Genomic DNA, 56,811 nt, shown 5'->3' on the forward strand with positions numbered 1-56,811 from the left:
TGGACGTTATGGAGATTGAATCTCTATAGCAAGCACCAGAACTTGAATGGAGCTCGGAGGCTGGCGCTGACTGTTCTAGGCCTATGGATGGCAGGCTTGTTACTTGCAACGCTTGGAGGTAGGCCGCGTGATGCCGGAAGTGGTGTCTATTTTAACTGGCAGCCGTTCGCCACGCAGGTCGTGGTAAGCGAGATTCTCGCGAACTTCTTTCTGTTCGCGCCTCTCGGTCTGTTGATCTCTTGGGTATTCCCGCGTGCCTTTCGCCAGGTTCTGGTATTGAGCGGAATAGTGGCATTGTTGATTTCAACTACCCTGGAAATCATTCAGGCGTATACGTCACTCGGCACGGCGGGCGACATCACCGATGTTCTGTTGAACGTAAGCGGATGCTGCCTTGCGGCGGTACTGGGGGCGATCTTCTATCGGTGGGCTCAGATTGATTCATTAGATGTGACTGCGGTAGATGCTCACAAATAGCACTGCTTGCATGTAGTGGCGGACAGGTTGCGTGAGGCGCCCGTGTGGCGTGGTGGATACCACACCACACGGGCATACCGCATCGCCTCAGCGAAATCACGCAAAACCACCCCGGAAGTCGGGGTCTCGCCCTCGGCTCTCAGGGCTTCATGTGTACGCCTGATCGGTCTAGACCTCCTTCAGTTCGGCGCTAAGTCGGAGGGCGAGCCGCTTGATTGAGTGCGCGGCGTCCGTAATGCCGGCGTCCCAACCGTTCTCGAAGGCGCGCGCGTTCCAGAGCAGCCAATAGAGAAGGCTCACTCGTCTTCCAGCCACTCAACACAGGCAGAATCTCGGTGATAGCCGTGAAGGCAGGCGCGGCCGGTGGTCGGGTTGATGCCGTCGCAGGGGTCCACCGAATGCAGAACGGGCCAGCCACGGGCATCCGGTTCAATGCCGTTGACCTCAGGCTCTTAGCACCTTCCCCATCGATCGTGTTCATACGGTAACGCTAGGTATGCGTCTACGGGGCGCCAGGAACGCCGCCCTGACCCTGATTGCGGAGCCTCAAGACTCCACCGAAGCCTCACAGTCAATCCGGCTCCTGAACGACTGCCGGACCGCGTTCGGGACCGCGCGTGCGCTGCCGTCAGCAGTGATCGTGAATCGGCTCCGTGCTGACGACGAGTCGCTCTGGGCGGAGACGCCTGCGCCGGGAGGCATCACCGTTCGGAGGCTTGCCGCGATGCTGAGGGAGTACGACATCACTCCGAAGAACCATCGGTGGGAAGACGGCTCCCAGTCCAAGGGTTACCTGCGAGATGACTTCGTTTGCACTAGCGCTCGGTCTGCGTCAGGGCGAGGCGCTCGGTCTCAAATGGTCAGACCTGGATCTTGACGAGGGCGTTCTACAAGTCCGACGCAGCCGCAACAAGCCTCACTTTGCTCACGGCTGCACCGATAAGCCATACGGACGAAAGGCTGCGGGTCGCTGTTCAGCACGTGTGTCCACGCGCCCAGGCGCTGCCCCAACGAAATCCCGAGCAGGAAGGAGAACAATCGGCCTGCCTGATGAATTGGTGTCGATCCTGCGCGCCCACCAGGTGCAGCAACTGGCAGAGCAGGTTGCAGCCCGGCAGCTCTGGACTGATGAGCAATGGTTGTTCGCAACTCGCACCGGAAAGCCACTGAATGCGCGCACGGATCACCAAGAGTGGAAGGACTTGCTCAAGGCGGCAGGAATCCGCACAGGACGGCTGCACGATGCCAGGCATACGGCAGCGACAGTGATGCTATTGCTAGGGATCCCCGAGCGGGCCGTGATGGATGCGATGGGCTGGGCAACGACCGCGATGGCCAAGCGATACCAGCACATCACCGCGCCGGTACGCCGTGACCTCGCATCTCGCGTCGGTGGCCTGCTGTGGGCCACGTCAAGCGGGCAAGAGGGGAGCGAAGGGGGTGAGGACGGCAGCGCCGGGCAGCTCGATTCGGCCTGATCAAAGGCCACGTTGAGACCCTCGTTGAGACCCTCCGGGGGCGGTAGCTCTGTCGCCCCCGTTTCACGCTCAGATAGGCCCCACAAAAACGGGACTGCGGCCGCTCGGTGGGCGGTCGCAGTCCCTATCAGGAGGTGCTCCGCCGGCCCCGGGGGGGGGAGTAGGGACGGCGGAGTTCGGGGGGTCAGCCGGTCGGGTTTCCGTTGTCGGAACCGAGCTTCGACTTGACCGTCTGGGCCTTGCCGTTGCGGGTGAAGTTGATGGTCACCTCATCGTCCGGGCGGTGCGAGCGGACCGCGGCGACCAACGCGTCCCCTGACGCGATCGCCTTGCCGTCGATCGCGGTGACCACGTCACCGCTCTTCAGGCCGGCCTTGTCCGCCGCACCGCCGGACGTCACCTCGCCGATCGTCGCTCCCTGCTGGAACGCGGCCGAACTCTGCGCGTCGCCGACGGTCACTCCGAGCCTCGCATGCGTGGCCTTGCCCTTGGCCACCAGCTCGTCGATGATCGGCTTGGCCTGGTCGATCGGGATTGCGAAGCCCAGGCCGATGTTGCCGCCTTCGGATTGTCCCGATCCTCCGGCGGTCTTGATCGCGCTGTTGATTCCGACCACTTGGCCGGCGAGGTCAATCAGTGCGCCACCAGAGTTTCCCGGGTTGATGGCGGCGTCGGTCTGGATGGCCGGGAAGACCGTCGTGCTGTTCTGCTCTTCGCCGCCCGAGGTGACCGGGCGGTTGAGCGCGGAGACGATGCCGCTGGTCACGGTCGCCTCCAGTCCGAAGGGTGAGCCGATCGCGACGACGCCCTGGCCGACCCCGAGGTTGCCGCTCTTGCCGAGCACGGCCGGGGTCAGGTCCTTGGCGTCCGCACGGATCACCGCGAGGTCGGTCAGTGGATCGGTACCGACGATGGTCGCGTTCAGCGTCCGGCCGTCGTTCAGCATCACCTGGATCTTGCCGTTGCCGGCGCCGGCCACCACGTGGTTGTTGGTGACGATCAGGCCGTCCTTGCTGATCACGATGCCGGATCCGGTCGCCGCGCCCTGGGAGGTCGAGACGCCGATCTTCACCACACTCGGCAGCACCTTGGAGGCTGCGTTCTGTACTGAGCCGTCCGGCGCCGAGACGGGAGCCGCCTGGCCACCGTTGAGCGGAGCGGTCACCGACGTACCCGAAGTACTGGAGTCGTTGGTCGCCGAGTAGACAGCGGCGCTGCCGATACCTCCGGCTGCACCGACCAGCAACGCGGTGGCTGCCACCAGAGCCAGACCGCGCCGCTTTGGCGGCTTCGGGGGCTCAGACTGGGCCGGTTGCGGGCCGAACGGCCAGTTCGGGCCCGGCGACGCCCCCTGATGCGTCCCGGACATCCCGAACTGCCCGCCCTGTTGGTAAGCACCGCCACCGCCCGTGGGGTGCTGCCCTGGCCGCTGCTGCCCACCCTGCGGCGCGTACTGCTGCTGGGGGTGCTGGCCGTAGCCACCCATCGGCAGCTGCTGCGTCCGCTCTGGTGAGCCCGAACCGAACGACGGGGTCTGCGGAGGGTGCTGCGCGGACTGGTTTCCGTACGTCGAACCCTGCGCCGGAGTGTCGTCACCGGGCTGGTTCTGCGGCTGGGGCGGCTGGTTCTCGGTCATGGGTCAACCATGGCGGCCGGACCTGAGAGACCGCTGAAGATCCCGTCAGAGCTGCCGAAGAACTCCATGAAGATCTGCTGAAGACGCCCGGACCGGAGGCTCGGAGACAACTGAACGAAAATCTCACCCGACGGGGCTAGATTTTCCGTCCCGAGGTGGCTAGTGTTCCTGGTGTTGCACAGAAAGAAGATCCACCGAGAGAAGGGAAGGATTTCCATCATCAGGATCGCCCTACGGAGGTGGTTCTCGGTTACGCAGTACGGGATCGAAGGCTGGAACGTCAGCCAGTAGATGGTGAAAAGTCCAAACCCAGGGCCCCGGCGCTATGCGCCGGGGCCCTCGACACGGAGGTGGCATGCCCCCAGAACAGCACCAGCAGATGGAGCAGATGTTGATCGACCCGGACGACCGCACAGCGCACTTCGACGACGAGGACTACCCCGCCTTCACGATGGGCCGGGCCGCCGAGATGCTCGGCACCACACCCGGTTTCCTGCGCAGCCTGGACGAAGCGAAGCTGATCACGCCGCAGCGTTCCGACGGCGGCCATCGCCGCTACTCGCGGTACCAGCTCCGGCTGGCCGCGCGAGCCCGTGAGCTGGTGGACAACGGCACTGCCCTCGAGGCGGCCTGCCGGATCATCATTCTCGAGGACCAGCTGGCCGAGGCCCTGCGGATCAACTCCGAACTCCGTGGAGACGAAGCGCAGAGCTGACCGATCAGCGTGACTGGGTGGCCGCGTGGGGAAGCCACAGCGTGAACTGCGCGCCGCCCGCGGGAGCGTTCCGGGCGTAGATCATGCCGCCGTGCTGCTCGGCCGCGTGCTTCACGATCGCCAACCCCAGGCCGGAGCCCGGCCGGCTGCGCGCCTCGCTGGAGCGGTAGAAGCGCTCGAACACATGCGGCAGATCCGCCTCGGCGATCCCCGGACCGCTGTCGGTGACAGTCAGTACGCCGTCCAGCAGCCGAACGCTGACCCTCCCGACCGGCTGGCCCTCGTGTCGAGGGCCGGCCGAACCATCCGGGACGCTGTACTTCGCCGCGTTGTCGAGCAGGTTCGTCACGGCTCGGCCGAGCAGCCGCTCGTCACCCCAGACGGGGAACGGCGACAATTGCACGTCCCACTCGACCCCTGACGCGCGCCGGCGAACCTTGATCAGCGCGTCCTCGACCACGTTCGCCATTTCGATCAACTCGGCGTCGCGCACCTGTGGGGTGTCGCGGGCCAGCTCGGTCAGGTCGCCGATCAGCGTGGTCAGCTCGTCCATCTGAGCGCGTACGTCGTCCAGCAGTTGCTGGCGGTCGTCGGGCCGCAAGCCGCCGCGTTTGTCCGCTTGCGCGAGCAGATCGAGGTTGGTGCGGATGCTGGTCAACGGCGTACGCAACTCGTGTCCGGCGTCGCCGACCAGTCGTCGCTGCCGGTCCTGCGAGCGGGCAAGGGCTGCCAGCATCGCGTTGAATGCGACCGCCAGCCGGGTGATCTCGTCCGAACCGGTGACCGGGATCGGTCTCAGGTCCTCGGTCCGCGCGATGGTCTCTGCCGCGCCGGTCAGCCGGGCCAGCGGCCGGAGTCCGGACTGCGCGATCGCGTTGCCCGCGAGGGCCGCGCCGATCACGCCGAGCAGGCCGATCGCCCACAAGACGATGCCGAGGTTGTGCAGCGTCCGGTCGATCGGCTTGAGCGACTGCGCCACCACCAGTGCCGCGGGGATGGTCGGGACCTCGTTGCCGCAGGCTTCGCCGTCCTCGCGCGGGCAGAAGCGGGTCTCGACCGCGACCACCCGGAAGTGCGAACTGTTGGGGACGCCGACCGTCTCGATGCTGAAGCCGTCCGGCGCGTCGCCCTGGGCGACGGCCAGTTCGGTGTCGTTCATCGGGGGCAGCGTGCTCTGCTTGGCGCCGAGCTTCTGGCCGGTGTCGAGGTAGACGCCGAGCTGGATGTCGCTGAGCCCGAGAGCGTCGGAGGAGACGTTGCGCAGGTTGAAGTAGTTCGTCAGGACCTTGTTGTTGGCCGCTTGGACGGCGCGGTCCTTCAGGCTGTCGTCGAGGTTGCGGTACATCTGCTGGCGGACCGTCATGTAGGCGCCGATGCTGACGAACGCGACGGCCAGGCCGACGGCGACCGCGGCGAGCAGGGTCACGCGGGCGTGCAGGCTGAGTTGGTGGAGCTTGTCCTGCCACCAGTCCTGGGTGCGGCCGGCTGTTTCGGTGACCCGGTTGCCGTTGCCGGGTTGTCCCGAGTCGGGCGTGGTGGGGCCGGGGGCTGCTGGGCGAGGAGACGCCTGCGGCGCGGATGGGGAGCCGGGGCCGGTGGTTGGCGCGCCTTGGCCGGCGTACGGCGAGCTGGTGCCGGGGGACGGTGTACCGGGGTGGGGCGCACGGGAGCTGCCGTGCGGGCGCGCGCCCGGGCGGTTGTGGCTCGGGCCGAGTTCGAGGGTTTCCTCGTCCGACTGACCGGAGTACCGAGGGAAGTCGTCAGGAGGTTGGGTGCTCACGGCGGGGTGTCCCGCAGGACGTAGCCGATGCCGCGGACCGTGTGGATCAGCCGGGGCAGGCCGTCGACCTCGGTCTTGCGGCGTAGGTAGCCGATGTAGACCTCGAGCGAGTTGGCCGTGGTCGGGAAGTCGTAGCCCCAGACGGCGTCCAGGATCACCGCGCGCTCGAGCACCCGGCGCGGGTTGCGGATCAGCAACTCCAGCAGCGAGAACTCGGTCCGGGTCAGCGGGATCGGGGTCTGGCCGCGGTGCACCTCGTGGGCGTCCACGTCGACCACCAGGTCGGCGTACTGGAGCACCTCGCCGCGCGGGCCGCCCTCGCCCGGCGACGTACTGCGGCGGAGCAGCGCCCGCAGGCGGGCCAGCAGCTCCTCCAGCGCGAACGGCTTGGTCAGGTAGTCGTCGCCGCCCGCGTCCAGCCCGTCCACCCGGTCGGCGACGGCATCGCGGGCGGTCAGCACCAGGATCGGCACGTTGTTGCCTGCGGCCCGGAGCGCCTTCGTGGTCTCCAGCCCGTCCAGGCGGGGCATCATCACGTCCATCACGACCACGTCGGGCTCGACGTTGCCGATCACCGCGAGCGCCTCGGCGCCGTCGGAGGCCGTCACCACCTCGAAGTCGTTGAACTCCAGCGAACGGCGCAGCGAATCCCGGACCGCCCGGTCGTCGTCCACCACCAGTACCCGCATCTCGCGCTCCCGCTCGCCCGCACAGTTCGTTGAGGTGAAGCCCGATCGAGCTCCGCCTCCCGAGGTTATGCGCTCTGTTTGAGAATCCGCTGAGAACCCGCTGATCAGTCCCGAAGGAGTAGGGCGCCCGGCGCCGGATGACCCCAACCAGCGTTCCGAGTGGTCTGCATCACTACCCTGAGAGCGACTTCAGTGACCTCTGGAAGGACCTGACCATGGCTGCCGACAAGTCTGTCCGCAGAGTTGCCCTTCTCACCGCGGGCGGGCTCGCGCCCTGCCTGTCGTCCGCCGTCGGCGGGCTGATCGAGCGCTACAGCGAAGTCGCGCCCGACGTGGAGATCATCGCCTACCTGAACGGGTACCACGGGCTGCTCAGCGGCCGGTACCTCGATGTCACGCCCGAGGTCCGGGCCAAGGCCGGTCTGCTGCACAAGTTCGGCGGCAGCCCGATCGGCAACAGCCGGGTCAAGCTGACCAACACCGCCGACCTGGTCAAGCGCGGCCTGATCGCCGACGGCCAGAACGCGCTGCAGGTGGCGGCCGAGCGGCTGGTCGCCGACGGCGTCGACGTGCTGCACACGATCGGCGGCGACGACACCAACACCACCGCGGCCGACCTGGCGGCGTACCTGCAGGAGCACGACTACGACCTGACCGTGGTCGGCCTGCCGAAGACGATCGACAACGACGTGATCCCGATCAAGCAGAGCCTGGGCGCCTGGACCGCGGCCGAGCAGGGCGCGCTGTTCGCCCGCAACGTGATCGCCGAGCACAGCTCGAACCCGCGGATGCTGGTCGTGCACGAGGTGATGGGCCGCAACTGTGGCTGGCTGACGGCCGCGACCGCGGCGGAGTACCGCAAGTGGGTCACCGCGCAGGAGTGGAACCCGGGTATCGGCCTGGCCGCCGGCGGCTGGGACGTGCACGCGGTTTACGTGCCTGAGGCAACCATTGACCTGGACGCCGAGGCCGAGCGGCTGAAGGCGGTGATGGACGAGAACGACTGCGTCACCATCTTCCTGTCCGAGGGTGCCGGCGTGCCGTCGATCGTGGCCGAGCTGGAGGCTCGCGGCGAGGACGTGCCGCGGGACCCCTTCGGGCACGTGAAGCTCGACGCGATCAACCCGGGCGCCTGGTTCGCCAAGCAGTTCGCGGAGCGGATCGGCGCGGAGAAGACGATGGTGCAGAAGAGCGGCTACTTCAGCCGCTCGGCCGCCGCGAACGACGCCGATCTCGCGCTGATCAAGCAGTGCACGGACTACGCGGTCGACGCGGCCCTGCGCGGCGAGAGCGGCGTGGTCGGGCACGACGAGGAGCGCGGCGACGAACTGCGCGCGATCGAGTTCCCGCGGATTGCCGGCGGCAAGGAGTTCGACCCGAGCGTGGAGTGGTTCGCGGGTCTGCTGGCGGACATCGGGCAGACCAGGTAACAACCGGTTGTAGCTATCTCGAAAGGCGGTCGACCCAGCGGTCGGCCGCCTTTTCGATCTGGTCCAGTACGTCGTCGAAACCCTCGTCCTCGCCGTAGTACGGGTCCGGCACGTCGGCGTCGTCGAACAGCTCGACCGGTACTGCGAGATCGCTGCCGCCGCGCCGCTGCAACGCGGTCAGGTGACCGCTGTCCATCGCGAGCACCAGATCGCGGTCGGCGAACCAGCTGCTGCGAAACTCCTGCGCCTGGTGCGCGCTTCCGTCGTACCCGCGCCGGGCCAGCGCCGCGGCGGCGCGCGAGTCCATCGGATCGCCGATGTGCCAGCCGCTGGTGCCGGAGCTCGTCACGACGACGTCGTCGATCCCCGCGTCGGCGAGCTTGGCGCGCAGCACTACCTCGCCGACCGGGGAGCGGCAGATGTTGCCGGTGCAGACGACCTCGACATGCCGCACTGGATTGCTCACCGCAGGGTCACCGGATCTCGGCCTTGTCCGGCAGTACTGCGTTGAGCAGCATGCCGACCAGGGTGATCACGAGCGAGCCCAGCAGCGCGGCGCCGAAGCTGTTCACGTGGAACTGCACGTCCAGCTTGTCGGTGATCCACGAGGTGAGCAGCAGCATCAGCGCGTTGATCACGAAGATCAGCAGGCCCAGCGTGAGGATGATGAACGGCAGCGAGACCAGCTTCGCGATCGGCTTCACCACCGCGTTCACGATGCCGAAGATGGCCGCCACGATCAGCAGCGTCAGCACCCGGCGTCCGGTGGTCGCACCCTGCAGCGTGATTCCACTGACAACCCAGCTCGCCACCGCCAGGGCCACCGCGTTGGCCAGCAACTTGATGATCAGGTTCTTCATACCCCCGATCCTGCCACCCCACTGTTCACCCCAGGCCCACCACGCCGGGGACGGATCCGGTCAGCTCCGGGGTGCGTCGGACTCGCAGTGAACTCAGGAGGGTGGGGTGGTGATGGCTTCGAGCAGGGATTCCTCCGCGCCGGCCAGGTGGCGGCGGAGCTCCTCGACGCATTCGTCCAGGTCGCCCTTCTCCAGCAGGCGGACCAGTTTGCGGTGCGAGGCGACCTGTTGTTTGGCGTCCTGGCGGAGCGCGTCGACCCGGGCCAGGGCGAGTCTGGCCTCGCCGGTGATCGAGTCGGCGGTGGCGGTCAGGCGTTCGCTGCCGGTGAGGGCGACCAGGCTGCGGTGGATCGCCAGGTGGGTCTCGGTCATCGCCTCCGGGTCGGCGCCTTCCTTGGCGGTGGCCGCGAAGGTGCGCATCGCGGCGCGAACCCGCTCGCGGGCCGCCTCGTCGGCGTCGTACCAGGCTCTGATCCCGGCCGACTCGAGCACGAACCGGGCCCGGCAGATGTCGGCGACCGCGGCCGGGTGCAGGATCGCGACGCTGACGCCCTTGTTCGGCTCGCGGACCGCGAGGCCCTCGGTGACCAGCATCGTCATCGCTTCCCGGACCGTACTGCGGGCCACCCCGAGCGCCTCGGCCAGTGGTTGCTCGCGCAACGGTGTCCCCGGTTCGAGGTCCCCGGCGAAGAGGGCGGCGCGGAGCGCGTCGACGACCCGGTCCACCGTGGTCGAGCGGTCAACCCGCAGCCGTTCGTACATGCAGCGATTCTCGTCCAGTCAGGGGCCGTTGTCGCCTCCGGCACGGTCAATCCGGGCAGTCGGCGGTCAACCTGTGGATAACTATCGACATAATGACCTGGTTTTCGGGCAGTCTGTGACTCAGTGGCCGCCCCTCCTCCCGCTCGAGCGGGCGGAGACACAGCAAGGAGATCAGCGTGGGTGACAGCAAGGCGATGCCGGTGATCGGCGGCGTCATGCTCATATTCCTCCTTCCGCTCCTGCTGGTGATCGCGATGCTGGTCGGCGTGATGAGCGGGATGGACAGCGCCGCCGCCTGTACGCCGACCCCCGCGACCGAGTCGTCGATGGCCTGGCCGACCGACAAGACCTCGACCGACCAGGGCTGGGACGACGACGGCGACGAGACCCACAAGGGTGTCGACTTCGTGGTCGACAAGGGCAGCAAGGTGTACGCGGTCGAGTCCGGCAAGGTGAAGTCGGTCAGCGGCGACTGGATCAAGATCGCGCACGGCGACAACGGCGAGCTCGAGACCTGGTACAAGTTCCTCGACACCAAGTCCGTCGGGGCGAACGACACGGTCACCCGCGGCCAGGTGATCGGGACGGTCGGCGAGGGCGACGAGTCGGCGCCGGGCAAGAGCGGCGCCCACCTGCACTTCGAGGTCTGGGCCAAGGGCGACGGCGGCGGCGGGCTCAAGCAGTCCGACCCGGCCAAGCTCTTCTCGACCGGCAGCTCCACCTCTAGCCCCTCGGGTGGCGGCGGGTGCGGCTGCGGTGGCACGGACGGCCCGCTGGTCGGCGGCAACAACCAGGAGAAGGCGTTCAACTTCCTGGTCACGGCCGGCTACACCAAGCAGCAGGCCGCCGGCATCGTCGGCAACATGATCCACGAGTCGAGCGTCGAGCCGCAGCGACTCAACGGCACCGCCTCCGGGGTGAAGACCTCGGCCGCGACGGCCGCCGGGCTGGGCAACAAGGCCTGGGGCATCGTCCAGTGGTATCCGGCCAGCAAGATGATCAACCCGTCGAAGGCCGCGGGCGCCAGCTACGAGCAGATCGAGACCCTCGAGCACCAGCTCAAGTTCCTGGCCGCGCAGTTGGACGGCACCGGCGCGGTCGCGCTGAAGGCCGTCGGCGACAAGATGAAGGCGACCAAGTCGGTCGACGAGGCCGCCTACACCTTCGCCCACGACTTCGAGATCTTCACCACCAACGACAACGACCCGGAGTACGCGCGTCGCCAGGCGACCGCGCGGCAGGTGTTCGAGACCTTCGGCGGCGGCGAGGACCCGGGCGGCAACCCCGGCTCAGGTCCGGCGACCGGCTGTGCGGCCGGCAGCGGCAACATCGCGGCGGTCGCGATCTCGCTGGCCTGGCCCGAGGGCGGGCACGGCAAGAACAAGGGCGACGCGACCCCGGCGTACCAGGCGGCGCTGCCGAAGTACAACAGCGAGAACGGGTACGAGGTGTGGAGCGACTGCGGGCGGTTCGTGGCCACGGTGATGCGGATGAGCGGCGCCGACCCCGACTACCCGATGGTCTCCACCGGTGTCCAGGACAACTATCTGCGGACGTCCGGGAAGTACGACGTGTTCGACGTGATCACCATCGACCAACTGCAACCGGGTGACATCTTCATCGGCACCGGCCACACGTACATGTTTGTCGGCTCGTACGGCAAGTACAACTCCGTCGCCGGCTCGCTGGGAGACCATGTTCCGGAGGCGGGTTACGCCTACAACGTCGGCAAGGCCGCGCAGTTCGCCGTCGCCCGGCTGAAGAAATAGGAGCGGATGATGGAGGAGGACGGCCGGCGCACGCTGGTGATCGGAGTCGTGGCGCTGCTGGTGGTGATCGTGCTGGTCGGGGGCTTCCTGGTCTGGCGGCACGACCCGAAGGCGGAGCTGACCGTGAAGTCGATTCCGAACGACCTGACCCTGCTGCTGGACGGTCAGGCGATCGCGGCCAACGGCAAGACCGACGTCCGGCCCGGCGAGCACACATTGGTGGCCAAGCGCGAAGGCTTCCAGACCTACTCCGAGACGATCACCGTGCGGGGCAAGGATCCGGTCTCGGTGAAGATGTACCTGTACGCCAACGGTCCGGTCGGCCGCGAGTGGGTGCAGAACAACCCTGGCCAGGAGCGCGAGGCCGAGCAGGAGGCAGGCAAGCGGTACGACGAGATCCAGCGGCGGCTGGCGGCGAAGTACCCGGTGCTGGCGGAGCTGCCGTACATCGGTCCCGGCTTCAAGGCGACGTACCAGGCGTCGAAGTCGGACCCGAAGAACCCCGAGGCGATCTCGCTGAAGATCACCCTGTTCGGGCCCGAGGGCAAGAAGGAAGCCCTCGAGTGGATCGCCGGTCACCGCTGGGATCCGGCCTCGCTGGACATCATCTACGTCACCAGCTGACGCGTCGCGGCGGCAGTATCCGAGGTCATGTTGACGCGGGTAAGGCCACCCTGCACACTGACTGATTGTCGGACAATCAGGGGATCGGGCAATGCTCCGGTCTGAGCGCAACGAGGTGTGCACATGGGTCAGCCGCTGGGGTGGGGTCGCCGTTATCTGATGGTCCGGCCGGACCATTTCCGGATCGACTACGTGATCAATCCGTACATGTCGACCCAGGACCAGCCCGACCCCGAGCTGTCCCTGAAGCAGTGGGACGCGCTCCGGCAGGCGATCGTCGACGCCGGCGGCGAGGTCGAGGTGCTGGACCAGCGCGAAGACTCGCCGGACATGGTCTACGCGATGAACCTCGGGCTCGCCACCGCCCAGGGCAAGGCGATGCTCTCGCACATGCGGTTCGAGCCGCGCCGCAAGGAGTCGCTGACCGCGGCCGAGTGGTTCATGGAGCACGACTTCGAGCTGAAGCGGACCGGCAGCGACGGCGTCGGCCCGCACTTCGAGTCCGGTGACGCCTTCGTCTTCGGCGACAGCCTGGTGGTCGGCTACGGCCCGCGGACCCAGGTAGACGCGCTCAAGCACCTGGCGACCGAGTGGGGCATCCGGGTCCGCGGCCTGCGGATCCAGCACGAGGGCATGTACCACCTCGACCTGCCGTTCTGCCCGGTCGACAGCACCCACGCGATGGTCTACCCGCCGGCTTTGGACGCGGCCAGCCAGGCCGAGCTGTTCGAGATCGTGCCGGACCCGATCGTGCTGACCGACGAGGAGGCGTTCGCGTTCAGCGGCAACTCGCTGGTGGTGAACGAGACGATCATCATGCCGGCCTGCTCGCCGCGGCTGCGCGAGATCCTGACCGGCCTCGGGCTGCGGATCGTCGTCGTCGACCTGTCCGAGTTCCACAAGGGTGGCGGGTCGGCGCGCTGCATGACCAACCCGCTCGACTTCGACCTCACGCCCGCCGGGTTCGCCGGTGGCGAGGTGATCCTGCCCAGCTAGTCCGCAGAAGGTCCGTACGGCGAGTCGTCGGCCGGGCACCTGCCCAGAGTTCAGCTGGTTTGCTGGACGAATGGGCGGGTTGCCCGGCCAGTTTGATGCCTGGGTGGTGACACCTTCCCAGGGGCACTGAGCAATTTGTCCAGTGCGATTCCTTGGGGTTCTAAGCCGGCGAGGTTGAGGCTAGCCTGCGGGCATGACGACCCCTCACGATGAGGTCCGGTTCCGTTCCGTGCTGGACGATGTCGCGGCTTACAAGCCGGGCAAGCCGCCGGAGCGCGCCGATGGCCGCCCGACGTTCAAGCTGTCCAGCAACGAGAACCCGTACCCGCCGCTGCCGGGGGTGCTCGCCGCCGCCACCGAGGCCGCCGCGAACATGAACCGGTACCCCGACATGGGCGCGCTGCCGCTGCTCGAGGCGCTGTCGGAGCGGTTCGACGTACCGGTCGGCGACCTGGCCATCGGGACGGGCTCGGTCGCCGTGCTCTACCACCTGATGCAGGCCGCCTGCAGCGAAGGCGACGAGGTCGTCTACGCCTGGCGGTCGTTCGAGGCCTACCCGATCGCGGTGCAGCTGACCGGCGCGACCTCCGTCCGGGTCCCGCTGACCGAGGACGCGCGGCACGACCTCAAGGCGATGGAAGCCGCCATCACCGATCGGACCAAGGTCATCCTGGTCTGTACGCCGAACAACCCGACCGGCCCGGTCGTCCGTCGCGACGAGCTCGAGGCGTTCCTTGACGCGGTACCGCGCAACGTGCTGGTGGTGCTGGACGAGGCGTACCGCGAGTTCGTTCGTGAGCCGGAGACGCCGGACTGCATCGAGATGTACCGGGACCGGCCGAACGTGGTCGTGCTGCGGACCTTCTCGAAGGCCTACGGGTTGGCCGGCTTCCGGGTCGGTTATGCGATCGGGCACCCGCCGGTGATCGCTGCGATCCGCAAGTGCGCATTGCCGTTCGGTGTCAGCGAGGTGGCCCAGGCCGCCGCGGTCGCGTCGCTGCGTGCCGAGAAGGAGCTGCTGGACCGGGTCGAGGACCTCGTGGTCGAGCGGACCCGGGTGGTCGGCGAGCTGCGCGCGGCCGGCTGGGACGTCCCCGAGACGCATGCGAACTTTGTCTGGATGCCGCTGGGTGACGAGACTGTCGCGTTCGCCGAGGCGGTCCAGGCCGAGGGCGTTTCGGTCCGGCCGTTCCCGGGCGAGGGTGCTCGGGTGACGATCGGTGAGCGCGAAGCCAACGACCTCTTCCTGACGATCGCGTGCGCCTGGCGCCAGTGAGGAACCTGATCTGGATCTCGGGCGCGTCATCCGGGATCGGGGCGGCGCTCGCCGTCAGTACGCCGTACGCGGACGCGCGGGTGATCGACCTGTCCCGGAGGGGTGGAGTGGTCGAGCACTTCGCGGCGGATCTCGCGGATCCGGCGGACTGGCAGCGGGTCGAGGAGCACTTCGTCGCGGAGCTTGCCGGGTTCGATGGTGAGCGGGTGATCTTTGTGCACAACGCGGGCACGGTTGTGCCGATCGGGCCGGCCGCGACGGTGGATGCGTCGGCCTATGCGCGGGCGGTGCTGCTGAACTCGGCGGCGCCGCAGGTGTTGGGGCGGGCGTTCTTGCGGGCTACTGCGGCGCTCGATTGTGAGAAGCATCTGGTGATGCTGTCGTCGGGGGCTGCTTCGAAGGCTTATCCGGGGTGGTCGGCTTACAACGCGGGGAAGGCGGCCGTTGAGCACTGGGTGCGGTCGGTCGGGCTGGAGCAAGCCGCTGTGGACGATGGCGCAGGCGCAGGCGCTGCGGCTGCGGCTGGGGCTGGGGCCGGCGATGGGGCAGAGCAAGGCGGTGCCGGGGCGGTGCGGGGCTGCCGGGTGGTTGCGGTGGCGCCGGGGGTGGTGGACACGGCGATGCAGGACGAGATCCGGGCTGTGGACGAGCAGGACTTTCCGGCCGTCGAGCGGTTCCGGGAGCTCAAGCGCTCCGGTGGGTTGATCACACCGGAGGAGGCGGCGGCCGGGTTGTGGGCGGTGATCGCCGCGCGGTACCCGACGGGCAGTGTGCTCGATCTGAGAGATCTGCCGGGCTGAAGAAGCACGCACTCGCTCGGCCCCCGCTGGGACGGGGGCCGAGCGAGTGTCGTACTGAACAGAGCTTGGAGCCAAGAAAGCGGCACCGGGAAGGAGTGAGGCTTGCTTCCCGATGCCGCTTCAAGGTGTTGCTACCGGTTGATCACCCCACCGAGGCGATCCGTCCGGTGTCCTACGTCACTGACCAGGGAGGGGAGGTCAGTTGGCGGAGGAGTCCTGCTCGCAGGTCTTCAGCGCGTCGGACGAGTTGCCCTTGGCGCCGACGCCCAGCAGCGCGGTGATGTCGCTGACCGGGACCTGCGCACCCACGGCGTTGACCGGGATGGTGTTGTGGCAGGCCTGGAACGGGCCGACGTTCGTGTTGGAGACCGACACGAGGCCGTCGTCGCCAACGCGGTACCACTTCGAGCTGTTCGCCTTCGAGCTCTGCTCGCAGGTCTTGACGGCGGTGGCGTGGTTGTCCTTCGCGCCGAAGCCGATGACGCCGGTGATGTCCTCAACCGGAACCTGCGCGCCGACCGCGTTGACCGGGACGAAGTTGTGGCAGGCCTGGAACGGGCCGAGGTTGGTGTTGTCAATGGCGACCAGGCCGCCGTTGTTCTTCACCCAGTACCAGTGCTTGCCGCCCTTGGTGGCACCCGTCAGCGCCGAAGCGTCGGCGGCGCTGGTGGCCTTGGTGCTGTCGTCGATCATGTTCGCGCTAACGACGGTGGCCAGGCCCAGCGTAGCAACGGTCGCCACTGCCGCTGCGGCGGCGATCTTGCGTGTTACCTGCATTATGCGAGGTTTCCTTTCGGGTATGACGGATTCGTCTTAGTGGGTAACGACAGGTAGCTGGGCGGGTTACAGAATTCGTGGTCATTTTTTCGGCGCAGGCGGGAATAGCGCGGAAGTCATAGCAGCCGGATGATGGGTTGGCTGCCGCCGCAGGAATCTGTCTCTGACCAGGCAACTTGTCGCTCGGCCAAGGCAACTCGCAGGTAGCCGGGAGGTGAGAACAATTCGGTTCTGTTACAGCCGTAACCGATCGGCAGTTTCCTCGTTGTGTGATCGCAGGCGAAGTACTGCCTGTCTTTGATGGGTATTTTCGGCGGGCTCGGTGGCCGGCGAAATGGGCAATACCACGACACAACGGATTGTCACGCATCATTGCCGGAGTTCGCGCCGTGTTTTTTCGGGGCATGGCGCCGGCCTGGCAACACGGTCCCGCTGCCGCGCGCATCGGCAGCGGTGGGAGACCCGGGCACCCCATGGGAGCCCGGGTCTTTCCCTTTCCCGGGGTGAGTCCCGGCGGGTGACTACCGGGTGAGCCGAGCGGGCTGCGCCCGGCGGGTGACTACGCCGTACGGCGGCGTTCGGCGCTGACCACCAGCGCGACGCCGAGGACGACCACCGCGCCGCCGAGCAGGATCTCGGTCGTGACGCGCTCGCTCAGCACCAGCCAGCCGAGGAAGACCGCGACCACCGGGTTCACGTAGGCGTAGGTGCCGATCAGCGAGATCGGGGCGTTCGCCAGTAAGTAGGAGTAGGCGGAGTACGCGAGCAGCGAGCCGAAGACGACCAGGTAGGCCAGCGCGATCCAGCCGCTGGAGTGGATCGCGCCGAGGTCGAGCCGGCCCGGTTCGCCGCGGAGGACGCCGATCAGGACCATCGCGGCGCCGCCGATCGCCATCTCGTACAGGGTCGCGACCAGCGGGTCCTTCGGCAGGCCGAGGCGCGGGGAGAATCGGGAGCCGACCGCCCAGCTGATCGTGCCGGCGACCAGGATCGCGACCGAGAGCGGCTTCGCGGTGGTGTCGCCGCCGGACAGCGCGAGCAACGCGGCGCCGCCGAAGCCGATCAGGACGCCGAGCCAGGTGAGCGGGCGGGGGCGTTCGCCGCCGCCCACCCGGAGCAGCATCAGCCAGAGCGGGACCGCGGCGATCAGCAGCGCGGCCAGGCCGGACGGGACGGTCTGCTCGGCGATCGCCACCGCGCCGTTGCCGAAGGCAAGAAGAAGGAGGCCGACGACGGCCGAGCCGAGTAGTTCGCGGCGGGTGACGCGGAGCCGGCCGAGGCCGGAGCGCAGCGCCAGGAAGGCGGCCAGGAGCACGGCGGCGACCAGGAAGCGGGCCGACATCCCGAGCATCGGCGGGATGTGCGCGTCGACCACCACCCGGATGGCGAGGTAGGTCGAGCCCCAGACCACGTAGACGACCGCGAGCGCCGACCAGATCATCGCTGCGGAGGCCTGCTTGGCGGCGACGCTCTCGGGCAGTACTACGGGCGCGGCGGCCATGCGCGGGTCCTCTCGCTGTCATGAGTTAAATGCAGGAACGATGCTGACAGTAGACCTGGGGGGTGGGAGTCGACAAGAGACTTTTCACCTGCTGGTCGGTTGGTGGTCATGCGCCGAGGTGACGCTGACCCCATGCGCATCCATCTCTTTGCCGCCGCACTGGCCGTCACGGTGGCAGCACCACTCAATGCCCACGCTTCAGTACAGAAAGAAGAGGTAGGGAGAGTCGCGGCAGTTCGTGCGGTGGCTGAGACGGCGCCCAACTGGGATGACGAGGCCGGTGGCGACGCGAACGCTGATGACCCGGCGATCTGGGTCAACCAGGCGCGACCAGTGAAGAGCCTGGTGCTGGGGACGTTGAAAGAAGGTGGGCTCACCGTCTTCGACCTGACCGGTAAAGAGGTGCAGCGGGTGGCAACGCCCGAAAACGGGCGGTTCAACAACGTTGATGTGGTGACCGGTGTGGTGCTGGGCGGGAAGCGGCGGGATCTGGCTGTGGTGACCGATCGGGGGCTGGACAAGCTCCGGGTGTACTCCGTCGGTGAGCGGGGCGTCGAGGACGTCACCAGTGCCACGGCTCCTCTCGTCTTCAGTAAGAACAGTGCGGAGGTCGAGGAGCAGCGCACGGCGTACGGCGTGGCGACGATCAACCTCGGCGGTCAGGCGTTCGTCGCGGTCAGCCGGCGGAGCGAGGCGCGGATCGGGGTGTTCCGGCTGGTGGCCGAGCGTGGCGGCAAGGTCAGCTATCGCGCGGTGAAGCAGTTCGACCTGCCGACGACCTTCCGGTTGAAGAACGGATCGACCTGGTCGCCGTGTGAGGACCCGGGCGACCGGCCGCAGTTCGAGGGCATGGTGTTCGACCAGACCAACGCCACTCTGTACGCCGCGCAGGAGGACGTCGGCGTCTGGCGGCTCCCACTCGGTGGGAAGCCGGTGTTGCTGGAGAAGACGCGCGAGTTCGGCCAGCCGGCGGCGTACGACGAAGCGACCGAGGAATGCGCCCCGACCGGCCCGGTCTCGCCGGACGGCGGCAAGCACCTGAGCGCTGACGCGGAGGGCCTGACCATCGCCTATCGCGGCGCCGCCAAGACCCTCTACGCGTCCAGCCAGGGTGACTCGACCTTCGCCGCTTACCGGATCACCGCGAAGGGGCTGGAGTACCGCGACGGCTTCCAGGTGGTCGACGGTCAGGCGGCGGACGGCGTACAGCACAGTGACGGCGCGGCGGTCACCACCAAGCCGCTCGGCCCGCTCTTCCCGCACGGTCTGCTGGCGATCCATGACGGTGAGAACACCCCGGGTGACGCTGACCGGGAGGGGACCAACTTCAAACTGGTACGCCTGGAGCAGTTGCCCTGATCGGTACCGGGTTGTGACACAAATCGCACCCGTGGCTCATCCGTGTTACACCGTCGGGATTCAGGCGTGCGACCGGCCCGGATATGACCAGTGGATGGACTGGTGTCTCATCGTGAGACGGCTTTCGGTACCGGCGTACAAGTCGGCGTCCAGACAGTTAGCGGATCAGCAACCTGCTGGGTACGGTGTCCGGCAAGATGGGCAGTGGTACCAGTGAGGAGGTCCGCTGCCCAGCGGTGAGTACCACCCTGCATCAACCTGGATCCACGCGGTCCCGCCTGCGAAGCCTCACCCGGCTGGCTGGGCCGGGGCCCGTGCAACGTTGCGGACGCGGCGATCCCGCGCTCGAACCCCGAGGAGTGCATGTGAGTGAGTCGGTGCCGGGCCTTGCCCCGGAAGTGTTCGCGCCCGGTGAGGCGCCGGTCAGTCCCGCCCAGCCTGTCGAGGAGGTGGAGTTCGTCCAGCTGCTGACGCCTGAAGGTGAGCGCGTCGAGCACCCGGACTACTCCTTCGACCTCGACGACGAGGCGATCAAGGGCTTCTACCGGGACATGGTCATGGTCCGCCGGATCGACACCGAGGCGACTGCCCTGCAGCGCCAGGGTGAACTCGGTCTGTGGGCCTCCCTGCTCGGTCAGGAGGCCGCCCAGATCGGCTCCGGCCGGGCGCTGAAGACCAACGACATGGTCTTCCCGACGTACCGCGAGCACGGCGTGGCCTGGTGCAAGGGTGTCGACCCGCTGAATCTGCTCGGCCTGTTCCGCGGCGTCGACCAGGGCGCCTGGGACCCGCGCGACAACAACTTCCACCTCTACACGATCGTGATCGGCGCCCAGACGCTGCACGCGACCGGGTACGCGATGGGTCAGCAGCGCGACCACGCGGTCGGCGACGAGAACGGCGAGGCGACGATCGCGTACTTCGGCGACGGCGCCAGCAGCCAGGGCGACGTGAACGAGGCCTTCATCTACGCCTCGGTCTTCAACGCACCCGTCGTCTTCTTCTGCCAGAACAACCAGTGGGCCATCTCGGAGCCGATCGACCGGCAGACCCGGATCCCGCTGTACCAGCGCGCGGCCGGCTTCGGCTTCCCCGGCGTCCGCGTCGACGGCAACGACGTGCTGGCGACGTACGCCGTCACCCAGCAGGCGCTGAAGCGCGCCCGGGAGGGCAGCGGCCCGACCTTCGTCGAGGCCTACACCTACCGGATGGGCGCCCACACGACGTCGGACGACCCGACGAAGTACCGGCTGTCGGAGGACCTGGAGTACTGGAAGCTGAAGGACCCGATCGAGCGCGTGAAGGCCTACCTGGCCCGCTCGATCGGCGTCGAGCACGAGTTCTTCGAGCAGATCGAGGCCGAGGCCGACCAGGTCGCCGCCACGCTGCGGGCCGGCTGCCTGGCGATGCCGGACCCGAAGATGAACGACTTCTTCGAGCACGCGTACGTCGAGAAGACCCCGCAACTGGTCGAGCAGCAGGCGCAGTACAACGCCTATGCCGCCTCCTTCGAAGGGGAGCAGTGAGATGGCGAAGATCAGCCTGGGCAAGGGCATCAACCAGGGCCTGCGGGCCGCCATGGAGAAGGACCCGAAGGTCCTGATCATGGGCGAGGACATCGGCAAGCTCGGCGGCGTCTTCCGGGTCACCGAAGGTCTGCAGAAGGACTTCGGCGAGGACCGGGTGATCGACACCCCGCTGGCCGAGTCCGGCATCATCGGCACCGCGGTCGGCCTGGCGCTGCGCGGCTACCGGCCGGTGTGCGAGATCCAGTTCGACGGGTTCGTCTTCCCGGCGTACGACCAGATCATCAACCAGGTCGCCAAGATGCACTACCGGTCGATGGGCAAGCTGAAGATGCCGATCGTGATCCGGATCCCGTTCGGCGGCGGCATCGGCGCGGTCGAGCACCACTCGGAGTCGCCGGAGACGCTGTTCGCGCACGTCCCCGGTCTCAAGGTGGTCACCTGCGGCGACCCGGTCGACGCGTACTGGATGATCCAGCAGGCGATCGCGACCGACGACCCGGTGGTGTTCTTCGAGCCGAAGCGCCGGTACCACGAGAAGGCGGAGCTGGACGAGAACGCGGAGCCGTTCCCGCTGTTCAAGGCGAAGGTGGTCCGCGAGGGCGCCGACGCGACGCTGTTCTGCTACGGCCCGATGGTGAAGACCTGTCTGCAGGCGGCCGAGGCCGCGCTCGAGGACGGCCGCAACCTGGAGGTCGTCGACCTGCGCTCGGTCGCGCCGCTGGACCTGGCGACCATCTTCGCGTCGGTCAAGAAGACCCGGCGCGCGGTCGTCGTGCACGAGGCGCCGCTGTCGCTCGGCCCGGGCTCGGAGCTCGCCGCGCGGGTCAGCGAGGAGTGCTTCTACCACCTCGAGGCGCCGGTACTGCGGGTCACCGGCTACGACACCCCCTATCCGCCGTCGCGGATGGAGGAGGAGTACCTGCCCGACCTGGACCGGGTACTCGACGCCGTCGACCGGGTGATGGGGTACTGATGGGGATCCAGCAGTTCCGCCTCCCCGACGTGGGAGAAGGCCTGGTCGAGGCCGAGATCGTCAGCTGGAAGGTCAAGGTCGGCGACACGGTCAAGCTGAACGACACCGTGGTCGAGATCGAGACCGCGAAGTCGCTGGTCGAGCTGCCGGTCCCGTTCGCGGGTGTCGTCGCCGAGCTTCTGGTGCCGGAGGGCGAGACGGTCGACGTCGGTACGCCGATCATCTCGGTGCAGACCGCCGACGACGGCGCGGCCGCCGACCTGATCCCGTCGATCCCTGACGAGGACGAGGCCATCGAGCCCGGCAAGATCGGCGGTGCCGCCCCGGGTGGGCGCACCGCGGTGCTGGTCGGCTACGGCCCGAAGACGACGGAAGCCAAGCGCCGCCCCCGCAAGGGCGGTGCTGTTGCGGCAGCAGAACCAGTAGCAGTAGCAGTAGTTCCAGAGCCTGAACCAGTTGTTGTCCAAAGCAATGAAATTCAGGGATCCGTGCACGTGCTGGCCAAGCCGCCGGTGCGGAAGCTGGCCAAGGATCTCGGCATCGACCTCGGCCAGGTGACCGCCAGCGGTCCGGGCGGGATCATCACCCGCGCCGACGTCGAGAACCACACCTCCGCACCCCAACGGCCGGCAGCTGTTGCCGCGCCGGTGGTGAGCGCGCAGGGGGACACCCGGATCCCGATCAAGGGTGTCGTCAAGGTGATGGCGCAGGCGATGGTGAACTCCGCGTTCACCGCGCCGCACGTGACCGAGTGGATCACCGTCGACGTCAGCGCCACGATGGAGCTGGTCGAGCGGCTGAAGAAGGACAAGGCGTTCAAGGACCTGCGGGTCTCGCCGTTGCTGATCGTCGCGAAGGCGGTCACCCTGGCGGCCCGCCGGACGCCGATCATCAACTCCACCTGGGACGAGGCGAACCAGGAGATCGTGCTCAAGGGCTCGGTCAACCTCGGGATCGCCGCGGCCACCCCGCGCGGGCTGATCGTGCCGAACATCAAGTCGGCCGACGCGCTCACCCTGCCTGAGCTGGCCGGCGCCCTGAACGGCCTGGTCGCCACCGCCCGCGAGGGCAAGACCTCCCCGGCCGACCAGGCCGGCGGGTCGTTCACGATCACCAACGTCGGTGTCTTCGGCATCGACGCCGGCACACCGATCATCAACCCGGGCGAATCCGCGATCCTCGCCTTCGGCGCGGTCCGCAAGCAGCCCTGGGTGGTGGACGACCAGATCGTGCCGCGCTGGATCACCACTCTCGCGCTGTCGTTCGACCACCGCCTGATCGACGGCGAGAAGGGCTCCACCTTCCTCGCCGACGTCGCGAGCATCCTGGAAGACCCGGCTCGCGCCCTGATGTTCTGACGGGCACGCCGGCCCGGGCAGTCCCGGGCCGGCGTCCCGCTCACTTCTCGGGGTAGAGCTTGCCGAGGAGCTTGCCATCCTTGTCGTACGCCCTGACCTTGAGCGACTCGTTGCTGGAGTGACTGTTCTTGTCGAGCGCGGTGAAGGCGAACCAGCCGCCCTCGAGCGGCGACTCGTACTTCGGGCCGGAGCCGATCTGCACCACGATCTTGGCGGTGCCGACCGGTGCCCGCCCCCAACCAGAGGGCAGCGACCGGCCGCAGACCGTGCCTTCGCAGTCCGTACCCTCAGGAAGAATCGTGGCGATCTCCTTGCCGAGAGACCCGTCAGGCCACTGGATCCGTGGGTAGTCCGTGCCGAGGTCGTCGAGGCGCAAGGCGGTGACCCCCCAGCCGTAGCCGGAGCCCCGGACCTCGTCCGTCGGCAACTGGCAGGCGATCGCTGTCCTGCCGGACGGCGAGGTCGCGATCAGTAGCGCGCGGGAGAATCCGCGGTAGTTCTTCTCGCTCTCCAGATTCAGCCGGTCGGAGACCTGGATGTGCCACTTGGTCATGTCGACCCACGCGTTCACCGAGCAGTTGCGAAGCTGGTCGGCCGCGTTCTTCGGGAGCGGATCCGCCTTCGCGGCAGCGACCAGCGCGGCCGACGGTTTGTCCCCGCCGGGAATCGTGCAGAAGTAGGGCCCGCCGGAACCGCCGCCCTTCGGTGCGAAGAACTGCGAGCTCACCGACCGGAAGCCGGTAGTTCCCTTCAGCGAGGTCTCCACACCGGGGTACCGCAACGAGCAGCGGCGCTCGGCCTCCTGCTTGGAGATCCGCTGGGCCGCGCCGTCCTCGCCGCGGGGGACCCCCGGGACCGGGCTGAACTGGGAGTTCTCGGTGCCGGCTACACCGGGCTCGTCGCCGCCCGGGGTGAGGTTGGGGATGACGGCGACGGCGAGGGCCACCACCGCGACGCCGGCGATGGCGCCGCCCGCACCCAGGAAGCGGCGGCGGCGCAGGCCGCGGTGGCCTCGGGTGAGGACCGTCGCGGTGTCGAAGTGGTCCAGTGGTTCGGCGTCGGTCAGGCGGTGTAGTTCAGCGCTGACCGTGCGGGTGTCTTCCATCTCGTTCTCCTTCACAGCGCCGGACTCCGTCGCCGATCGATGGCCTTGCGGAGAGTGTCGAGGCCGCGGGCGGCCTGGCTTTTCACCGTGCCCTCCGAGCACCCGAGGATCTCCGCGGTCTGCTCGACCGAGAGGTCCTCGTAGTACCGCAGGACGACGCAGGCACGCTGCCGTGGCGCCAGTGCTCGCAGCGCTTCGAGCACTTCGTCACGGTCAGCGTGCCCGGCCGCGAAGTCGCCGCCGTGGACGGCAGAATCCGGGACCTCGGCGCTGGTGACCTCCCGGCGCCAGGGCCGCCGGCCACTGTCGTACGCGACGTTGACCAGCATCCGGCGGGCGTAGGCGAACGGGTTGCCGGCCCGTTGCACCTTCGGCCAGGCGAGGTACAGCTTGTAGAGCGTCTCCTGGACGACGTCGTCCGCCTTGTGCCGGTCGCCGCCGATCAGGTACGCCGTCCTCCGTAGCGACGGACCGGCCGCCTCCACGAACTCGACGAACGCCTTGTCCCGCTTCGCCATCCGCGCCTCCACTCTCCATGTCCCCCTCAAGACGGAAGGCCCGTTCCTTCAGGTTGCACCTCTGGTGGGGGCAGTTCGCGAGACAGTGGCCGGCCCGGACACAAAAGGAGAGAGGGGATCCCGGGCGGGGGATCCCCTCTCTCTGACCGTGCGCCGCGCTCAGCCGAGTCGGCCGAGGGCGGGGGTCACCAGCGCTTGACGCCGTCCAGCGCGTCGACCAGGCCCTCGCCGAAGAAGGCGTTGTTGGCCGTGGTGCCGGTGCAGCGGGCGTCGACGACGGCCGGGCAGGCCGTGTCGTCGGCGTCGACCCGCAGCGCCTTCTCGATCTCGGCCGGCTTCAGCCACGGGCGGTTCGACTTGATCAGCGCGGCCACCCCGGCCACGTGCGGCGACGCCATCGACGTACCGCTCTTCAGGCCGTACTTGCCGCCGGGGATCGTGGACAGGATGCTGCTGCCCGGCGCCGCCACGTCGATCTTGTTCAGACCGAGGTTGGAGAACCCGCTGCGGATCCCGGCGCGGGTGGTGCTGGCCACGGTGAGGACGCCCGGCAGTTCGGTCGGGATGTCCAGGCACTCGTTGTTGATCGTCCGGCTGATCGGGGTGCCGTCGTTCGGGCTGGCGGTGTCGGTGGTCTTGTTCGCCAGGTCGTAGTTCGCGTTGCCGGCGGCAGCGACCGACAGCACACCCTTGCTGGTCGCGAAGCTGACGGCCCGGCGGACGGCCTCCTGGACCGCGCCCTGGTCACCGTCGTCGTTGCACCAGAACTCCCACGGGTCGATGAAGTAACTGTGGTTCGTCACGTCCATCTTGTGCTCGGCGGCCCAGACCCAGCCGCAGATCGCGTACTCCGGGAAGATGTAGCCGTCGTCGTTGACGACCTTCACCGAGGCGATCCGGACACCCGGCGCGACGCCGACGATGCCGACCCCGTTGCGGGCGGCGCCGACGGTGCCGGCCACGTGGGTGCCGTGGTCACTGGTGGTCGGCCGCCAGACACCGGGAGTGGTGTCCGGTACGCCGTTGTTGTTGCAGCTGACCGAGTTGGCGGCGTCGAAGTTCGGCGCCAGGTCCGGGTGGGTGTCGTCCACACCAGAGTCGTTGATGCCGACCAAAACGCGGTTGCTGCCGTCGCTCTGCTCGTGCGCCTTGTCGGCCTTGATCTGGACCATGTCCCACTGCTCGCCCTCGCGCGGGTCGAGCGCCGGGACGGACTCGTTGGCCTGCAGACCCTTGGTGGTGGCGGGCTTGGCGGCCGCGCCGACCGGACCCTCGGTGACGGCCGTGGTGCGGGTGGCACCGACGGTCTGAACGCTTTTGCCGTTCTTGCCGAGCTTCACGTCGGTCCGGAAGGTCGGGCTGGTCGACTGCGCGATGATCACGCCCAGGTCGCCGTACGACTGGACGACCTTGCCGCCGGCCGCCTCGATCGCCTGCTCGGTCCGGTCGATGTGGATCGGGACCGGCTTGGTGTTGACCACGTAGTTCATCAGGATGCCCGGCTCGGCCGCGGCGGTGGCCGTGGCGGACGGGGACAGCGGCGCGGCGTGGGCAGCGGCAGTGCCGGCGCCGGCGAAAGCCAGGGCCACGACGGCCAGGCCGGCGCTCAGCCGGCGGGTACGAGAGCGTGGGGACAAGACATCTCCTCGTGAAGGCGGTCGGACGGGAACGCTGGCCAGAGCCTAGATCGCCGGTGGCCGTCGCAGGTCCTGGCAAAGCCAAGACACGGGAAACCCTGCACTAATGACGACGCTGTCCACAACTCCCCACATTTGTGGATATGCCTGTGGATAACTTGGTATGTAAGATAGATACAACAGAGATACGTGATCTGAGAGGGTGTTGTGGTCAGCGAGGGTCCGACCAGCGCGTTGGTGCTGGGCGACGAGACAACCGAAATCGCACGAATAGTCGCGGATGCGGCGCCCGGGGTGGAGAAGATCCCCGCGGCGGAGCGCGTCTACGCATATGTGAAGGCAGCCATCCTCGACCGGGTCTACCCCGGCAACGAGTTGCTGACCGAGGGGGAGCTGGCGGCCGCCGTCGGAGTCTCCCGTACTCCGGTCCGAGAGGCGCTGCTGCGGCTGGAGGAGTCCGGCCTGGTCAAGCTCTACCCGAAGAAGGGCGCTCTCGTCCTGCCGGTGCTGGCCCAGGAGGTCAACGACGTACTGGAGGCGCGCGAGCTGATCGAGACGCACGCCGCGGCGAAGGTCTGGCCGCGCCGCAAGCAGCTGGCCGAGAAGCTGGTCCCGCTGGTGCAGGAGATGCGCGATCACCGAAAGGCCGGGGACGCCAAGCAGTTCCTGTTTGCCGACCGGGTCTTCCACGAGGCGATCGTCGGTGCCGCGGGCAACGAGATCCTGGCCAAGCTCTACAACAGCCTGCGCGACCGGCAGGTCCGGATGGGCGTGCCCGGGATCGAGATGCAGCCGGCCCGGATGGACAAGTCCATCGCCGCCCACCAGGAGATGATCGACGCGCTCGGCGGCAACAGCGCCAAGCGCTTCCGCGAGCTCGTCATCGACCACATCCACGTCGCCGCGACGGATCTGCGGGGCTGGCAGTGACCGAACTCCTCTTCCCCCTGGGCGGTCGGCGAGCCTGGGCGGTCTGGGCTACTGCTGTCTTCACCTACCTGGTCACCGTGCTGCACCGCGGCTCGATGAGCGTCGCCGGTCTGCAGGCGGCCGAGCGGTTCGACATCTCGGCGTCCGCGCTGGCCAGCTTCACCGTCGTCCAGTTGACCGTGTACGCCGCGATGCAGGTGCCGGTCGGCATCCTGCTGGACCGCTACGGCTCGAAGCGGCTGCTGATCGCCGCCTCGGGTCTGTTGTTCGTTGCCCAGTCGGCCTTCAGCCTGGTCGACTCCTACCCCGCGGCCCTGGCTGCGCGAGCAGTGCTCGGCGTCGGCGACGCGCTGGTCTTCATCAGCGTGCTGCGCGTCGTCATGTCCTGGTTCCCCGCGCTCAAGCAGCCGGTGATGTCCCAGGTGACAGGCATGCTCGGCGGCCTCGGCGCGATCGTCTCGACAGTGCCGATGGCAGCCGCGTTCCATGCGTTCGGCTGGACCCCCACCTTCGCCGCTGCGAGCGTGCTCAGCCTGGTGGCCGGCCTGGCCGTCCTCCTCCTGCTCAAGGACAGCCCGTACGACGTATCGCCGCACCGCGCGAAGCAGCCGATCGCTCTGGTCCGCCGCAACCTGCGCCGAGCCTGGAAGGAGCCGGGCACCCGCCTCGGCCTCTGGACGCACTTCACCACCAGCTTCTCGGGCGGCACCTTCGGACTGCTCTGGGGCTACCCTTTCCTGGTCCAGGGGCAGGGCGTCGCACCGACCACGGCCGCGGCGATGCTGATCCTGCCGGTGCTGGCCGGGTTCTGCTACGGCCCGCTGGTCGGCCGGTACGCCGCGAAGTTCCCGTTCTACCGGTCCTGGATCGTGCTGGCCGTGATCGGCGGATCGGTGCTGATGTGGACCGTCGTACTGGCGTGGCCGGGCCGGGCCCCGATGCCGGTGCTGCTCCTGCTGATCGTCGTACAGGCTGCTGGTGGGCCCGGCTCGATGCTGGGGCTGGACTACGCCCGGACGTTCAACCCGACGACCCGCTTCGGCGCGGCCAACGGGATGGTCAACACCGGCGGCTTCATCGCGATGCTGATCTGCATCGGGATGGTCGGGATCCTGCTGGACGCCTCGTCCGGTGGCGCGCCGCAGACCCTCGGTGACTTCAAGACCGCGCTGGCCTTCCAGTACGTGCTGTGGGCGGTCGGCACCAGCCAGATCCTGCGCTACCGCCGCAAGGCGCGCGCCACGCTCGCGCGGTACAACCCGGAGATCTACGAAGCGCTCCGGGCGAACCAGATCGTGCCGCTCAAGAACGACACCGGCGAGTTCGCCAAGGTCGGCAGCTGAGCTGAGACAGCCCGTGCCAGCGCCTGGCACGGGCTGTCAGCCCAGTGCCAGGCACCTGACAGCGGGTGGACGCACGGTAGTCCCAGTAAGCAGTAGCCATCTGGGAGGAACCGATGTCCACAACGAACCAGCTCGCCATCTCGGCCGAGGGTCTGGTCAAGAAATATGGCAGTACCACCGCGCTGGACGGCGTGGATCTGAGCGTGCCGACCGGCACCGTGCTCGGCGTCCTCGGCCCGAACGGCGCCGGCAAGACCACCGCGGTCCGGATTCTCGGCACGCTGCTGCGGCCGGATGCCGGTCACGCGACCGTCGGCGGGTTCGACGTCGTCCGGGAAGCGCCGCGGGTCCGCGAGATCATCGGCCTGACCGGGCAGTACGCCTCGGTCGACGAGGACATGTCCGGCCGCCGCAACCTGGTGATGATCGGCCGGCTGCTCGGCCTGCCGCGAGCCCAGGCCAAGGCGCGAGCCGGCGAACTGCTGGAGCGTTTCGAGCTGTCCGACGCAGGGGATCGGATCGCCAAGACGTACTCCGGCGGGATGCGCCGCCGCCTCGACCTGGCCGCGAGCCTGGTCGGCAACCCGAGCATCCTCTACCTGGACGAGCCGACCACCGGTCTCGACCCGCACGCCCGCAACGGGGTGTGGGACACGATCCGCAACCTGGTGCTCGACGGTACGACGGTGCTGCTCACCACGCAGTACCTGGAGGAGGCCGATGCGCTGGCCGACTCGCTGCTGGTCTTCGACAAGGGCCGGGTGGTCGCTGAAGGGCGGCCGGCCGAGCTCAAGGCGCAGGCCGGCAAGAAGTCGCTCGACGTCCGGCCAGCCGAGCCGGGTCACCTCGAGCGGGTCGCCGCGATCGTCTCCGAGGCGGTCGGCGTCCGGCCGACGGTCGATGTCGTGAACGCGCTGGTGAGCGTCCCGGTGCCGGACGGTACGTCGATGCCGGTGGTGGTCCGCCGCCTCGACGAGGCCGGCATCGCGGTCACCGAGCTGGCGCTGCGGCTGCCGAGTCTCGACGAGGTCTTCCTCGCCCTGACCGGGCACGCCACCGAAGTACAGGACAACGCCGTACTGGAAGGAGCGGGCCGATGAGCACCGCGACACTCGAACCAACCGGCACTCCGGCCGCCCACGCGGCCCGCCGCAACCGCCCGTTCGCCTGGGCCGAGCAGAGCCTGACGCTTGCCTGGCGCAACATCGTCCGGATCCGGCAGAATCCCGAAGCGCTGGCGGACGTGACGTTCCAGCCGATCATCTTCCTGCTGCTGTTCCTGTTCGTCTTCGGCGGCGCGATCGCCGGCGGCGGCACCTGGCACGACTACCTGCCCTACCTGCTGCCCGGCGTCCTCGTGCAGTCGGTGGTGTTCTCCACCCTCGGCACCGGCGTCGGCCTGAACGACGACTTCGCCAAAGGCGTCTTCGACCGCTTCCGCAGCTTGCCGATCGCCCGGGTCGCGCCACTGATCGGCGCCGTTCTCGGCGACACGGTCCGCTACCTGACCTCGATCGTCATCTTGATGGTGACCGGCTTCATCCTCGGCTTCCGCTTCGAGAACGGCGTCGGCAACGGCCTGCTCGCCTGCCTGGTGGTGCTGCTCTTCGCCCTGTCGCTGTGCTGGATCTGGGTCTGGCTCGGCCTCAAGCTGAAGACCGCTCAAGGCGTCCAGGGCATCGCCTTCCTGGTGATGTTCCCGCTCACCTTCGGCAGCAACATCTTCGTCCAGTCCGACACCCTGCCCGGTTTCCTCCAGGCGTGGACCAAGATCAACCCGCTCACCTACCTGGTCGACTCGATGCGCGGTCTGATGCTCGGAGGCGACGTCCAGAAGCCGCTGCTGATCACGGTCGCGTGGATGGTGGGGCTGGTAGCAGTCTTCGCTCCGCTCGCAATCCGCGCCTACCGCCAGCGCACCTGAGGACAAACGAACAGCCGGTGGAGCGCCCAAGGCGTCCACCGGCTGTTTGTTCGTTCAGCAGGTAGTGGGAGCTTTCAGGCCGAGGAAGCGAGCGTTGAGATACGCGACGGCAGCGGGTGCGCCGGTGACCGCGAGAACGTTGTGCTCGCTGGCGTAGTCGGTGGACATCGCGACCTTCGTGCCCTTGGCGCACCAGGCATCGCTCAGGTTCTTGCCGACAGCCCACGGGATGAGTTCGTCGAACTTCGAGTGGTAGAGGTAGACCGGAGCCTTCGGGCCGGTGGACCCCATCTTGTTGATGGCCAGCACCTGCTGGGCGACCGGCTCGGCCAGCGGGTCAGCCGAATCGGAGTACTGCTTGACGCTGTGGAAGGCATACAGCGCCTCCTCGACCACGCAGAGATCGTCCATCGCCGCGATCAGCCCACGCCCCTTGGCGTTGAAGATCGACAGCAGCTCCGGATACTCCCGGCTGACCCCAATCGCCGCAGCCAGGAACAACCCGGCAAACGGCCCGCCGTCCATCTGGCGTCCGGCCGCCGCCAGGTCGGCCGGAGTACCACCCGAAGCAACGCCCACGAGATTCAACTCAGGCGCGTACGACGCCTGCAACTCAGCCGCCCACCCAGTCGCCAGGCCGCCACCGGAGTATCCCCAGATCCCGACCTTCGTCCGAGCGGACAGCCCGGCCTCAGGCGAAGCCAGCGTCGCCCGGATCCCATCCAGCACGGCGTGCCCGGACATCCGTCCAGCGCCATAAGCATCGCGCGGACCCTGGTAGTCCGTCACCACCACAGCCCAGCCCTTCGCCACGCCGAGAGCCAGCAGCGGTAACTCCTTCTCCAACCCGGTCCGCAACGTGTACGACGGGTTGCACTGATCGCCCAGCGAATCAGTAGCCGGCTGATAAGACAGCAACGGCCGCGCCCCGAGGTACGGCGTCAGCGGCACGATCACCGTCGACACCACGGTCACCGGTCGATCCTTCGCATCCGTACTCCGCGACTGCACCTGGAACGCCTTCACCGGAATGGGAATCCCCAGCCCGGTCACCGTGACCGGCCGCTTCTTCAGCACCGTCCCGGGTGCCTTCGACTCGTATCCAGCGGCTGGTTGGTAGAACGTGTCCTGGTCAGGCTCGACCAGAGCGGCCGGAGCAGCACCAGCTGGTGGTACAGCAGTCGCAAGTAAGCCAAGTGAAACCACGAGGGCAGTGAGTAGCTGACGTTTCATCCGTTGTCCTTAGCCGTGAGGTGGGGGCGGGAGACCTTGCCGGTTGCGGTGCGGGGGAGCTCATCGAGGAAAACGACGTCGCGGGGGACTTTGTAACGCGCCAGGTTCTCCCGAACGTGACTGCGGATCGTTTCGCCGTCGAGGGACGCGCCATCGGCCAGTACGACGTACAGCCGCAGCCGCTGGCCGAACTCCTCGTCCGGTACGCCGAGCGACGCGACCTCGGCCACGCCGGGCATCGCCTCGACCAGGTTCTCGACCTCGATCGGGAAGACGTTCTCGCCGCCGGAGACGATCATGTCGTCGTCGCGGCCGTCCACGAACAACCGGCCACTCGCGTCGAGATGACCGAGGTCGCCGGTGCTCAGCAGCCCGTCGATCATGTCCTTGTGGCCGCCACCGGAGTAGCCGCCGAAGCTGAGCCCGTTGCCGACGAAGATCCGCCCGGTGGTGTTCGGTCGCGAGACGAGCCGGCCCGAGTCGTCGTACAGGCGGACGTGGCAGCCGACCGGCGTGCGACCCGCAGTACCGGGTGCGGCCAGCCAGTCGTCAGGCATCGCGACGGTGGCGACCGCACACTCGGTGGAGCCGTAGAGATTGTGCAGCACCGGGCCGAAGGCGGCCATCGTCCGATTGCCCAGATCCGTTGGCAGCAAGGCGCCTGCGCTCATGATGACCCGCAGCGAGCTGGTGTCGTACTGCGCCGGCGAAGCCGCCAGGATCCGCTGCAACATGGTCGGTACGACGATCAGCGCGGTCACCCGATGCCGCGCGATCGCCGCCAATGTCGCGTGCGCGTCGAAGCGGCGGCGCACGACGATCGTCGAACCGAGCGCAAGCGTCATGATGAACTGCGTCAGCCCGGTGCCATGGAAGGTCGGCGCCGCGATGAAGACGGTGTCGCCCCGCCGCAACGGCACCCGGTCGAGGAACTGCGCCGCCATCAGCGGTGACCGCACCTGCCGCGGCGCGCCTTTCGGCGTACCGGTGGTGCCGCCGGTCAGCAACACCATCCCGGCTTGCTGCTTGGGCACCTTCAGCGGCCCGTCGTCGTGCGACGCGATCAAAGCTTCAAGTTCACTCGAAGATCCCCATGCCACGAACCGCCGCACTCGAGCCGGTACTGCGGACAGCAACTCCTCGAACTCCTCGTCGTAGACGAGCGCCGAAACTCCTTCCCTGCTGGCGACATCGGCCAACTGCACCCGGCTGAAGCCGGTGTTGAGCAACACCAGCCGGACGCCAAGCTTGCCGCAGGCAATCATCGCGTCGACCGTGCCACGATGGTCGCGGCAGAGCACGCCGATCACGTGCCCCGGTTCGACGCCCGCCGCCGCCCAGCCGCGAGCCAGCGCGTTCGCCCGGCGATCCAGGTCGCCGTAACTGAGCTCGCCGAGCTCGTCGATCAGCGCGAGGTCGGCAGGATCGCGCCGCGCCGCGATGTGCGCCGCGCCGGCGATCGGGCCGAGCCGCCGCATCGCCAACGAGCTGGTCAGTGTGACAACGGGTCTTTTCGGATCGAGCAGTCCCGCGCCGCGCAGTACCCGGATCGCGCGCAGGGTGTCGGCCGGCCTCATGGCGCCTCCCGGGAATCGTGCCCAGACCAAGTGAAAAGCGGGCTTTTCACTTGGAAACTGGTCAGTAATGTAGGACCGATCTGGCTAAGATGGCAAGAGTTCACGCACGGGGTATCGACAAGAGGTGCAATGAGCGAACCCTCCGCACGCCGTTATTCCGGACGCTCCGTCGAGGAGTGGAAGGCGGCGCGACGGGAGCGCCTGCTGGATGCCGCGCTGGAACTGTTCGGGACCGAGGGTTACCCCGCGACCTCGGTGGAACGGCTGTGTGCACTGGCGAAAGTGTCGACCCGGCACTTCTACCACGAGTTCCAGAACAAGGAAGCCGTGCTGCTCGCCGTGCACGCCCAGGTGATCGAGGTGGCGGTCCGCAGTACCGGTGAGGCGCTGGTGGCGACCGCCGACGCGCCGGTCCAGGAAAGAATTGTGGCGGCCGTCGACGGCTACCTGCGGACCGTGATGGCCGACCTGCGCAGGGCCCGGATCTCGTTCGTCGAGGTGGTCGGCGCGAGCCCCGCGGTGGAGGAGCAGCGGATCGCCTTCCGCGAGCTGCTGATCTCCAGCGTGGTCGGGGTCGGCGAGGTGGCGGTCGCGCGCAACGAGCTGACCGACAAGGACTTTCGCTTCCTCGGCCTGTGCTTCATCGGCGCGGTCAACACCGTCGTCTATGACTGGATGCTGACCGACCCACGCCCACCGGAGCAGCAGGTCCAGACGGCGCTGCGCGAGCTGGCCGTCTCACTGATGCTGAGCTGAGCCTCGCCGGCCGCGGAGGATGGCGTCGAGGTCCGGCGGACCGGGCAGGTCGAAACGCTTGCGCAGTTCGTCGGTCGCGTCGTCGCGGCTGAGACTCGCGCCGGCGTCGTAGACGCTCTCGTATCGGGTGTCGCCGAGCTCGGTGCGCAACCGCTCGACGGTACGGCGTACTTCGGAATCCGGCACGGCCCGCATCCCGCGCATCGCGGCGGCGACCCCCAGCATCCGCGCGCCGGTTTCGTACTCGCCGGCCAGCAGGTCCACCTCTGCGGCCGCCTCGACGATGCCCGAGGCAAGCGGCATGTCGTCGGTGTTGAGCGCCAACTCGACGGCGTGCTTGCTGTAGCCGCGGGCCTCAGCCAGTTCGCCCCGCGCGACGGCCACCCGGCCGAGCTGCGCGAGCACCAACGCCTGGCCGTGCGGAGCGATCCGCTCGGCCACCAGGTCGAGCATCGAGTAGGCGCGATCGGCGAGCTCCTTGGCCTCGTCCAGCCGGTCCTCCCGCCGGGCCAGCACGCTGAACCCGATCAGCGCGATCGCCTGCCCACCAAGGCTTCCGTGCTCCTCGGCGAGCTGCAGCGAGCGGTTCAGATCGTCGCGAGAACCGGCGTAGTCGTTCAGCTCGGCCCGGCTGAGCGCCGACTGGGCAAGTAGTTGCGCGACGCCTTCGGTAGTACCCAGCTCGGCCACCAACCGCAAAGCTTCGGTCAGCGAGGCCAATGCGCCGTGGTGATCGCCGATGACGGCCTGGTGGTTGGACAGTCCACGCAAGGCCAGCGAAGTACCCCAACGATCGCCGAGGGCGCGGAAGCCGTCGAGCGCGGTCCCCAGATCGGTGACCATCTGCTCGGGGTCGCCCTCGTTCTCGCGGAACATCGCCGTCATCATCACGGCCATGTTCCGGGTCCAGGCGTCCTCGTGGTGCCGGGCCGCCTCGAGCTCGCGGAAGCAGGTCGCCTTGTCCCGGCGGACCATCGCCCAGACCGCGTTGGTGAACCGGCCGACGCCCGACTCGGCCACCACCCGGTGCCGCCGGCTCAGCCACCGTACTTCGGCCAGCCCGCGGATCGCCCCGCCGAACTGGGCCGACGGATCCTCCCCGTTCGACAGCGTGCCGATCGCGTACATCATCAACGTCATCGCCCGCAGCATCGGATCACTCGGCCCGCGGAGGGCAAGCGTCGCCTCGAACCAGGCGACCGCCTCGGCCGGCCGGCCGCGCATGTTCCAGTACTCGCCGAGCACCGAGACCTGGCTGAGCGCCAGCTGCGAATCACCAGTGTCGACTGCTGTCCGTAGCGCGTCGAGCAGGTTCTCGTTGTCCGTGTCCAAGCGCGCGATCCACTGCAACTGCTCGCCCGTGTGCAGGTTGGGCCGTGCCTGCTGCAGCATCTTGCTGAAGTACGCCGTGTGCGCCGCGCGAACCTGGTCGGTCTCGCCCGACGCCGTGAGCTGCTCGGCGCCGTACGCCTTCACCGTCTCGAGCATCCGGTAGCGAACCGATCGCTCGTCAGCGGTCGCATCGATGAGCGACTTGTCGACCAGGGAGGCAAGCACTCCGAGTACCGCCTCGGGCGGAAGGTCGGGCCCACTGCAGATCTGCTCAGCGGCTTCGAGGGTCGCGCCACCGGAGAAGAGGGAGAGCCGCCGGGCGACCGCTTGCTCGTCGGTGCCGAGCAGGTCCCAGCTCCACTCCACTACTGCGCGCAGCGTCTGGTGCCGGGGGAGGGCAGTCCGGGATCCGCTGGTGAGCAGGCGGAATCGGTCGTTGAGGCGCTCGACGATCTGCGGCGGGGTGAGCGCGCGCAACCGGGCCGCGGCCAGCTCGATCGCCAGCGGCATTCCGTCGAGGCGGCGGCAGATCTCGGCGATCGCCTGCCGGTTCTTGTCGATCACGGCGAAGTCCGGCCGTACTGCGCGGGCGCGGTCGACGAACAGCTGGATCGACGGGTAGCTGTCGTCCTCGCTGTCGATCGGCGGCAGGCCGAGCGGGCCGACCTGGTGCAGATGCTCGCCTGGGATGCTCAGTGGCTCGCGGCTGGTCGCCAGCACCCGCAGCCGGGGGCAGGACGCGAGCAGCGAGTCGACCAGGTCGGCCACCTCCTGGACGAGATGCTCGCAGTTGTCGAGCACGAGTAGCACCCGGCGATCGGCGATCACGTCGACAAGTCGCTGGGCGGCCGCGCGGCTGGTCGGGAACTTCGGGGCGAGACCGGTCTGCAGGCTGTCGACGTACTCGCTGGCGCCGAGAGCGCCGAGGATCGCGGGCGCGACGTCGGCCGCGTCGGCAAGCGGGGCCAGCTCGACGAACCAGATGCCGTCACCGGTGTGCTCGACCAGCGACCGGCCGGTCTCGGTGGCCAACCGGGTCTTGCCGGAGCCACCCGGGCCGACCATGGTGACCAGGCGAGTGCCGTTGCCGAGCAGCCGGGCCAGCTCGGCGACGTCGTCCGCCCGGCCGACGAAACTGGTCATCGGAGCGCGAAGGTTGTTGCGCGGAGCAGCACTCCGAGCAGCCGGTACTGCGGCGGTGGTGGCGACCGGGTCGATCGCGTCGCCGCGGAGTACGGAGACGTGCAGGTCGCGGAGTCTGGCGCCGGGATCAGCGCCCAGCTCGTCGGCCAGGGTGGTCCGCACCCGCTCGTACGCCGCCAGCGCCTCGGCTTGCCGGCCGTCGGCGTACAGGGCTCTGATCAGGAGTTCGTGCACCCGTTCGCGGAGCGGGTGGGTGACGCTGAGGTGTTCCAGCTCCGGGGTGACCTCACGGGCGTTGCCGCTCTTCACCGCTGCCTCGGCGAGATCCTCCGAGGCGCCCAGCTTCAGTTCCTCCAGCCGGTCGGCCTCGATCGCGGCGAACGGGAGGTCCCGCAGATCGGCCAGCGCGTCGCCGCGCCAGAGCCGCTCGGCCTGGGTGAGCAGCGCCTTGGCCTGGTCCGGGTCGGTGCTCAGCAGCAGGCGGCCGCGGCGTACCAGCTCTTCGAACTGCAGCGCGTCGACGGACTCGGGCGAGATGGTCAGCGTGTAGCCGGCCGGGCCGGACTGGACCGAGATGCTCGACTCGGTCGCGGGCAGGCCGGCCCGCAGCCGCGAGACGAGGGACTGCAAAGCGTTGGCACTGGGTGCTCCGGTGCCCCACAGGTCGTCGACCAGGGTCTCGACCCCGACCGGCCGGCCCGCGCTCAGCGCCAGCCTGGCGAGCAGGCCGCGCAGCCGGACTCCGCGGACGTCCAGCGGAGATCCGTCGGCCGCCCACATCGCGAGAGGACCGAGCACCGCTATGCGCACCCCACCAGCCTCCCATATCCGCCCGTCCTAACCCCTGTCGTTTGTCACATCCGCAGGCGCTGGAAATGCCTTAGTGTCGGCTGGTGACCGAGATCTCCGCTCAGACCCAGTCCGCCCTCAGCCGGATCGTCGCCGAACGCCAGGCCAAAGGCCGCGTCCCCGGACTCGTCGGCGCCGTCGCCCGTGACGGCGCGCTGGCCTGGTCCGAAGGGGTCGGCTCGGCCGATCTGGACCAGCCCGGCGTCGCGCCGACCGCCGATACGCAGTACCTGATCGCCTCGCACAGCAAGACCTTCACCGCGGTCGCGATCATGGCGCTGCGGGACGAGGGCAAGCTCAGCCTGGACGACCACCTCGACACCCTGCTGCCCGAGACCAAGCACGGCGGCGTCACCATCCGGCAGATGCTCAGCCACGTCAGCGGCATGCAGCGCGAACCGGTCGGCGACGTCTGGGACCAGATGACGTTCCCCGGGCGCGACCAGCTGCTGACCGGCTGGAACGAGGCCGAGCGGATCGGCAAGCCACACCACCGGTTCCACTACTCGAACCTGGCCTACTCGCTGCTCGGCGAGGTGGTCGAGCGGCTCGACGGGCGCAGCTGGTACGAGTCGGTGCAGGCGCGGATCCTGCGGCCGCTGGAGATGACCCGGACCTCGGTCAGCTTCGACGGCGGACCGGCCGCGCAGGGGTACTACGTGCCGCCGTTCAGCGATGTGCCGGTCAAGGAGCCGGTGCTCGACATCGGCGCGATGAACGCCTGCGGCGGCCTGGCCAGTACTGCGGGCGACCTGGCCAAGTGGGCGTCGTTCATCGCCGACCCGGTGGCCGAGGTGCTGTCCGGCGACACCATGGACGAGATGTGCGCGCCGCAGATCATGGTCGACGAGCGCTGGAACCTCGGTTTCGGCCTCGGCTTCATGCTGTTCCGCCTCGGCGACCGCGTCACCGTCGGCCACACCGGCGGCATGCCCGGCCACATCACCGGCACCTTCGTGCACCGCGCGTCGGGCACGGCCGGCATCGCCCTGATGAACACCACCTCGGCTCCCGACCCGGCCGGGCTGGCCACCGACCTGCTCCTCAAGGTCCTCACCGACGACCCAGAGAAGCCCGCTGCCTGGACCCCTGGCAGCACGGTCCCCGCCGACCTCACCGGCGTACTGGGCACCTGGTTCTCCGAAGGCAGCCCGTTCACCTTCTCCATCTCCGGCGGCACCCTCCAGGCAACCGCCCAAGGCGCCCCCGACTGGAAACCCCCGGCCGTCTTCGAGAAGGTCTCCGAAGACATCTACCGCACAGTCTCCGGCCGCGAAGCCGGCGAACTCCTCCGCATCACCCGCGACGAGACCGGCACCCCGACCACGCTCCACTGGGCCACCTACCTCTGCACCCGTCAGCCATATGCGTTCGGTGAGTGGCTGAAGCTTTGACCCCGAGGTAGCTCACTGGCTACGTTTGTCGACAACCGTCGGTCGCCTGAGGCGATTGAGCGCGAGGCCCCACTCCGGTGGGGCCTCTCCCATTTCCACGGTGTCGGGAGATGAGGCGGCGAGGCCGCCCAAACCGGTACGCAAAAAAAACGACCCCCGAAAGAGGGGGTCGTTGTAGCCGGGCGTACCGGCATTCGGCCTTCAGAATACCACGCCGCGTGCGCCACATCCCGAACAGGAGATCAAGGCGTGGGCACCGTCGCCGCTTATATCGATGGCTTCAACCTGTACTACAGCATGAAGAACAAGTACGGCCGGAAGTACCTCTGGCTCGACCTGGTGAAGCTCGCGAGCTACCTCCGACCGGAGGACGAGGTGGTCCAGGTCCGCTATTTCACGACGATCGTCCGCGGTGAACCAGCCGCCGCCGCCAACCAGATCCACTACGTGGACGCACTCCGCTCCCACTGCGGCACGATCCTCGACGTACAGATCGGCTGGTTCAAGCGGCGAACTCTGTCTCCGTGCAAGCTGTGTGGTGAACACTGGCAGTGCGAGTGCCCTCGGCGACCGCGATCCTTCGAAGAGAAGGAGACGGATGTCGCCTTGGCCGTTGCGATGGTCGAGGATGTGGCAGCGGGTCTCGCCGATCTGACCTTGCTGGTGAGTGCGGACTCCGACTTCGCGCCGGCGGTGGCTGCGATCAAGCGTGTCCGGCCGGCACAACCAGTGATTCTGGCGATGCCGTCCGGCAGCATCCAACCGCACAAGCGGTTCGTGGACATCGGCTACTTCACCATCTCCGAGACGGCTCTTCGCCGATCCCAGTTGCCGGAGCAGATCTACGACCCGGTCGGCAAGAAGAGCCGTCGGCGACCGGAGAAGTGGTTCTGACCGCCGCCGCCCTTGTCAGTTGTAGCTGCGGTGGCCGTCGATGAGTTCGCGGATGATGTCGAGGTGGCCGACGTGGCGGGCGGTCTCCTCGATCATGTGGCACAGGATGTAGCGGGTGGAGGCGGCGCCGCCCGGGCGGACGGCGACGGCTGCCTTCTCCACGTCGTCGAGGGAGACGCCGGCCACGATCTCGTTCGAGCGGGCGCACTCGGCGTCGTACTCGTCGAGCAGCTGGGCCAGCGGCACGTCGTCGACGAACATCTCGGCGTCGACGTGGCCGTCCTCGGTCCACGGGGTCTGGCCGGTGTCGGGGACGCCGGCCAGGTTGAGGTGGAACCAGGAGTACTCGACCCAGCGCAGGTGCGCGACGATGCCCGCCACCGTCATCAGCGGGGAGGTCGGCAGCAGTTGGCGATGGGCGTCGGCCTCCGACAGGCCTTCGCACTTCATCCGGACGAACGACCGCTGGACGTCCAGCCAGCCGATCAGTTGGGTCCGCTCGTCGGAGGTCAGGGGCGGCCGCGCTACAGGAGTCATCTGCCGCACCCTAACCATCAGTACCGCGGACGCCTACTCATTTAGCAGTCGCGCCTTGACCTCGTTCTTCAGCACCTTGCCGACCTTCGACCGCGGCAGGTCGGGCCAGACCACCACCTGCTTGGGCGCCTTCACGCTGCCGAGCTTGCTCTTCACGTAGTTGCGGACCTCGGACTCGGTCACCGTCAGCCCGGGGTGCAGCTGCAGGACGGCGGTGACCCGCTCGCCCCACTTGCCGTCGGGGAGGCCGACAACCGCGCAGTCGCGGATCGCCGGATACGTCATCAACGCCTGCTCGACCTCTGCCGAGTACACGTTGAATCCGCCCGTGATGATCATGTCTTTCGCCCGATCCACTATGTAGAGGTAGTTGTCTTCGGCCAGGAACCCGATGTCCCCGGTGTGGTGCCAGCCGTACTGCGAGGCGGCGGCGGTCGCCTCGTCGTTCTTGTAGTACCCAGCCATCACCAGCGAACCCCGGACCACGATCTCGCCGCGTTCGCCGGTGCCCAGCAGCCGCCCGTCGTCGGCCATGATCGCCACCTGGGTCAGCGGCGACGGCCGGCCGGCCGAGGCGAACCGCTCGATCGCGGGCGTCCCGTCGGCGTGGAAATGGTCGGCCGGAGCCATCGTCGAGATCATCATCGGCGCCTCGCTCTGCCCGAACAGCTGCGCCATCACCGGTCCGATCCGGGTCAGCGCTTCCTCCAGCCGGGCCGCCGACATCGGCGCGGCGCCGTACCAGAAGCACTGCAGGGAACCGAGGTCCGTGCCGGCCAGCGAAGGATGCGCGAGCACCATGTAGATCAGCGTCGGTGGCAGGAACGTATGGGTGACCCGATGCTGCTCGACCAGCCGCAGGAACTCGTCCAGGTCGGGCGCCGGCATGATCACGACCTCGCCGCCGAGCGTCAGAACCGGAAAGCACAGCACCCCGGCGGCGTGGGTCAGCGGCGCCAGCGCGAGGTACACCGGCCGTCCGTCGAACGGGTAGCTCATCAGCGTGATCGCCGACATCGTCTCGAGGTTCCGCTCGGTCAGCATCACTCCTTTCGGCCGCCCGGTGGTGCCGCCGGTGCCGACCAGCATCGCGGTGTCGTCCAGTGGCTCCAGCGACCACGGATCCGCCGGTACGCCGGCCAGCCACTCGTCCAGGCTGATTGCCCCAGGCAATGATTCTTCCAGGCAGATCACCGTGGTCAGCTTGGGCAGCTCGGGCAGGATCTTCTCCACCAGCGGCAGGAACGCGCGCTGGAAGATCAGCGCGGAGCAGTCGAAGGTGTCCAGCAGGTCGCGGTTCTCGGCCGCCTCGTTGCGCGGGTTCACCGGGCACCAGACGGCGCCGGCCCGGGCGATCCCGAAGACACAGGCGAACGAGATCGGGTTGTTCGCGGACAGGATCGCCACCTTGTCGCCTGGCAGGATCGCCGACCGGTGCAGTGCACGGCCGACCTGCCACGACAGTTGCTGCACCTCCCCGTAGCTCAGCGAAGTACCGGCCATGGTCAGGCAGGGCTCGTCGGCGCCGAGTGAAGCGCCTTTGTCGAGATAGTCGTACAGCCTCACGCGAACTCCAGGTGGTACAGGTGCGGGGGAACTCTCAGGGGGTGAAGTGGAGCGCCCCCGCACCTGGCTTCAGTGGTGGACGGTCACGACCGGCTCGCGGACGAGGATGCCGGGGAGAAGTCCTTCGGCGGTGGAGCTGTCTCCCCGGACGACGGGTTCGGCGACCCTCACATCCCCATCCCGCCGTCCACCGGGAGGCCGGCGCCGGTGATGAACCGGGCCGCGTCCGAGGCCAGGAAGACGACCGCGTCGGCCATGTCGGAGACCTCGCCGAGCCGGCCGAGCGGGGTCAGCCCGATGACGTCCCCGACGGCTGCCTCGGCCGACGGCCAGAGCCCGAGCGTGACCATGTCGGCCGCGAGCTTCATGCCCATCGTGGTCGGCACCAGACCGGGGTACACACAGTTCACCCGGACGCCGTAGCCGAGCTTGCCGGCCTCCATCGCCGCCACCCGGGTCAGCCGGTCGACCGCGGACTTGGTCGCGGAGTACCCGGCAATACCGGGGAAGGGGATCGTCGCCGCGACGCTGGAGATGTTGACCACCGAGCCACCAGTCCCGGCGGGTCCCTCCGGCCGCATCGCGCGGAACGCGTGCTTGACGCCCAGCGCGGTGCCGAGCACGTTGATCTCCAGCATCCGGCGGACGTCGGCCGGGTCGAGGTCGATCACCAGACCGGACAGTTCGACGCCCGCGTTGTTCACCAGGATGTCCAGGCCGCCGAGCTCGGTGATGGTGGCGTTGACCGCCGCCTCCCAGTTCGCGTCGTCGGTGACGTCCAGCGGCACGAAGGCGGCGGTGGCGCCGGTGTCCTTCAGTGCCTCCGCGGTCTCCTTGCCGAGATCCTCCGCGATGTCGGCGATCACCACCGAGGCGCCGGCCGCGGCCAGGGCCTGGGCCATGCCGGCGCCCAGTCCTTGCGCACCGCCCGTCACCAGGGCCTTCCGTCCGGTCAGGTCGTACACGCTCATGCGATCTCCCCTTCGCTCGGCTGTCTGCTCAGGGTTGCCAGGATTTTGACACTCGTCAAGACTTTCTTGGACAACTGTCAAGAAAATCTCCGGCACAGGTTAAACTTTCAGGAGATGACACTGGAGGAGGCAGCCGTGACCGAGGTGACGGACCGGATCTCGCGCCGCCAGGTGGACAAGTTCGCTGAGCGTCGGGCCCAGCTGGCCACCTCCGCGCTGCGCACCCTGTCCGAGCTCGGCTACGCCCGCACCAGCCTGCGCGAGATCGCCCAGAACTCCGAGTTCTCGCACGGTGTCCTGCACTACTACTTCCGCGACAAGGTCGAGCTGATCACGTACTGCGTGAAGCTCTACAAGGCCGAGTGCGTCACCCGCTACGACCAGATCGTGGCCACCGCCCGCTCCGCCGACCAGTTGCGCACCGACTTCGCCCAGGCGCTAGCCACCACCTGCGCCGAGGACGGCACGATGCACCGCCTCTGGTACGACCTGCGCAACCAGGCGCTGTTCGAGGAGTCGTTCCGCGAGGACGTGCTGGAGATCGACCAGACCCTCGAGCTGATGATCTGGCGGATCGTCTCGACGTACGGCGACCTGAGCGGCACCCCGATCACGGTCTCGCCGTCGACGGCCTACGCCCTCTTCGACGGTCTCTTCCAGCAGGCTCTGCTCCGGCACCTCTCGGACCAGCCCAAGGCACTCGACGACCTCCGCGACGGCGTCGAGCGCACGCTCCCCAAGCTCCTCATCCCCTGAGCGCCCCGGTCCCTCCCCACCCCGCTTTCCCTAACCTCAGCCTGACCGCCTGCGGTCGTCGCGGATGCGCTTCGCTTTCCCTAGCGAGCGCTCCAGCGCGTGCGGCGGCAGGACCTCGACGGCGGCTGTCACGCCCACTCGGTCCTTGACGCGACGGGACAAGGCTGAGGCTGCCGTCGCGTAGGACGAGACCGGGAGGTCGGGGGCGGCCTCGACCTGGACCGTCAGCTCGTCCATCCGGTTCGGGCGGGTGAGGACGCAGAGGTAGTGCGGGGTGAGGCCCTCGACCAGCAGGAGTTGTTCCTCGATCTGGGTCGGGAAGACGTTGACGCCGCGGACGATCATCATGTCGTCGGTCCGGCCGGTGATCTTCTCCATCCGGCGCATGCCGGGGCGGGCGGTGCCGGGCAGCAGCCGGGTCAGGTCGCGGGTGCGGTAGCGCAGTACCGGGAAGGCTTGTTTGGTGAGGGTGGTGAAGACCAGCTCGCCGACCTCGCCGTCGGGCAGCACCTCGCCGGTGACCGGGTCGATGATCTCGGGGTAGAAGTGGTCCTCCCAGATGTGCAGACCGTCCTTGGTCTCCACGCACTCCTGCGCGACGCCCGGGCCCATCACCTCCGACAGACCGTAGATGTCGACCGCGTGCATACCGGTCTTGGTCTCCACCTCGGTGCGCATCTGCTCGGTCCACGGCTCGGCGCCGAAGATCCCGACCCGGAGCGAGGTCTCCCGAGGATCCATGCCTCGGGCAACCATCTCGTCGATGATGGAGAGGAAGTACGACGGCGTCACCATGATGATCCGGGCGCCGAAGTCGCGGATCAGGTCGACCTGGCGCTCGGTCATCCCGCCGGAGACGGGGACGACGGTGCAGCCGAGCCGCTCGGCGCCGTAGTGCGCGCCCAGCCCACCGGTGAAGAGTCCGTACCCGTAGGCGACATGGCAGACGTCACCCGCGCGGCCGCCGGCAGCACGGATCGAGCGGGCGATCAGGTTGGCCCAGGTGTCGATGTCGTCGCGGGTGTAGCCGACGACGGTCGGGCGGCCCGTCGTACCGGAGGAGGCGTGCACGCGGACGACTTCTTCTCGCGGTACCGCGAACATGCCGAACGGGTAGTTGTCGCGCAGATCCTGCTTGCCGGTGAAGGGCAGCCGGCTCAGGTCGGACAGGTCCTGCAGATCGTCGGGCTTGAAGCCGACGCCGTCCAGCGCGGCCCGGTAGTGCGGCACGTTCTCGTACGCCGCGCGCACGGTCTTCTGCAGGCCGGCCAGCTGCCGCGCCCGCAGTTCGTCGACGGACAGCTTCTCGCCGTCGTCCAGCAAATCGGCAGGACAAGCTTCACCAAGAAAACGTTCGGTCATGCGGGTGACCTTTCAGGGGCGCGCCAGCAGGGTCGCGATGCCCTGGCCGACTCCGATGCACATGGTGGCCAGCGCGTACCCGGCTTCGCGGTGGCGAAGCTCCAGGGCGGCGGTGAGGGCGAGACGCGCGCCGGACATGCCCAGGGGGTGACCCAGGGCGATGGCGCCGCCGTTCGGATTGACGTGTTCGGCGTCGTCGGGCAGGCCGAGCTCACGCAGTACTGCGAGGGACTGGGCGGCGAACGCCTCGTTGAGTTCGATCACACCCACGTCGGACAAGGCGACACGGGCGCGAGCAAGCACCTTGCGGGTCGCCGGGACCGGGCCGATACCCATGATCCGCGGTGGCACGCCGGCGGCCGAGGTCCCGACGATCCGGGCCAGCGGAGTCACGCCGAGCCGCTCGACGGCCTCGCCGCTCATCACCAGCAGGGCCGCGGCGCCGTCGTTGACGCCGGACGCGTTGCCCGCGGTGACCGTCCCCGGGTCGCGGAACGGAGTCTTCAACCCGGCAAGGGCTTCCAGTGAGGTCTCGCGCGGGTGCTCGTCGATATCGACGACGGTCACCGCGCCGCGCTTGCCCGGCACCTCGACCGCGACGATCTCCTCGGCGAGCCGACCGTTGGCAGCAGCCTTGGCCGCGCGCTGCTGGCTGTGGAAGGCGAACAGATCCTGGTCCTCGCGGGAGATCGAGAAGTCGGCCGCGACGTTCTCGGCGGTCTCCGGCATCGAGTCGATCCCGTACTGCTTCTTCAGCACCGGATTGACGAACCGCCAGCCGATCGTGGTGTCGAAGATCTCCGCCTGCCGGGAGAAAGCCGAAGTTGCCTTGGGCATCACGAAAGGTGCCCGTGACATCGACTCGACGCCACCGGCCAGCACGATCTCGTTGTCACCGGCAACGATTGACCGGGCCGCCGCGGCGACCGCGTCGAGTCCCGAGCCGCAGAGCCGGTTGATGGTCGAGCCCGGCACGCTGTCGGGCAGGCCGGCCAGCAGCGAGGCCATCCGGGCCACGTTGCGGTTGTCCTCGCCGGCCTGGTTCGCGCAGCCGAGGAAGACGTCGTCGATGGTCGCCGGGTCGAGGGCCGGGTGCCTGGCGAGCAGGGCGCGCAGGGCATGCGCCGCGAGATCGTCCGGCCGGACCGAGGCGAGCGCGCCGCCGTACCGGCCGATCGGGGTGCGAACGCCGTCCACCAGATAGGCCACGCGGGTCATGAGTCCTCCTTGACGATGGTTCCGGACAACTGACGGCTGCGGCCGCGGAACTCGGCGATCACATCGTCGCCCCGCCGGACCGTCACGTCATAGATCCCGTTCTTCCCGTACTGCGTCCGCTCCCGCGCCTCGGCGGTGAGCAGGTCGCCGCGCTGGGCGGGCGCGACGAAGACGATGTCGCAGGCCTGGGCCACGGTCACCAGGTTGCGCGAGTTGCAGGCGAAAGCGAAGGCCGAGTCGGCCAGCGTGAAGATGAACCCGCCGTGCGCGATCCCGTGCCCGTTCACCATGTCGTCGCGGACCGGCATCTCGAGCACCGCCGCGCCCTCGGTGACCGAGACCAGCCGCATCCCGAGCAGGGCGCTGGCGGAGTCGTCGGCCCACATCGCGGCGGCGACCTGACTGGCTAGTTCCTGGCCCATGTTGTGACACTCTAGCCCTGATCTGGTCGTGGACTGTAACATCCTCGTTATGACTACTGACTGGCTGGCAGCGCACCGCGAACGACTCGACGGCGCGCTGAGCGCGATCCGCAGCCGTGGCTACTACTCCGCCTACCCGGAGTCGCCCAGCCCGCGGGTCTACGGCGAGACGGCGGCCGCGGACGGCAAGGCGGCGTTCGAGGCCCACCGCGGTACGACGTACGCGGTGGAGACGCCGGGCGCGAACGGCACGGTCAGCTCCGAGGAGTCGCCGTACGGCGTCGCCCTGGACGTCCAGTACCCGCGCACCACCGAGTCCGGGCTGGACGAGCTGCTCGAGGCGGCTCAGAAGGGTCTGAGGGACTGGCGCAAGGCCGGGATCGACGGTCGGGTCGGCGTCACGCTGGAGATCCTCGACCGGCTGCACAAGCGGATCTTCGAGCTGGCCAACGCGGTCCAGCACACCAGTGGTCAGGCCTTCGTGATGGCCTTCCAGGCCGGCGGCGCGCACGCGCTGGACCGGGCGCTGGAGGCGATCGCCTACTCGTACGAGGAGATGAGCCGCTACCCGGCGACCGCGATCTGGGAGAAGCCCGCCAAGGGCGACCCGATCCGGCTGGAGAAGAACTTCACCGTCATCGGCCGCGGCGTCGCGCTGGTGATCGGCTGCAACACCTTCCCGACCTGGAACTCCTGGCCAGGCCTGTTCGCCTCGCTGGTCACCGGCAACGCGGTCGTCGTCAAGCCGCACCCGCTGGCTGTACTGCCGCTCGCGATCACCGTCGAGGTGGCCCGCGAGGTGCTCGCCGAGGCCGGTTACGACCCCAACCTGGTCACCCTGGCCGCCGAGCATCCGGGCGACGGGCTGGCCAAGCCGCTCGCGCTGCGCCCCGAGGTCAAGCTGATCGACTTCACCGGCGGCAGCGAGTTCGGTGAGTGGCTGGAGCACAACGCGACCCAGGCGACGGTGTTCACCGAGAAGGCCGGCGTGAACGCGGTCATCATCGACTCGACCGACTCGTTCAAGGCGCTCTGCAACAACCTCGCCTTCACCCTGTCGCTGTACTCCGGCCAGATGTGCACCACCACCCAGAACCTGTTCGTCCCCGCCGACGGGATCGAGACCGACGAGGGGCACAAGTCCTTCGACGAGGTCGGCGCCGGCCTGGCGAACTCGATCAGCAAACTGCTCGGCGACGACGCCCGCGCGGTCGAGCTGCTCGGCGGGATCGTGAACGAGGCCGTGGTCAGCCGGCTCGAGCTGGTCCCGGAGTACGGCGAGGTGGTGCTGGAGTCGCGCGCGATCCAGCACCCGGCGTACGCCGATGCCGTGGTCCGGACGCCGCTGCTGCTCGCCGTCGACGCGAAGAGCGAGGACGTTTTCGGCCGCGAGTGCTTCGGCCCGGTCTCCTTCCTGGTCCGCACCAGCGGCACCGCGGAGTCGATCGAGCTGTTCCGCAAGACGGTCGCCGCGGGCGGCGCGATGACGGCCGGCGTCTACTCGATCGACGAGGCAGTGCTGGACGAGGTGCGGGATGCCGCCCTCGACGTCGGCGTCGCGTTGTCGGAGAACCTGACCGGCCAGGTGTTCGTGAACCAGTCGGCCGCGTTCAGCGATTTCCACGGCACCGGAGCGAACCCGGCCGCGAACGCCACGTACACCGACGGCGCATACGTTGCGAGTCGCTTCCGCGTCATTCAGTCTAGGCGTCATGCCTGACGCCGAGAATCTGCAGGAAGTATTCGCGTACTACGACAGCTGGCTGGCCTTCAACCAGCGCTACCAACGGGTTCCCGGGGTCCAGGCCGCCGTGTTCGCGGAGGACGCGATCGCGTTCTCCGCGGCGTACGGGCAGGCCGACGTCGAGCAGGGCGCCGCGCTGACCGAACAGCACCTGTTCCGGATCGCGTCGCACTCCAAGACGTTCACCGCGACCGCGGTCCTGCAGCTGGCCGAGCAGGGCAAGCTGCGGCTGGACGACAAGGCCGCGATGCACGTCACCGAGATCGTCGGCACGACGCTGGGCGAGCGCACCGTCCGCGACCTGCTCAGCCACGCCGGCGGGGTCACCCGGGACAGTCAAACGGCCGACTTCTGGCAGCTCGGACTCGCCTTCCCCGACCGTGAGCTGCTGATCGACGTGCTCAAGGAGCCGGACTCGGCGGTGCTGGAGGACAACGACCGGTTCAAGTACTCCAACATCGGCTACGGCCTGCTCGGGCTGATCGTCGAGGCAGTCTCCGGTACGTCGTACAACGACTTCGTGCGGACCGGGATCGTCGAGAAGCTCGGCCTGGCCAACCTCGGTCCCGAGCTGGATCCGGTCCGGACCGCCGAGTACGCGGTCGGCTACAGCTCTCTCTCGTACGCCGACCAGCGGGTGCCGATCGACCACATCGACACCGGAGCCTTGGCCTCGGCGACCGGCTTCTTCGGCACCGCGAGCGACGTGGTGACCTACTGGTCGGCGCATCTGCCGGGCGACGACCGGTTGCTGACCGACGGGTCGAAGCGGCTGATGCAACACCCCTGGTGGAAGACGACGGACGCCGAGTGGCCGAAGTACGGGCTGGGCCTGCAGCTCTGGAAGATCGGCGAGACGGAGTTGTTCGGGCACAGCGGCGGTTATCCGGGGCACATCACCTTGTCGATGGTCGATGCCGAGCGCCGGCTGGTGGTCACCGTGCTGACGAACGCGATCGACGGCCCGGCGCGGCAGCTCACCGAGGCCGCGTTCAAGCTGCTCGACCTGGCCGAGTCGAAGCCGCGTGAGTCGACCGAAGGCCTGGAGCGCTTCACCGGTCGCTACGCGAACCTGTGGGGTGTGATGGACATCGTTCAGCTCGGTGGACGGCTCTACGCGATCGACCCGACCTCCTCCGATCCGGCAGCCGAGCCGACCAGCCTCGAGCCGGACGGCGACGCCCTGCGGATCACCGGCGGCTCCGGGTACGGCGCCTTCGGCGAGACCTACCGGTTCGTCTTCGGGGCCGACGGCGAGGTGGAGTCGGTCCGGGGTTCCAGCGGGCTGTCGCACCCGATCGACACCTTCACCCTTCCGGACCGAGTGCGGGTGAGTAGCTTTGAGGCATGACCATCCACGGGGATCATCCGTTCCTGCCACCTGAGTCGGAGCGGAGCCCGGTCCGGCGGTTCCGCGGCCGGTTGCCGTCGCCGGTCGGATTGTGGACGACGCAGTACGAGGGCAAGCGGGCCGGGCTGACCGTTTCGTCGATGCTGGTCGCGGACGGCGAGCCCGGCTACGTGGTCGGGTTGATCGACCCGGACTCGGACCTCTGGGAAACGTTGCGCAAGGCAAGGACCGCGGTGGTCAGTCTGCTCGGCGGCCCGCACCAGCAACTCGCCGACGCCTTCGGGTACGTCGCGCCGGCGCCGGGCGGGCCGTTCCGGATGATGGAGTGGAGCGAGACTGAGTGGGGTCCGGCGCCGGTTGGGGTGAGCACTTGGGCTGGGTGTCGGTTGGTGTCGGTGGATCCGCCTGAAGTCGGCTGGGCTCTGCAGGTGCAGTTGGAGATCGTGCAGGTGGAGCTTGGAGCGGATGAGTTGCCTGCCCTGGTCCATCGCCGTGGCCGTTACACGACGTTTTAACTGCAGACGCCCGCGCCGGCTCCTTCGTCGCCTGCTCCCCACCCCCCAGCTCCCTCGCTCCTTCGTCGCTCGTCCCGCTGCCGTGACAGCACTGACGGGGTCGTCAGCCTGTTGCGGTGACGGGCTGCTCCGCGCGGTAGTCAGGTTCATGCGGGCGACTGGCTCCGGTGGCCGTGGCTTGCTGGCAGCTTGTTAGCTGGCTACCCGACCTCTAGCGCAACTCGACCTGCAGCCTCAGGTACGGGCGTAGTACGACCGGCCCCAGCAGCCCGGACGGCAGCGCCTGGCCGCGGCTGTTGGCGCCCGTGTTCGTCACCCTCACCACAATGCTGTTAGCCCCGGCACGGAGTACGGGCGTGACGTCGACCCTGTACGGCGCCCACAGCCGGGCCGGCAAAGCAGTGCCGTTGATCGTCACCTCCGCCACCTCGCGGACATCACCGAGGTCCAGCGTCCAACCATGCCCAGCCGGATCGACCGTGAACTCCTTCTCGTAGACCCCAGCCCCGGAGAAGCCAGCCTCGATCCCCGTCCAGGACCCCAGCAGCCGCCGAGTCGTCTCAGCCCCCGCGCGATCGAAATGGAAGTCCCACTCACCGCCGATCGCAACCGGAGTCAACGGATCCGCCACAGTGACCGACCCACTGAAGACCTTGCGCCCGTCGATCGCACTCACACTGACAGGCCCCGGGCCGACCACCCGCACGGTCGCCCGCCGAGAACTCCCGTTGAACTCAACACCCTCCACCGGCGCCGAAGACGCGACAGCATGCGGAAGCGCCGTTCCCTGCTTGAAAACCACCAGCACCATCGCCTTGGGCTCCAGCACCAACGGAATCTCCGTCCGCTTCCCCACCTGCCGCCAAACCCCAGCGCCACTCACCGTCCCGGTGTCGGCATCCCACACCTCCGGCACCCCGGTCTCCGGAAAACTCGCACCAACGCGGACAACCTCAGCCCGCTCATTCACCACCAGAAACGCGCTCTCATCACTGCGTCTGACCCGCAACGCCCGCACCTCCGGGACAGCCGGGGTGAGAGTCACAGCAGCCCGCCCATCTGCAGCAACCGCCGCGGCCGCCTCAGCCACAGTGCCAACCCGCACACCACGCCCACCAACCCCCAGCAACTCCGCCCACGCTGCAGCCAACGCCGCGTCTGCCCCGCCTGACTCGCGCTTCGCCGGCTCACCAACCACCACAACCAACCCACCCTGCCGCACCAACGTCGTCAGCGTCCGGACAGTCCCGAGCGCGATCACTGGAGAAGCGGGCACCACCATCGCCTGGTACCGCTGCCGCCCAACAACCAGCGCACCGTTCCGCGCCCGAGCATGCGCGATCAACGCCGGATCGTTGCTCAAGGCCCCTTCATCCACGAGGTCGAAGTCAACCTGACGATCCTCCAACGCATGCACGGCAGCGACGAACGCGTCGTCAAGAGACTGCGCCTCAGCACTGCCCTGCACCTGCTCGGCAGCACGCTGAGGCTGGAGCAGCCCGGTCTGCGCCGCGCCCTCCGCGCGCCCCGCCTCCATCACCCGCCCGATCCAGTCGTTCAACGGCGCGGACACACCCCACCAAGGATTGACCCGCTGGAACGGCGGCGGATAGACGATGTTGGCCTCTTCGCTGAACATCGCGTGCAGCAAAGTCTGGTTCACCCCACGCACCGCGAAGGACCCGATCGCCTCCCGGACCTGGCTCGGGGTGATCGCCCACCCGGCGCCGCCCATCGCCTCGAGGTACACCCGCTCCTTGCCGACCTGGTGAGCCGCCGAGGCCGCCCAGCGGGACAAGGTGCGGTAGTAGCCACGCTGGTAGTGATCGAAGATCAGATCCGTCCCGGGAATCTGCGCCCATTGATGGGTGCTGTTCAGATTGCCGCTGCTCTTCACCTGCTCGGCCGGGCCGTACTCGTCCCACAACGGGTTGGAGATGAAAGCAATGCCCCGCTTCTCCATCCACTGCCCCTGCTGCTTGTAGTACGCCGCCGAGTAGCGGTTGGAAACGGCTCGCCAGAAGACTCCGCTCAGCCGCTGACCCGCAGTACCGAGGTCGTTGTGGACTGCGGTCAGAGCGACGGCCGGGTTGGTGCCGAGTCGGCTCAGTTCGCCCGTGAGTGAAGCCGACCAGGGGATCGTGCGGAAGTGAGCGGAGGCCGAGGCGAGGAGCGGTTCGTCGTCGGCGAAGCCGCGGAGTACGTGGCCAGCGGCCCAGGGGAAGCGCCGTACGTACTCGCCCGGAATGATGTCGAGGAACAGCCGGACCGCCTCGTCGTCGAGCAGGTCGAGGTAGTACCGCAGGGAGTTGCCGTCCTGGATCAGCGCCTTGCTGGTGAAGATGTCGACGTCCCACTGACCAGCCGGTGCCTGCCAGGCATCGCCTGCCTGGGCGATCGCGGTGAGGTCGCGGATCGCCGAGACGTCCTGCGAACCAGCGGGCCGAGCCGCGACCGCGACCAGTGGACCGGGAAAGCCGGTGGGCAGGTCGAAGGCGTCCAACGCTGTTGCTGCACTGAAGTCTTCGTCGTACCGGCCTGTCACCGTCAGCCGGTCCCAGCTGGACGCCTGCGTCGCCGTCGCCCGTACTCCGATCCGCCCGCGCGGCCAGCTCCCGTCCACGACCTCGGCCCGGGCGACGCCGTCGACCGAAGCGTTGATCCGGTCGCCACGCAGCTGGATCTGCACGTCGTGATAGGCGGCAGAATCGAAGCCTGGTGAGGGATTCCCGCTGCTCAGGAGGTTGAAGGCGCCGCCGGACTGACGCCAGATGTCGAGCCCGCCGTCGGTACGGAGGTCGGCCAGATAGCCGTTGGATTCATCGGTACTGCGGAACATCAGCCCCGCGGTGGCTCGATCGATCCGGACTCTCGCCGCGACGTCGTAGTCCTGCCAATCAGCGCCCGCGCGCAGCAAGGTGATGCCGTCCCGGGTGCTCGCATCGACCACGAGCCGGCCGTCCCGGACCTCCAGCCCGCGACTCAGTTCGTCCAGCTTGACCGGTACGCCGCCGGCGACCGTCGCGCGGCCGCGGACGATGCCGTGCAAGCGCAGCTCCGGGCGCGGCGGGTAGACCCGATCGCCGACCTGGCCGCCCTTCACCACGAACCCGCCGGCCCGGCCGCTGGGGAAGTAATCGTCGTTGAACAGCCAGACGTGCATGCCGTGCCGCTCGGCCTCGCGCAAGGTGTACTCGATCAGCGCGAACCACTCCTCGCTGAAGAACACCGGGCGGAGGGCATCGGTCTCGAACGGGAAGACCAGCACCTCGAGGACGCCCTGGCTGCGGAGGTCGGCGAGTTGGGTGTCGACCAGGGTCTTCGTCACCGGGCCGTTCCAGAACCAGAGGACGGTTGGGCGGCTGTCGGCCGGTGGACGGAGGAACGCCGCCGGGTCGAAGGTGCGGGGCAGTTGGCTCAGCTCTCCGGCTCCGGCGTCGGCGGCTTCAGTGACCCCGGAGGCCACGGTTGCTTCGGCGTTGAGCGCTGGGAGTGACGCGGCGGCGGCAGTGGCCGCGGCGATCGCCAGCACGGCTCGCCTCGTCAGCGGCAGGCTGCCGGACGTCGTCAGCAGGCCGGGAAAGGCAGGGGCGGAGTGCTCACCGGAGTCCATCCGAGGATCGTGGGCCGTCGGCCGGAGCAGGGGCAATGAAGACGACCGGTTCCGGCCAGCGATGCCGCAGGCCGGCCGATGCCGCACGCCAGCCTGCCCGCAGGCCCGCGGGCAGGTTCCCGCCGGGTCGTGCTTAAGTGAGGACATGCGAGCTACCACCATCCACGCGCCGTTCGACGTCCGGCTGAGCGAGGTCCCGGACCCGGTGATCACCAAGCCGACCGACGCGGTGATCAAGATCGTCGCCGGGTGCATCTGCGGATCCGACCTGTGGCCGTACCGTGGGGAGAACAAGATCACCCCCGGCAGCCGGATCGGGCACGAGTACGTCGGGATCGTCCAGGAGGTCGGTTCCGAGGTCCGTTCGGTGCGTCCCGGTGACTTCGTTGTCACCCCGTTCGTGGCCAGTGACGGCACCTGCCCGAACTGTCTGGCGGGTCTCCAGTCGGTCTGCCAGAACATCGTCGGGATCGGCAGCAAGGACGCCGACGGCGGTCAGGGCGAGTACGCGAAGGTGCCGTGGGCCGACGGCACCTTGGTCGCGACTCCCGGCGTACCAGATGACGCACTGGTCCCCTCGCTGCTCACGTTGTCCGACGTGATGGGAACGGGCTGGCACGCGGCCCTGTCGGCCCGGGTCAAGGCCGGCGACACGGTCGTGGTGGTCGGCGACGGGGCGGTCGGCCTGTGCGGAGTACTTGCTGCTTCCCGGATGGGTGCCGAGCGGGTGATTGCGCTTTCCCGGCACGAGTCGCGGCAGAAGATCGCCCGCGAGTTCGGGGCGACGCACATCATCGCCGAGCGTGGGGACGAGGCCAAGGCGGCGGTCCTGGAGCTCACCGACGGCGTCGGAGCGGACGCCGTACTGGAGTGCGTCGGCACCGACCAGTCGTTCAAGACCGCCTTCGACGTGGCCAGGCCCGGCGCGACGGTCGGCTTCGTCGGCGTGCCGCACGGGGTCGAGGTACCGGTCCGGAAGATGTTCGGGCGCAACATCGGGCTGGCCGGCGGGGTCGCTCCGGCGCGCCAGTATCTGCCCGAACTGATGGCGGACGTACTGTCGGGAGCGATCAATCCGGGGCTGGTCTTCGATGCCGAGCTGCCGCTGAGCGAGGTGGCCGAGGGCTACAAAGCGATGCACGAACGGCGCGCGATCAAGGTCCTGCTCCGGCCGTAGTGCGCAGTACCAGTGCGCATAGTGGCCTTACAAGAGCGGTATGTACGCGCTCTCAATGCAGCTGTGCGCCAGGGATCACGTCTGAGCAACGCGCTTGCGCGGAACGTTGACACCCGACCGGCCCCGGCCCAGAGTTGGGCCGTCAAGGGGGCATTCGTTGTCAGACAGCTCCATGAGCTGATCGGAGAGTGAAAAATGCGTGGTGGTTGGAGCAAGGCCTTCGCGGTGGTGGGTGCCGTGGGTCTTCTCGCGGTCAGTGCCTGCGGAAACAGTGACGACTCCGGCAGTGGTGGGGACGCTGCTGCCAACAAGGACGTGACCGTCTTCACCTGGTGGGCCGACGGTGGTGAGAAGGCCGGTCTCGACGGTCTGGTCTCGGTGTTCAACACCGAGTGCAAGGACTACAAGTTCGTCAACTCCGCGGTCGCCGGTGGCGCCGGGTCGAACGCCAAGCAGGTGCTGGCGAACGACCTGCAGGCCAAGAAGCCGCCGTCGACGTTCCAGGCGCACGCCGGCGCCGAGCTGGGCGACTACATCAAGAACGCCCAGGTCGACGACGTCAGCGACCTGTACAAGGAGTTCGGTCTGGACAAGGCTTTCCCGCAGAGCCTGGTGGACAACCTGACCATCGACGGCAAGATCTACTCGGTGCCGGCCAACGTGCACCGCGCCAACGTCGTCTGGGCCAGCCCCGCCGTGCTGAAGAAGGCCAACATCGACGCCACCAAGGCACCGGCCTCGGTCGACGCCTGGATCGCCGACATGGAGAAGCTGAAGGCGGCCGGGGTCAAGGCTCCGCTGGCCACCTCCAAGGGCTTCGCCGAGGAAATGGTGATGGAGGTCGTGCTGCTCGCCGAGCTCGGTCCGGACAAGTTCACCGGGCTGTGGAACGGCAAGACCGACATGGCCGGCGCCGACGTCACCGCCGCGCTGGAGAAGTTCAAGAAGGTGCTGACCTTCAGCAACGCCGACCGCGAGGCGATCGACTGGCCGGACGCGCTGCAGTACGTCAACAAGGGCCAGTCGGCCTACACGCTGATGGGTGACTGGGTCGCCGCGCAGCAGCTCGCCGACAAGGTGCCGGACACGGCGTACACCTACTGGCCGGCGCCGGGAACGGCGGGGAACTTCCAGTACCTGGCCGACTCCTTCACGCTGCCGACCGGTGGTCAGGACCCCGAAGGCGCGAAGTGCTGGCTGAAGACCGTCGGCAGCGCCGAGGGCCAGAAGGCCTTCAACACCAAGAAGGGCTCGATCCCGGCCCGTTCGGACGCGGTCGCCACGGACTACCCGAAGTACCAGCAGGCCGCGATGGCCGACTGGAAGTCCAACAAGATCGTTCCGTCCTGCGCCCACGGCGCTGCCTGCACGCTGGGCCAGAACGACAGCATCCTGTCGGCGATGGGCCAGTTCAGCAGTGGTCTGGACGTCGCGACGTTGCAGAAGTCGCTCGTCAACGCGGCCAAGCCGAACTGATCGATCGGTGTCCTCACCGACCTTGACTGATCTCGACCGGGAGTCCTGAGTCATGCACGGAAGAATCCGCACCTGGGGGCCAGGGGCGCTGGTGCTGCTGCCCACGGTGCTGTTGCTCGGGTACTTCGTCTACGGGTTGATCGCCTGGACCTTCAACACGTCGTTGACGGACAAGCACAACGCCCGCCCGGTCCCGACGCACCATGTCGGGTTCGAGAACTACGCCAACCTGTTCGGTGAGGACCGGTTCCTCAACTCGCTGAAGAACCTCGGCGTGCTCACGGTGGCCTTCATCGTGGGCACGCTGATCTTCGGCCTGCTCTGGGCCCTGCTGCTGGAGAAGGGGGTCACCGGCGAGGGCCTGTTCCGGTCGATCTTCCTGTTCCCGATGGCGATCTCGATGATCGCCTCGGGGGTCGTCTGGGGCTGGCTGCTGAACCCCTCGCAGGGCGAGGACGCGCGCGGCCTGAACCGGCTGTTCGACATCCTGCACCTGAACTTCCTGGAGAATCCCTGGTGGACCGCCGGGAACAGATGGACCACGATGGCGTCCATCGCGTTACCAGCGGTCTGGCAGCTGTCCGGCTACATCATGGCGCTGTTCCTGGCCGGCTTCCGGGGCATCCCGGGCGAGCTGCGCGAGGCGGCCCGGGTGGACGGCGCCAGTGAGTTCAAGCTC

At 68.2% G+C, this 56,811-nt stretch carries 49 protein-coding genes (2 of these 49 running past the window's edge); 28 read left to right on the forward strand and 21 right to left on the reverse strand.

All coding sequences use genetic code 11. The annotated features are described in order from the left end of the window. The 3 genes from AB0P21_RS33700 to AB0P21_RS33710 all read left to right on the forward strand — a co-directional run. Window positions 1-477 carry the 3' portion of a VanZ family protein gene (locus AB0P21_RS33700; RefSeq protein ID WP_363702062.1) on the forward strand. The gene continues 57 nt to the left of window position 1, outside the view, so 477 of the gene's 534 nt are visible here — the last part of the coding sequence; the start codon falls outside the window, past its left edge; its stop codon occupies window positions 475-477. Between the two features lie 496 nt (window positions 478-973). Further along, window positions 974-1,354, forward strand: a complete 381-nt coding sequence (locus tag AB0P21_RS33705; protein WP_363702064.1) for a DUF3631 domain-containing protein — start codon at window positions 974-976, stop codon at window positions 1,352-1,354. Continuing rightward, window positions 1,278-1,955, forward strand: a complete 678-nt coding sequence (locus tag AB0P21_RS33710; protein WP_363702066.1) for a site-specific integrase — start codon at window positions 1,278-1,280, stop codon at window positions 1,953-1,955. Before AB0P21_RS33705 ends, AB0P21_RS33710 begins: the two co-directional genes overlap by 77 nt. A 184-nt stretch (window positions 1,956-2,139) precedes the next feature. On the opposite strand, the gene AB0P21_RS33715 is transcribed toward AB0P21_RS33710, so the two are convergent. Then, entirely contained in the window at window positions 2,140-3,591 is a 1,452-nt protein-coding gene (locus AB0P21_RS33715) for a trypsin-like peptidase domain-containing protein (RefSeq protein ID WP_363702068.1), read from the reverse strand. A gap of 355 nt (window positions 3,592-3,946) precedes the next feature. On the opposite strand from AB0P21_RS33715, the gene AB0P21_RS33720 reads away from it, so the two are divergent. Further along, window positions 3,947-4,306 (forward strand): MerR family transcriptional regulator, encoded by a 360-nt coding sequence (locus AB0P21_RS33720; RefSeq protein WP_363702070.1) that lies wholly within the window; start codon window positions 3,947-3,949, stop codon window positions 4,304-4,306. 4 nt (window positions 4,307-4,310) lie between these two features. Here the strand turns inward: AB0P21_RS33720 and AB0P21_RS33725 are convergent, their stop codons facing one another. Both AB0P21_RS33725 and AB0P21_RS33730 read right to left on the reverse strand, forming a co-directional pair. After that, window positions 4,311-6,086 (reverse strand): ATP-binding protein, encoded by a 1,776-nt coding sequence (locus tag AB0P21_RS33725; RefSeq protein ID WP_363702072.1) that lies wholly within the window; start codon window positions 6,084-6,086, stop codon window positions 4,311-4,313. Continuing rightward, entirely contained in the window at window positions 6,083-6,775 is a 693-nt protein-coding gene (locus tag AB0P21_RS33730; RefSeq protein ID WP_363702074.1) for a response regulator transcription factor, read from the reverse strand. The genes AB0P21_RS33725 and AB0P21_RS33730 overlap by 4 nt, the downstream gene beginning before the upstream one ends. Window positions 6,776-6,990: 215 nt before the next feature. Between AB0P21_RS33730 and AB0P21_RS33735 the strand changes: the two genes are divergently transcribed. Next, complete coding sequence (locus AB0P21_RS33735; protein WP_363702076.1) at window positions 6,991-8,205, forward strand: pyrophosphate--fructose-6-phosphate 1-phosphotransferase; 1,215 nt, start codon at window positions 6,991-6,993, stop codon at window positions 8,203-8,205. Between the two features lie 13 nt (window positions 8,206-8,218). Here AB0P21_RS33735 and AB0P21_RS33740 read toward each other — a convergent pair whose 3' ends face one another. The 3 genes from AB0P21_RS33740 to AB0P21_RS33750 form a co-directional block, all read right to left on the reverse strand. Next, window positions 8,219-8,671 carry a low molecular weight protein-tyrosine-phosphatase gene (locus AB0P21_RS33740; RefSeq protein ID WP_363702078.1) on the reverse strand — a complete coding sequence of 151 codons (453 nt, stop codon included), beginning with the start codon at window positions 8,669-8,671 and terminating at the stop codon, window positions 8,219-8,221. A 7-nt stretch (window positions 8,672-8,678) separates the two neighbouring features. Next, complete coding sequence (locus AB0P21_RS33745) at window positions 8,679-9,065, reverse strand: phage holin family protein (RefSeq protein ID WP_363702080.1); 387 nt, start codon at window positions 9,063-9,065, stop codon at window positions 8,679-8,681. Window positions 9,066-9,158: 93 nt separating this feature from the next. Continuing rightward, window positions 9,159-9,827 carry a GntR family transcriptional regulator gene (locus AB0P21_RS33750; RefSeq protein WP_363702082.1) on the reverse strand — a complete coding sequence of 223 codons (669 nt, stop codon included), beginning with the start codon at window positions 9,825-9,827 and terminating at the stop codon, window positions 9,159-9,161. A 176-nt stretch (window positions 9,828-10,003) separates the two neighbouring features. Here AB0P21_RS33750 and AB0P21_RS33755 point away from each other — a divergent pair, with 176 nt between their 5' ends. The 5 genes from AB0P21_RS33755 to AB0P21_RS33775 all read left to right on the forward strand — a co-directional run bounded on the left by AB0P21_RS33755 (window position 10,004) and on the right by AB0P21_RS33775 (window position 15,292). Continuing rightward, window positions 10,004-11,596 (forward strand): phage tail tip lysozyme, encoded by a 1,593-nt coding sequence (locus AB0P21_RS33755; protein WP_363702084.1) that lies wholly within the window; start codon window positions 10,004-10,006, stop codon window positions 11,594-11,596. A gap of 6 nt (window positions 11,597-11,602) precedes the next feature. Next, window positions 11,603-12,220: a PEGA domain-containing protein gene (locus AB0P21_RS33760; RefSeq protein WP_363702086.1), complete on the forward strand. Its 618-nt coding sequence runs from the start codon at window positions 11,603-11,605 to the stop codon at window positions 12,218-12,220. 123 nt (window positions 12,221-12,343) lie between these two features. After that, entirely contained in the window at window positions 12,344-13,216 is an 873-nt protein-coding gene (locus AB0P21_RS33765; RefSeq protein WP_363702088.1) for an arginine deiminase family protein, read from the forward strand. Window positions 13,217-13,409: 193 nt separating this feature from the next. Continuing rightward, complete coding sequence (gene hisC, locus AB0P21_RS33770; protein WP_363702090.1) at window positions 13,410-14,492, forward strand: histidinol-phosphate transaminase; 1,083 nt, start codon at window positions 13,410-13,412, stop codon at window positions 14,490-14,492. After that, window positions 14,489-15,292: an SDR family NAD(P)-dependent oxidoreductase gene (locus tag AB0P21_RS33775; RefSeq protein ID WP_363702092.1), complete on the forward strand. Its 804-nt coding sequence runs from the start codon at window positions 14,489-14,491 to the stop codon at window positions 15,290-15,292. The genes hisC and AB0P21_RS33775 overlap by 4 nt, the downstream gene beginning before the upstream one ends. A 198-nt stretch (window positions 15,293-15,490) precedes the next feature. Here the strand turns inward: AB0P21_RS33775 and AB0P21_RS33780 are convergent, their stop codons facing one another. Beyond that, window positions 15,491-16,069 carry a hypothetical protein gene (locus AB0P21_RS33780; protein WP_363702094.1) on the reverse strand — a complete coding sequence of 193 codons (579 nt, stop codon included), beginning with the start codon at window positions 16,067-16,069 and terminating at the stop codon, window positions 15,491-15,493. Window positions 16,070-16,628: 559 nt separating this feature from the next. After that, window positions 16,629-17,570, reverse strand: coding sequence for an EamA family transporter (locus AB0P21_RS33785; RefSeq protein WP_363702096.1), 942 nt, complete (start codon window positions 17,568-17,570; stop codon window positions 16,629-16,631). A gap of 132 nt (window positions 17,571-17,702) precedes the next feature. Between AB0P21_RS33785 and AB0P21_RS33790 the strand changes: the two genes are divergently transcribed. From AB0P21_RS33790 to AB0P21_RS33805, 4 genes are all read left to right on the forward strand, one after another. Further along, window positions 17,703-18,929, forward strand: coding sequence for a phytase (locus AB0P21_RS33790; protein WP_363702098.1), 1,227 nt, complete (start codon window positions 17,703-17,705; stop codon window positions 18,927-18,929). Window positions 18,930-19,378: 449 nt separating this feature from the next. Continuing rightward, complete coding sequence (pdhA, locus tag AB0P21_RS33795; RefSeq protein ID WP_363702335.1) at window positions 19,379-20,455, forward strand: pyruvate dehydrogenase (acetyl-transferring) E1 component subunit alpha; 1,077 nt, start codon at window positions 19,379-19,381, stop codon at window positions 20,453-20,455. A gap of 1 nt (window position 20,456) precedes the next feature. Next, window positions 20,457-21,431, forward strand: a complete 975-nt coding sequence (locus AB0P21_RS33800) for an alpha-ketoacid dehydrogenase subunit beta (protein ID WP_363702100.1) — start codon at window positions 20,457-20,459, stop codon at window positions 21,429-21,431. Continuing rightward, window positions 21,431-22,789 carry a dihydrolipoamide acetyltransferase family protein gene (locus AB0P21_RS33805; RefSeq protein ID WP_363702102.1) on the forward strand — a complete coding sequence of 453 codons (1,359 nt, stop codon included), beginning with the start codon at window positions 21,431-21,433 and terminating at the stop codon, window positions 22,787-22,789. Before AB0P21_RS33800 ends, AB0P21_RS33805 begins: the two co-directional genes overlap by 1 nt. A 40-nt stretch (window positions 22,790-22,829) precedes the next feature. On the opposite strand, the gene AB0P21_RS33810 is transcribed toward AB0P21_RS33805, so the two are convergent. From AB0P21_RS33810 to AB0P21_RS33820, 3 genes are all read right to left on the reverse strand, one after another. Continuing rightward, window positions 22,830-23,894, reverse strand: coding sequence for a hypothetical protein (locus AB0P21_RS33810; protein WP_363702104.1), 1,065 nt, complete (start codon window positions 23,892-23,894; stop codon window positions 22,830-22,832). Between the two features lie 11 nt (window positions 23,895-23,905). Next, window positions 23,906-24,412, reverse strand: coding sequence for a SigE family RNA polymerase sigma factor (locus AB0P21_RS33815; RefSeq protein WP_363702106.1), 507 nt, complete (start codon window positions 24,410-24,412; stop codon window positions 23,906-23,908). Between the two features lie 185 nt (window positions 24,413-24,597). After that, on the reverse strand, window positions 24,598-26,049 hold the full coding sequence (locus AB0P21_RS33820; RefSeq protein WP_363702108.1) for a S8 family serine peptidase: 1,452 nt from the start codon (window positions 26,047-26,049) through the stop codon (window positions 24,598-24,600). Between the two features lie 207 nt (window positions 26,050-26,256). On the opposite strand from AB0P21_RS33820, the gene AB0P21_RS33825 reads away from it, so the two are divergent. The 4 genes from AB0P21_RS33825 to AB0P21_RS33840 all read left to right on the forward strand — a co-directional run bounded on the left by AB0P21_RS33825 (window position 26,257) and on the right by AB0P21_RS33840 (window position 30,246). Further along, entirely contained in the window at window positions 26,257-26,979 is a 723-nt protein-coding gene (locus AB0P21_RS33825) for a GntR family transcriptional regulator (RefSeq protein ID WP_363702110.1), read from the forward strand. Beyond that, window positions 26,976-28,322 (forward strand): MFS transporter, encoded by a 1,347-nt coding sequence (locus AB0P21_RS33830; RefSeq protein WP_363702112.1) that lies wholly within the window; start codon window positions 26,976-26,978, stop codon window positions 28,320-28,322. Before AB0P21_RS33825 ends, AB0P21_RS33830 begins: the two co-directional genes overlap by 4 nt. A 113-nt stretch (window positions 28,323-28,435) precedes the next feature. Next, the gene (locus tag AB0P21_RS33835) at window positions 28,436-29,422 is read left to right on the forward strand and encodes an ATP-binding cassette domain-containing protein (RefSeq protein WP_363702114.1); all 987 of its coding nucleotides are present in this window, start codon (window positions 28,436-28,438) and stop codon (window positions 29,420-29,422) included. Beyond that, window positions 29,419-30,246: an ABC transporter permease gene (locus AB0P21_RS33840; protein WP_363702116.1), complete on the forward strand. Its 828-nt coding sequence runs from the start codon at window positions 29,419-29,421 to the stop codon at window positions 30,244-30,246. Before AB0P21_RS33835 ends, AB0P21_RS33840 begins: the two co-directional genes overlap by 4 nt. 54 nt (window positions 30,247-30,300) lie before the next feature. Here the strand turns inward: AB0P21_RS33840 and AB0P21_RS33845 are convergent, their stop codons facing one another. Together AB0P21_RS33845 and AB0P21_RS33850 are read right to left on the reverse strand one after the other, a co-directional pair. After that, window positions 30,301-31,479, reverse strand: a complete 1,179-nt coding sequence (locus tag AB0P21_RS33845) for a lipase family protein (RefSeq protein WP_363702118.1) — start codon at window positions 31,477-31,479, stop codon at window positions 30,301-30,303. After that, a complete protein-coding gene (locus tag AB0P21_RS33850) occupies window positions 31,476-33,056 on the reverse strand; it encodes an AMP-binding protein (protein WP_363702120.1) in 1,581 nt (526 codons plus the stop codon). Before AB0P21_RS33850 ends, AB0P21_RS33845 begins: the two co-directional genes overlap by 4 nt. A 129-nt stretch (window positions 33,057-33,185) precedes the next feature. On the opposite strand from AB0P21_RS33850, the gene AB0P21_RS33855 reads away from it, so the two are divergent. Further along, complete coding sequence (locus tag AB0P21_RS33855; protein ID WP_363702122.1) at window positions 33,186-33,812, forward strand: TetR/AcrR family transcriptional regulator; 627 nt, start codon at window positions 33,186-33,188, stop codon at window positions 33,810-33,812. Here the strand turns inward: AB0P21_RS33855 and AB0P21_RS33860 are convergent. Continuing rightward, window positions 33,795-37,097: a BTAD domain-containing putative transcriptional regulator gene (locus AB0P21_RS33860; RefSeq protein ID WP_363702124.1), complete on the reverse strand. Its 3,303-nt coding sequence runs from the start codon at window positions 37,095-37,097 to the stop codon at window positions 33,795-33,797. The two genes, AB0P21_RS33855 and AB0P21_RS33860, sit on opposite strands and share 18 nt — an antisense overlap. Before the next feature lie 83 nt (window positions 37,098-37,180). Between AB0P21_RS33860 and AB0P21_RS33865 the strand changes: the two genes are divergently transcribed. Beyond that, entirely contained in the window at window positions 37,181-38,530 is a 1,350-nt protein-coding gene (locus tag AB0P21_RS33865) for a serine hydrolase domain-containing protein (protein WP_363702126.1), read from the forward strand. Window positions 38,531-38,779: 249 nt separating this feature from the next. Further along, window positions 38,780-39,424, forward strand: coding sequence for an NYN domain-containing protein (locus tag AB0P21_RS33870; RefSeq protein WP_363702128.1), 645 nt, complete (start codon window positions 38,780-38,782; stop codon window positions 39,422-39,424). Window positions 39,425-39,439: 15 nt separating this feature from the next. Here AB0P21_RS33870 and AB0P21_RS33875 read toward each other — a convergent pair whose 3' ends face one another. From AB0P21_RS33875 to AB0P21_RS33885, 3 genes are all read right to left on the reverse strand, one after another. Further along, entirely contained in the window at window positions 39,440-39,961 is a 522-nt protein-coding gene (locus AB0P21_RS33875) for a DinB family protein (RefSeq protein ID WP_363702130.1), read from the reverse strand. A gap of 33 nt (window positions 39,962-39,994) precedes the next feature. Further along, window positions 39,995-41,527: an AMP-binding protein gene (locus tag AB0P21_RS33880; protein ID WP_363702132.1), complete on the reverse strand. Its 1,533-nt coding sequence runs from the start codon at window positions 41,525-41,527 to the stop codon at window positions 39,995-39,997. Window positions 41,528-41,694: 167 nt separating this feature from the next. Beyond that, window positions 41,695-42,498 carry a glucose 1-dehydrogenase gene (locus AB0P21_RS33885; protein WP_363702134.1) on the reverse strand — a complete coding sequence of 268 codons (804 nt, stop codon included), beginning with the start codon at window positions 42,496-42,498 and terminating at the stop codon, window positions 41,695-41,697. A gap of 114 nt (window positions 42,499-42,612) precedes the next feature. Here AB0P21_RS33885 and AB0P21_RS33890 point away from each other — a divergent pair, with 114 nt between their 5' ends. Continuing rightward, on the forward strand, window positions 42,613-43,254 hold the full coding sequence (locus AB0P21_RS33890) for a TetR/AcrR family transcriptional regulator (protein ID WP_363702136.1): 642 nt from the start codon (window positions 42,613-42,615) through the stop codon (window positions 43,252-43,254). 36 nt (window positions 43,255-43,290) lie between these two features. Here AB0P21_RS33890 and paaK read toward each other — a convergent pair whose 3' ends face one another. From paaK to paaI, 3 genes are read right to left on the reverse strand one after another with little or no spacing between them, the layout of a single operon-like run. After that, the gene (gene paaK / locus AB0P21_RS33895) at window positions 43,291-44,616 is read right to left on the reverse strand and encodes a phenylacetate--CoA ligase PaaK (RefSeq protein WP_363702138.1); all 1,326 of its coding nucleotides are present in this window, start codon (window positions 44,614-44,616) and stop codon (window positions 43,291-43,293) included. A 12-nt stretch (window positions 44,617-44,628) separates the two neighbouring features. After that, a complete protein-coding gene (pcaF, locus tag AB0P21_RS33900) occupies window positions 44,629-45,834 on the reverse strand; it encodes a 3-oxoadipyl-CoA thiolase (protein ID WP_363702140.1) in 1,206 nt (401 codons plus the stop codon). Next, on the reverse strand, window positions 45,831-46,256 hold the full coding sequence (gene paaI / locus AB0P21_RS33905; protein WP_363702142.1) for a hydroxyphenylacetyl-CoA thioesterase PaaI: 426 nt from the start codon (window positions 46,254-46,256) through the stop codon (window positions 45,831-45,833). The genes pcaF and paaI overlap by 4 nt, the downstream gene beginning before the upstream one ends. Before the next feature lie 49 nt (window positions 46,257-46,305). Here paaI and paaN point away from each other — a divergent pair, with 49 nt between their 5' ends. From paaN to AB0P21_RS33920, 3 genes are read left to right on the forward strand one after another with little or no spacing between them, the layout of a single operon-like run. Next, window positions 46,306-47,976, forward strand: coding sequence for a phenylacetic acid degradation protein PaaN (gene paaN, locus AB0P21_RS33910; RefSeq protein ID WP_363702144.1), 1,671 nt, complete (start codon window positions 46,306-46,308; stop codon window positions 47,974-47,976). After that, window positions 47,969-49,351 (forward strand): serine hydrolase domain-containing protein, encoded by a 1,383-nt coding sequence (locus tag AB0P21_RS33915; protein ID WP_363702147.1) that lies wholly within the window; start codon window positions 47,969-47,971, stop codon window positions 49,349-49,351. The genes paaN and AB0P21_RS33915 overlap by 8 nt, the downstream gene beginning before the upstream one ends. Then, complete coding sequence (locus tag AB0P21_RS33920) at window positions 49,348-49,866, forward strand: flavin reductase family protein (RefSeq protein ID WP_363702149.1); 519 nt, start codon at window positions 49,348-49,350, stop codon at window positions 49,864-49,866. The genes AB0P21_RS33915 and AB0P21_RS33920 overlap by 4 nt, the downstream gene beginning before the upstream one ends. A gap of 211 nt (window positions 49,867-50,077) precedes the next feature. Here the strand turns inward: AB0P21_RS33920 and AB0P21_RS33925 are convergent, their stop codons facing one another. Beyond that, window positions 50,078-53,479: a glycosyl hydrolase gene (locus AB0P21_RS33925; RefSeq protein WP_363702151.1), complete on the reverse strand. Its 3,402-nt coding sequence runs from the start codon at window positions 53,477-53,479 to the stop codon at window positions 50,078-50,080. A 145-nt stretch (window positions 53,480-53,624) separates the two neighbouring features. Between AB0P21_RS33925 and AB0P21_RS33930 the strand changes: the two genes are divergently transcribed. The 3 genes from AB0P21_RS33930 to AB0P21_RS33940 form a co-directional block, all read left to right on the forward strand. Next, on the forward strand, window positions 53,625-54,656 hold the full coding sequence (locus tag AB0P21_RS33930) for a zinc-dependent alcohol dehydrogenase family protein (protein WP_363702153.1): 1,032 nt from the start codon (window positions 53,625-53,627) through the stop codon (window positions 54,654-54,656). A 237-nt stretch (window positions 54,657-54,893) separates the two neighbouring features. After that, a complete protein-coding gene (locus tag AB0P21_RS33935) occupies window positions 54,894-56,132 on the forward strand; it encodes an ABC transporter substrate-binding protein (protein ID WP_363702155.1) in 1,239 nt (412 codons plus the stop codon). 52 nt (window positions 56,133-56,184) lie between these two features. Beyond that, window positions 56,185-56,811, forward strand: the 5' portion of a protein-coding gene (locus tag AB0P21_RS33940; protein ID WP_363702157.1) for a sugar ABC transporter permease. 273 nt of this gene lie beyond the right edge of the window; 627 of the gene's 900 nt are visible here — the first part of the coding sequence; it begins with the start codon at window positions 56,185-56,187; the stop codon falls past the right edge of the window.

Origin of the sequence: Kribbella sp. NPDC056861 (genome assembly GCF_040687575.1) — a bacterium.
Lineage (GTDB): Bacteria > Actinomycetota > Actinomycetes > Propionibacteriales > Kribbellaceae > Kribbella.

Bases quoted from the DNA above. Each gene is read 5' to 3' on its own strand.
- AB0P21_RS33705 (WP_363702064.1), top strand. From the start codon at position 974: ATGCGTCTACGGGGCGCCAGGAACGCCGCCCTGACCCTGATTGCGGAG.
- AB0P21_RS33710 (WP_363702066.1), top strand. From the start codon at position 1,278: ATGACTTCGTTTGCACTAGCGCTCGGTCTGCGTCAGGGCGAGGCGCTC.
- AB0P21_RS33715 (WP_363702068.1), bottom strand. From the start codon at position 3,591: ATGACCGAGAACCAGCCGCCCCAGCCGCAGAACCAGCCCGGTGACGAC.
- AB0P21_RS33720 (WP_363702070.1), top strand. From the start codon at position 3,947: ATGCCCCCAGAACAGCACCAGCAGATGGAGCAGATGTTGATCGACCCG.
- AB0P21_RS33730 (WP_363702074.1), bottom strand. From the start codon at position 6,775: ATGCGGGTACTGGTGGTGGACGACGACCGGGCGGTCCGGGATTCGCTG.
- AB0P21_RS33735 (WP_363702076.1), top strand. From the start codon at position 6,991: ATGGCTGCCGACAAGTCTGTCCGCAGAGTTGCCCTTCTCACCGCGGGC.
- AB0P21_RS33745 (WP_363702080.1), bottom strand. From the start codon at position 9,065: ATGAAGAACCTGATCATCAAGTTGCTGGCCAACGCGGTGGCCCTGGCG.
- AB0P21_RS33750 (WP_363702082.1), bottom strand. From the start codon at position 9,827: ATGTACGAACGGCTGCGGGTTGACCGCTCGACCACGGTGGACCGGGTC.
- AB0P21_RS33760 (WP_363702086.1), top strand. From the start codon at position 11,603: ATGATGGAGGAGGACGGCCGGCGCACGCTGGTGATCGGAGTCGTGGCG.
- AB0P21_RS33765 (WP_363702088.1), top strand. From the start codon at position 12,344: ATGGGTCAGCCGCTGGGGTGGGGTCGCCGTTATCTGATGGTCCGGCCG.
- hisC (WP_363702090.1), top strand. From the start codon at position 13,410: ATGACGACCCCTCACGATGAGGTCCGGTTCCGTTCCGTGCTGGACGAT.
- AB0P21_RS33780 (WP_363702094.1), bottom strand. From the start codon at position 16,069: ATGCAGGTAACACGCAAGATCGCCGCCGCAGCGGCAGTGGCGACCGTT.
- AB0P21_RS33785 (WP_363702096.1), bottom strand. From the start codon at position 17,570: ATGGCCGCCGCGCCCGTAGTACTGCCCGAGAGCGTCGCCGCCAAGCAG.
- AB0P21_RS33790 (WP_363702098.1), top strand. From the start codon at position 17,703: ATGCGCATCCATCTCTTTGCCGCCGCACTGGCCGTCACGGTGGCAGCA.
- AB0P21_RS33800 (WP_363702100.1), top strand. From the start codon at position 20,457: ATGGCGAAGATCAGCCTGGGCAAGGGCATCAACCAGGGCCTGCGGGCC.
- AB0P21_RS33805 (WP_363702102.1), top strand. From the start codon at position 21,431: ATGGGGATCCAGCAGTTCCGCCTCCCCGACGTGGGAGAAGGCCTGGTC.
- AB0P21_RS33810 (WP_363702104.1), bottom strand. From the start codon at position 23,894: ATGGAAGACACCCGCACGGTCAGCGCTGAACTACACCGCCTGACCGAC.
- AB0P21_RS33815 (WP_363702106.1), bottom strand. From the start codon at position 24,412: ATGGCGAAGCGGGACAAGGCGTTCGTCGAGTTCGTGGAGGCGGCCGGT.
- AB0P21_RS33835 (WP_363702114.1), top strand. From the start codon at position 28,436: ATGTCCACAACGAACCAGCTCGCCATCTCGGCCGAGGGTCTGGTCAAG.
- AB0P21_RS33840 (WP_363702116.1), top strand. From the start codon at position 29,419: ATGAGCACCGCGACACTCGAACCAACCGGCACTCCGGCCGCCCACGCG.
- AB0P21_RS33845 (WP_363702118.1), bottom strand. From the start codon at position 31,479: ATGAAACGTCAGCTACTCACTGCCCTCGTGGTTTCACTTGGCTTACTT.
- AB0P21_RS33850 (WP_363702120.1), bottom strand. From the start codon at position 33,056: ATGAGGCCGGCCGACACCCTGCGCGCGATCCGGGTACTGCGCGGCGCG.
- AB0P21_RS33855 (WP_363702122.1), top strand. From the start codon at position 33,186: ATGAGCGAACCCTCCGCACGCCGTTATTCCGGACGCTCCGTCGAGGAG.
- AB0P21_RS33875 (WP_363702130.1), bottom strand. From the start codon at position 39,961: ATGACTCCTGTAGCGCGGCCGCCCCTGACCTCCGACGAGCGGACCCAA.
- AB0P21_RS33885 (WP_363702134.1), bottom strand. From the start codon at position 42,498: ATGAGCGTGTACGACCTGACCGGACGGAAGGCCCTGGTGACGGGCGGT.
- AB0P21_RS33890 (WP_363702136.1), top strand. From the start codon at position 42,613: ATGACACTGGAGGAGGCAGCCGTGACCGAGGTGACGGACCGGATCTCG.
- paaK (WP_363702138.1), bottom strand. From the start codon at position 44,616: ATGACCGAACGTTTTCTTGGTGAAGCTTGTCCTGCCGATTTGCTGGAC.
- pcaF (WP_363702140.1), bottom strand. From the start codon at position 45,834: ATGACCCGCGTGGCCTATCTGGTGGACGGCGTTCGCACCCCGATCGGC.
- paaI (WP_363702142.1), bottom strand. From the start codon at position 46,256: ATGGGCCAGGAACTAGCCAGTCAGGTCGCCGCCGCGATGTGGGCCGAC.
- paaN (WP_363702144.1), top strand. From the start codon at position 46,306: ATGACTACTGACTGGCTGGCAGCGCACCGCGAACGACTCGACGGCGCG.
- AB0P21_RS33915 (WP_363702147.1), top strand. From the start codon at position 47,969: ATGCCTGACGCCGAGAATCTGCAGGAAGTATTCGCGTACTACGACAGC.
- AB0P21_RS33920 (WP_363702149.1), top strand. From the start codon at position 49,348: ATGACCATCCACGGGGATCATCCGTTCCTGCCACCTGAGTCGGAGCGG.
- AB0P21_RS33925 (WP_363702151.1), bottom strand. From the start codon at position 53,479: ATGGACTCCGGTGAGCACTCCGCCCCTGCCTTTCCCGGCCTGCTGACG.
- AB0P21_RS33930 (WP_363702153.1), top strand. From the start codon at position 53,625: ATGCGAGCTACCACCATCCACGCGCCGTTCGACGTCCGGCTGAGCGAG.